Below are 54,488 nucleotides of genomic sequence, written 5' to 3' on the forward strand. Positions count from 1 at the left end.
TGACAACGGGGTCGACCTGTTCGCGCCGTTTCGGGGGATGTGAGGGCCGGTGGAGGACTTCACGGAAGAAGACCCGGGCCGGGGTAGCCCGGAGGCCATGGATGCGCTGACCGCGCAGCTGCGCAAAGACCAGACCACGCTGGAACACGCGCACACCGTCGTACGGAAGTCCGCGCACACCATCCGGGAGCACTGGCACGGTAGGGCCGGGGAAGCAGCCGCCGCGACCCATGATGCGCTCCTGGCAAGCATCATCGCCAAACACCAAGCCGCCGCCAGTGCGCTCCTCGCCTGTCAGGCGTACCGAGACAGCCACGAGGAAGTCCAGGACCAGGCCCGGATCTGGGTGAACCAGCTCGACGCGGCCCGGCAGACCCTCGACGCGGCGGCCAACATGATCAAAGGCCCCAAGACCGCCCCCGGTATGGAGGAGATGATCGCGATAGCGGCGCGAAGCAGAACAGCCGCCCTCCTAGAGGAAGCGGAAGCCCTCACCAAACTCCAGGCGCTCTACGAGACCCGGGTCGAAGCGCAAACCCGGTTCGGCACCGCGATCACCGACATCACCCACGAAACACACGGCTCCGGAATCAGAGCACGCGCCGTTGACAATCCGCGCCCCAACGGGCCGCCCCGTCACACGCAGGGACCCAACGACGCAGATCTGAAAGCCACCCGCGACATGATTCAGCGGGCCAACGACTCCGTGTGGAAGATGGCAGCAGCATGGGTCACCGGCAAGGGGCCGCGCGAGTTCGACTGGGACGAAAGTGACGCCTTCACTCAAGTTTTCAAACGCAGCGCCAGTGCGGCCCGAGCAAAGGCCTCCATTCAGAAGTTGGTCCTCGAGGGAAAATATCACTCGGACAAGGAAGGTTATGACGCGCAACCCGAAGACCTACCCCGCGACCTGGTGACGATCCTCAACAGGGGCGACGTTGGCAACCTGCCGAAATTCATCCAGGACGTGTTCGGCGGATACCAGCCGATACGACAGGACATCACCTGGACAGAAACCGTCCGAATTCCGTGATGATGGCGCTGCGACATTCGAGCAAGGAAAACCCGATCTGGCTGCTATGGCTGATTCTGGGCATCACCTTCGCCTTCATCGCATGGGCGATCGGCGATTGGTTCTGGATGCAACGCCCGATCCAGTTCACGGAACGGGACGTGTACGGCACCTGGGTGAGCGATCGCCCCCATCCAACAACGCTCGAGTTCAAGCACGGCGATGTCTTGGTTATCAGCGGTGCCCCACTTCCTCAGTCGCCTGATGACAAAAACCATCCGCTGAGTGGTGAGTGCGAGTGGTCGTTCTTCCCGGATACGAGTCAGCCCAGCATTTTCGTTGAAGGGACCTACAACACGTCGCTCTACGCAGAGAACGGATGGTTCTCCACGGACCTGGTTCTCTTCATCGGTGACCCAGACTCGCCCGGAAGTCGTGTCGTCTTCAGGCACACGGCAAGCCCTGGCAACCAACCGTGAGCCACTAAACCGGCTCCTCGACGACCTGGCCGCGGGCCACTACTTCAGCCGCGCGGCCGCCTGATCGTCCTCGGCCCCGTCACGCCGGGCCCGGGGCGGTGCCCGGCGGGGCGGGCGCGGCCGGCGGGACCGGCGGAACCGGTTGGGCGGGATCGGCCACTCCGGCGGATCCCGTCGGCGCACCGGGCGCAGGGGTCGTCGGCGGGTTCACCAGCACGTCGTCGAACGTCGCCTTCTCGGCCGCCGTGCGCTGGTCCCAGCCTGGCCTCCGGGCCGCGTAGAAGATCAGCGGCGGGACGCCGAGGAAGATGACGACCACCCCCACCAGCACCGGATACGCCCAGCCAGGAGCCCCCGCCCCGAAGCCTGACGGAGGTACGAAGCCGAGGGCGAAGGCCGCCAGGCAGGCGAGGAATCCGATCGTCGCGATGAGTCCCATCGCCGGCGTCCGGTAGGTGCGCACGACGTGCGCGTGGGTGCGGCGCAACCGCATCGCCGACGCGAACATCAGCATGTACATGATCAGGTAGAGCGCCGCCGCCATGTCGACGAGCAGGATGAACGCCGTGTTGATGTTGGGCACGAAGATGAACAGCGAGGCGAGCAGCGTGACGACGATGCCCTGCACGTTCAGGATGCCGATCTGCACGCCCGCCTTGTTCCGCTTCTGCAGGAACACCGGGAGGTAGCCGGAGCGGGCGGCAGCGAGCAGGCCTCGCGAGGGACCGGCGATCCAGGTGACGACAGAGGCGAAGGCACCGAGCGCGATCAGCAGCGAGATGATGGGCGTCGCCCACGCCATCCCCCACGCGTCGAAGAACGTCTTGAACGCCAGGTTGATGCCGGTGGTGAGACCCAGCTGGGAGGACGGCACCGCCACAGCGATGGCGATCGTCGGGAAGATGAAGATGCAGAGAATCAGGATGGACGAGATCAGCACCGTCTTCGGATAGCCGCTTCCGGGGCTCTTCAAGTCGTTCGCATGCACCGCATTCACCTCCATGCCCGCGTAGGCGAGCACGTTGGAGACGATCAGCACGATGGACGCGATCCCGGTGAACGGCGGGATGATCGCCGAGGCCGTCAGCGGCGTCTCGCTCGTATGGCCGGTCGTGAGCCAGATGATCCCGAAGAGGATCAGCAGCACGCCGGGGAAGATCGTGCCGGCCAGACCCGACCACGAACCCACCTTGGCGAACAGGTTGCCTCCGCGCAGCGTGATGAAGGTCGAGAACCAGTAGATGACGAGGATGACGACCGCCGTGTAGAAGCCGGAATTCGCCAGGTTGGGGTCGAGGAACACGAAGGCCAGCGAGGCCGCGATGAAGGCGATCTGGGTCGGATACCAGACGACGTTCTGCACCCACTGCAGCCAGATCGCCTGGAATCCCCAGCGTTCGCCGAACGCCATCCGCACCCAGGTGAACACGCCGCCCTTCCAGCCGGTCGCGAGCTCGGCGGCGACAAGCGCCACCGGGATCAGGAAGAAGATGGCCGGGATGATGAACAGCGTCACCGAGCCCAGCCCGTAACCGGCCATGGCGGGCAGGCTGCGCAGCGAGGCGACGGCCACGACCGTCAGCATCGCCAGCTGGCTGATGCTCATGAACTTCGACGCCGTCGTCCCCGGCGCGCCGATGGCCGGCTTGTGCGGCACCTTCGCGAAGGGATGCGGCTTCACGTGATCCGGACTGGGCGCAGGCGTGCCATCCGCTCGCGTCGGCTGCCCGGCGGCCGGGCCGGGCTCGCTTGTTGCGGTCATGATCTACTCCCGCTGGTCAGAGGGCGCAGCGCGCCCATTGGTCGATCGCCGAACCGGCGGTCAGTGGGTGAAAGAGGCGGCCATGCCTTCGGTCGGCATCGGGCTCTCCAGCCGGTCGAGGTAGTCGACGGCCTCCTGGATGTCGAGCACGAGCGACTCGGCGAGGTTGCGGCTGAGGCCGTTGCGCACGACGATCCGCTGCACGGTCAGGTCGGTCAGGTTGTCCGGCATCGGGTAGGCGGGGATCAGCCAGCCCTTCAGACGCAGCCGCTCCGACAAGTGGTAGAGCGTCCACTTGTCGGTGTGGTCCTTCTTCAGCTGCCAGGCGAAGACGGGGATGTCGGAGCCGTCGTTCCACAGCTCGAACGCAGGCATCTTCGCGATCTCCCCCGAGAGGTAGAGCGCGACATCCTGCGACGCCTTCTGCACGCGGTAGTAGCCGTCGAATCCGAGCCGGAGGAACAGGTAGTACTGCAGCAGCACCTGCGCGCCGGGCCTCGAGAAGTTCAGCGCGAAGCTGGGCATGTGGCCGCCGAGGTAGGTGACGTCGAAGACGAGGTCCGCCGGCAGGTCCTCGACGGTGCGCCACACCACCCAGCCGAGACCCGGGTAGACGAGACCGTACTTGTGAGCGGAGGTGCTGATCGAGACGACGCGGTCGACACGGAAGTCCCACGCCAGCTGAGGCTGGAGGAACGGCGCGATCATCCCGCCGGACGCACCGTCGACATGGATCTTGATGTCGAGCCCGGTGTCCTGCTGGATGCGGTCGAGCGCTTCGGAGATCTGCGCGACGGGTTCGTACATCCCGGTGTAGGTCACGCCCATGATCGCGACCACGCCGATGGTGTTCTCGTCGACGTACTTCTCGAGCTCGAAGCCGTCGAGCACCTTGTGCTCGTCCGAGATCGGAACGTAGCGGGCCTCGACATCCCAGTAGTTGCAGAACTTCTCCCAGCAGACCTGCACGGCGCTGGAGAGCACCAGGTTCGGCTTGTCGGTCGGCTTGCCCTCGGCCCTGCGGGCCTGCTGCCAGCGGCGCTTCAGGGCGAGGCCGCCGAGCATGCACGCCTCGGAGGAGCCGATGGTGGAGGTGCCGATCGCCTTCTCCCGGTCGGGCGCGTTCCACAGACCCGCCACCATCTTCCAGCAGCGCGTCTCGATCGCAGCCGTCTGCGGGTACTCGTCCTTGTCGATCATGTTCTTGTCGGCGGATTCGGCGTACAGCCGCGACGCGTAGTCGTCCATCCAGGTACCGACGAACGTGGCCAGGTTGAGACGCGCGTTCCCGTCGAGCATCGACTCGTCGTGCACGATCTGGTACGCCGTCTCGGGCAGCGACTCGCCGTCCGGAATGCGGTCGAGCGGGAGGTCGGTGTCCTCGCCCGGGCGGGCGAAGATCGGGTTGAGCTGGGTCCGGTCGGTGATGCCGGTGTACGCGGTGGCGGGCTGCTGTGCGGCGGTGGCCCGCTCCTTCCGCGATTCTGCAAGTGTCATTCGCTTCGCTCCTCGGACGGCGCGAGCACACGCTCGCGCAGTGGACGTTCCCTGAACCGGACCGCCCGGCCGTACCGTGGTCGGGCGTGGCAGGGCCAAAGTAACGAGGGCTCTCCGAGCCGCGATAGACAGTTCCGGAAAAGAGTGGCGTCAGGAACCGGAGCGTTTCAGCGTGCCGATGGTGGAGCCGCCGTCGTCGAGCACGGTCATCGTGCTCCCGTTGACGTTGCCGGTCGCGGCCTTGCTCAGCCAGGTGTCGACGTTCTCACAGGCCATCAACGTCGAGGAGATGGCACCGAAGGTGATCTCGTCCCCGTCGATGAGCCCCTTGCCGCTCAGGGTGTTGCAGCCGTCGGAGCCGGCGAAGGTGCCGTCGTTCTGGATGTCGAGGTTCGGCTGCCCGGACGACGTCGAACCCCATCGGCCCACCACGGCCTGGCCGCTCGGGGTGCCGGCGCAGCCGGCCAGCATCAGGACGACGGCAGCAGCGACCGCCATCCCGCGAATGCGTCGGTTCAGCAGCATGATCCCTCCCGCTCTCGGTGGAAGGGTAGCGTCGTGCCCGCGAACCGCGACAGGGGCCAGTTGGGGCCGGCCGCCGGGTCAGTCCGTCGTCGCCAGCACCTCGTCGACGATCGCGAGCAGTTCCGGCCGGGCGAGAATGCGGAAGTGCCCGCCGACGTCCAGCTCGATGTTCCGGGCTCCCTCGAGCCTGCTCCCGGCGGGGACGTGCGGATCGAACCATCCCCAGACCGAGACGATCTGGGCGTTGACCGCACGGCTGAGCGCCAGCCGGAGCAGGCCGGGAGCCGTCGGCATCAGCGCGCGCACGCTCGGGAGAGGGATGAAGCGGGCGAGCGACGACCCGCCGAACGGCGTCGCGACCGTCACGGCGGCGCGGATGCGCGGACCGGAGTCCGGCATCCCCATCAGGTACTTGGCGACCAGGCCGCCTTTACTGTGCGCGACGATGACCACGTCACTGAGGTCCTGCTCCTGAAGGTGCCGGGCGACGAGCGTAGCGGCCTCGGGAACCGACATCCGGTTGTCCTCCAGCGCCGTGACGACGTGCACCGGGTGGCCGCCCGAGTGGATGTGCTGTGCGAGCGGGCGCAGGAAGCGCCACGTCTCGAAGATGCCCGGCAGCAGCACCACGGGCGCCAGGTGCCCTGAGCCCGCCACCAGCGCGTCCGGGGTTCCACGGTCGAGAAAGGCTCGCAGTTGGTGGCGGCCCGCGTAGAGGTAGTCCAGCGCGAGGACGCCCACTCGACGCAGCACGGTGCGTCTCATCGGCGGACCCCGGCCAATTGGGAGATCAGAGCGGCGGTGCGCCAGGGCGCGCCGTGCATGACGAGGTGGGCCACCGACGGGACGACGGCCACGCGGCCGCCAGAGCGGCGCCCGAGCTCGGCCACCCAGTCGTCGCGGGCGATGGGATCGCGCGCGCCGCGCACGACGAGCGTCGGTACGGTCACGGCCTCGAGTTCGCGCTCCGTCTCGAAGCCGAGCATCGCGGGGAGGGTCGCCAGGTACCAGCGGAGGCCGGCGTGCAAGTAGTCGGCGACCACGATGCGGTTGCCGCGCGCATCCTCGCGGAGGATGTCGAGGCCCAGCAGCACGGCGGCCTTGAGGGCATTGCGGTCTTGTGGCGCCATCACCGGTCCGAGCAACGCGACCGCGCTCACCAGGTCGGGCCGCCGGCCGGCCAGACTCACGGCGATCTGCGTCCCCATCGAGTGGCCGACGACGATCGCCGCCGTGATACCGAGGCCGTCCATCGCCTGCGCGACGGCGTCGGCGAAGTCATCGATGGACAGCGCGGGCCACCGTCGGCGCGGCTTGGCCTTTCCGAACCCGGGGAGGTCGACGGCGACGACCCGGCCGTGCTCGGCGAGCGCCGGAACCAGCCGTTCGAAGTAGCGCGAACTCACGCCTATCCCGTGCACCAGCACGAAGACCGGGCCGTCGGCGTCCACTGCACCGACGGGCTCGCGGTCGACCGTGACCAGCGCGGTTGGCGGATGCGGAGACGCGCTTCGGTCGGTCACCCCTTCACGCTACCCGTACGCTCCCTTTCACGCCGACGGCTCGAGCACCGTCTTGAGCCACCCCTCCTCCCGACGGTCGAAGCTCTCGTAGGCCTCGACGGCATCCACCACACCGACCTCTTGCGTGATGAAGCGGGTCGGATCGAACAGCCCGGCGGCCACCAGGTCGATCAAGGGCGGCGTCACAGCGCGGTGGTTGCAGTTGCCCATCTTCACGGTCAGGTTCTTGTTCATCGCCGCGCCGATCGGATAGTGCGTGAGCTGCGGCGAGTAGACGCCGATGATGCCGATCCGGCCGGCCTTGGCGACCGACTCCACGGCCCACTGCGACACGAGCGTCGGGGCATCGCCGGGCACCCACAGGTCGCCCTGACTGTTCGTCTCGGGCGCCACCTGCTGCTGCGCCTCCTCGAACTCCGACGCCTGCTCTTCGGCCTCCGCCGCGGCCGGCCCGCTCTTGGGGCGCTGCGCGTCGATCCCGACGGCGTCGATCACCGCATCCACGCCCGCTCCACGGGTGAGCTCGAGGATGACATCGACCGGAGCCTCGGCGTTGAAGTCGATGATCTCGGCGTTCTGCTCGAGCGCCTGGGCGAGCCGTGTCTGGATGCCGTCGACGGCGAACACCCGCCCGGCGCCCTGGCGGAAGGCGGACGCGATCGCCAGCTGACCCACGATGCCCGCGCCGAACACCGCGACGGTGTCGCCGCGCTTGACGCCGGCCAGTTCGGCACCGAACCAGGCGGTGGGGAAGATGTCGGAGAGCAGGATGGCCTGCTCGTCGCTGACCGCCTCCGGAAGCGGAATCAGCGTGTGCTCGGCCCATGGGATGCGGGCGTACTGAGCCTGGAGGCCGTTCACCGGACCGGTCTGCTCAGGGCCGCCGAAGAAGGACGTGCCGGCCGCCGGACCGTTGGGGTTCGCGACATCGCACTGAGCCGTGTTCCCGGCGCGGCACTGCGGGCACACCCCGCAGGAGATCGTCGAGCACACGATGACACGGTCGCCCGGGGAGAACCCGCGGACGGCATCCCCCACCTCCTCCACGACGCCGATCGCCTCGTGCCCGAGTACCGTGCCCGGCTTCATCCCGGACATCGTGCCCCGGATCATATGCAGGTCGGTGCCGCAGATCGCGCTCGTCGTGATGCGCACGATCGCATCCGTCGGTTCCTGGATCGTCGGGTCGGGAACGTCGTCCATCCTGATGTCGCCCACCCCGTGCCACACGATCGCCTTCATGCTGTCTCCTCCCTGGTCCGTCTGTTCGTCCCTGTTGGCCCGTACTCGGGCCCCGTCGTCCCTTCAGACTGGCGCGACGGTACGCGCCGCGGGGGCGGCCCGGGGAGACGGTTGAAAACCCCGATGAAGGGGGTAGCTGTGGAGAAGTACTAGCCCGAACCGGATCGGAAGGAGTACCACAGGATCATGCCCGCATCACAGGAGCTGCCCTCCACTCTGGAGCGTTCGGAGAAGCACGCGCAGAACCTCTGGTCGAAGGCGCACGACTCCGCCGTCGAAGAGTACGGCGAGGGCGAGCGCGCTCACCGCACGGCGTTCGCCGCCCTGAAGAACGAGTACGAGAAGATCGGCGACCACTGGGAGCGGAAGTCCAAGAACGGACCTTCCGACCGCAAGGCGGCAGGCGGCCGCGACACGAAAGCGTCGACGCAAGAAGGCGTCGACGCCAACGCCTCCAAGGCGCACTTGCTGGATGTCGCCAAGCGTCTCGACATCTCCGGCCGCACCCGGATGAACAAGGACGAACTGGTCGACGAGATCAAAAAAGCCAACCGCCGCGAGACGTCCGCGCAGCGGAAGAAAGGTAAATCGTGAGCGACGTTCTGGCTTTCATCGGGTGCTTCGTCCTCTTCCTGCTCGGGCTCTTCCTGCTCGGTCTGGCGGACACCCTCCCGGGCTGGCAGGGGCTGGTCTTCTTCGCCGGCATCGTCTGCATCGCGCTCTCGTTCGGCATACCGGTCGGGGTGCTCGGCCACGCCGACTGAGTAGCAGCCGGGAATCCCTTCCTGCCGCGGGAGAAGCGGGGGTACCGTCGAACGATGGCTGATTTCACCCGCCTGCGCAGCCAGACCTCCGATCCCGCTGAAGCAGACGCCCTGCTCGCCGCATCCGGCGGCCACTTCGCGTTCGCCTCCGAACCCGACGCAGGGTTCTCGTTCGACGGCGACGTGGCGACCGACGAGTCGTTCTCGGTCGCCCACTATGCGATCGGCGGCGAGTGGGAGACCTCCGGCGACTTCGACGACCTGGTGATCGTGAACGTCACCTCGGGTCGGTACCGCTGGGACATCGACGGTCAGCAGGGTGTCGGCACGCGCTCGCCGTTCCTCGTGCGACCGGGCCACGACTTCTCCTGCTATGCCGAAGGTATCGACGTCGTCAACATCTTCCTGTCACCTGACGCTCTGCGGGATGTGGCACGCACCGCGTACGGCGACGAGGACTTGGCGGTCGTGTTCGACTCCCCGGAGACCATCAGCGCGTCGCACTCGGAGCACATGCTGAACGCTGCCACCGCCGCGGCCGAGTACATGCAGGCTGGTACCTTCCGGCATCCGCTGGTGCGCGCCAGCCTCTTCCACTCCCTGTCGATGGCGGCCCTGCAGTGCTTCCCCCTGAGCGCGGACCCGCAGGAGCGCACACTGTCGCCCGCCGGGCAGCTCGAGAAATTCCGCCGAGCAGCCGGGTTCATCGAGGATCACGCGTCTCTGCCCATCACGGTCGTCGACATCGCGGGAGCTGCAGGCGCCACCCTGGCGCAGTTGAACGCGGCGTTCCGCGTCCACTCGGGCACGACGGCGCGCGGCTACCTTCAGCGCGTGCGACTCTCGGCCGCCCACACGGAGCTACGGGTCTCCGACCCGACGACCGACCTCGCCGAGGTGGCCGCCCGCTGGGGTTTCGCAGACCTCGACCGGTTCTCGCGGCGCTACCGCGATCAGTACGGCGAGTCCCCCTCCATTCAGGCATCCTGACAAGACCCTCCCGCTCGTCGCTGAGCCGGTGTACCGAAGAGGTATGGATCACACTCGGGCTCCCATCCTGGATGCATTGGCCGACTACCACCGCCTCGACCGCTACGGCTTCACCCCGCCCGGCCACCGGCAGGGTCGCGGCGCCGACGAGCGGGTGACCGCCGTGCTCGGCGGGGCGCTCCGCGAGGACGTGCTCTCAACGGCGGGCCTCGACGACAGGAAGTCCTCCAACGGCTACCTCTCGACGGCCGAGGAGCTCATGGCGGACGCCGTCGGCGCGGACCAGGCCTTCTTCTCGACCTGCGGCAGCTCGCTGTCGGTGAAGGCGTCCATCCTGGCCGTCACACGCGGCGAGGGCGAGCTGATCATCGGTCGGGACGCGCACAAGTCCGTCGTCGCCGGCCTCGTCCTCTCCGGCCTGCAGCCGCGGTGGGTGCCGACGCGCTACGACGAGGAGCAGCACATCGCGCATCCGCCGGGCCCGGAGGAGTTCGAGCGGATGTGGCAGCGCTATCCCGACGCCTCCGCCGCCCTGGTCACAAGCCCGACCCCGTACGGCACCTGCGCCGACCTGCAGGCGATCGTCGAGGTGTGCCACTCGCGCGGCAAGCCGGTGATCGTCGACGAGGCCTGGGGCGCGCACCTGCCGTTCCACAACGACCTGCCGACCTGGGCGATGGATGCGGGAGCCGACATCTGCGTCGTCAGCGTCCACAAGATGGGCATCGGTTTCGAGCAGGGGTCCGTCTACCACCTGCAGGGTTCACTGGTGGACCCGGTCCGTCTCTCCCAGTGCGCCGACGTGCTCGCGACCACGAGCGCCAACGTCCTGCTGTATGCGGCGATCGACGGGTGGCGGCGGCAGATGGTGCAGCACGGAACGCAGTTGCTCGGCGACACACTCGCGCTCACGGCCCGCACGCGGGAGGCGATCGAGCGCATCCCGGGCCTGCATGTTCTGCGCGACGAACTGCTCGCGGAGGAGGCCTCGCACGACTTCGACCCGATGCACGTGCTCATCGATGTGAGCGAGTTCGGCGTCTCCGGCTACCAGGTCGCCGACTGGCTGCGTGCCGAGCACCGGATCGACGTGGGCATCAACGACCACCGCCGCATCGAGGCGACCCTCTCCATCGCCGACGACGAGGAGACGACGGGTCGGCTCCTCGACGCTCTCAGGCAGTTGCCGGACGTGGCCGAGCGGATGCCGGAGCCGTCGCCCGTCGCGCTGCCTTCCGCGAAGGACCTGCAGCCGGTCATGGCCTCGCTGCCGCGCGACGCCTTCTTCGGACCCGTCGAGGCGGTTCCTGCTGAGGAGGCGGCCGGTCGCGTCGCCGCCGAGCAGGTGACGCCGTACCCGCCCGGCATCCCGGCCATCCTGCCCGGCGAGATCATCAACCAGGCGGTCATCGACTACCTGCAGAGCGGGCTGGAGGCGGGGATGGTCATCCCCGATGCGGCAGACCCGAGCCTCGAGACGTTCCGAGTGGCTCGGAGCCTGCCGCACGAGGGCTGACGATCACTCCTTGTTGAGCTTGTCCTGAACCGCTCCGGCGACCTTCTCGACGGTGTTCGGCAGCTCGGTGGTGCCGTAGAACCGCGAGTCGGGATGCGTGGGCGGCGGCATCGGGACCGTCGCCTGCGGGCCGTCGAGGTAGGTGAACTCGCCCTTGCCGTCGGGCGTCGGGCCGCTCGCCCACCGGCCTTCTGCTGCGGCGGGGCCGTCCGAGAAGTTGATGTACTCGTAGGCCACGTCGCGGTCCTCCTTGCTGAGCGGGAAGTTGCTCGGGACCGGGAGGTCCTCCGTCCCTTCCTCCCGCAACTCGGCGGCCGCGGCGATCCACTGGTTCTGGTGCATGGTGTCGCGGGCCAGCAGGAACGAGAGCAGGTCACGAACGCCCGCGTCGTCGGTCATGTGGTACAGCCGGGCGACCTGGAGGCGGCCCTGCATCTCCGCGTTGGCGTTGGCGGTGAAGTCGGCCAGCAGGTTGCCGCTCGCGGTGATGAAGCTGCCCTGCCACGGGTTGCCGTTGCTGTCGACGGGACGGGCGCCGGCGCCCGCGACGATGGCGTGCTGCACGTCCGTGCCCCCGACGACCGCCGCGACGACCGGGTCGTCCTGGACGGCGTCCTCGGTGATCCCGAGCGGCGACTTCTCGAGCAGCTGGGCGATCATGACGGCCAGCATCTCGACGTGCCCGAACTCCTCAGCCCCGATGCCGTAGAGGAGGTCGCGGTACTTGCCCGGGATGTGCGCGTTCCAGGCCTGGAAGCCGTACTGCATCGCGACGGTGATCTCGCCGTACTGACCGCCGAGCACCTCCTGAAGTTTGCGGGCGTAGACGGCATCCGGCTTGTCCGGCTTTGCGGTGTGCTGCATCTCCTGACGGTGGAAGAACATACGAGTGTCCCCTTTCTGGTGATTTCCTCCAGAGGTACGCGCAACACCCGCGCAACCCAGCCGTTGACAGTTCGGCGGCGACGGCGATTAATGGCACCCGCGTGGTCCGGGCGGCTTCGCTCTCTTCAGGCGCGGGGGCGGAGGCCGGGCGTGAGGGGCAGGAGGGCGGCGACGACCGAGGCGGCGGTCGCCGCGACGAACGGGCCGGCGGGGCCCAGCGCGTCGCCGAGCACCCCGGCGACGGCCGTACCGGCTGCGCCCCCCACCAGGCCGGCCGTGTTGAGCCAGCCGAACGCTTCCGGCGTCGACGACTCGGGGAGAGCACCCGAGACCATGGCATAGAGCGCCGCGAGGGAGGGCGCGAAGCCCAGCCCCGAGAGGAACAGCACACCGTAGAGCAGCGGGATGCCCGGCACGAGCCCCGCGGCCGCCGTCGCGACGGCCACGCCGCCGAGTACGGCGGCGAGCCCCTTCGGACCGATGCGCCGGTGCCCGAACGCGATGCCGCCGATCAGCGAACCGAGGCTCGACACGGCGATGGCGAGACCGGCGAGCACCCCGTGACCGTCGAACCGCGCGACCAGCGCGATCTCCAGAGCGGCGAACGACGCGATGAGGGCGAAGCTGGATGCTGCGGCCAGCCGCACAGCGCGGGTGAGCAGCACGGTGCCCGGCCGGGACTCGCTGCGCGGCAGCCGGACGCCCGCGATGTGCGGGGTCAGCAGGAACCAGACGGTCCCGCCCAGGGTGACGGCGGCGGCGAGCACGAGCGGTGCCTGCGTCGACACGGTGCCGCTGAGCAGCGTCGCGGCGACCGGCCCCGTGATCCAGATCAGCTCCTGCGCCGACGTATCGAGGGCGAACAGGGCCGGTACCGCCCGACGCGGCACCAGCCGCGGGTACAGCGCGCGGACGACCGGCATCAGCGGCGGGACGGAGGCGCCGATCACAACCCCCAGCACGATGAGCAGCGCGGGCTCCGACGGGCCGAACGCGAGCAGCAGCATCCCGGTCGCGTTCAGCACGGCTGCGGCCAGCACCGGCGGGCGGATGCCCAGCACGCCGACCGAGCGGCTCACCAGCGGCATGGCCACAGCCTCGCCGACGCTCACGCTGGCGACCACGAGCCCCGCGAGGGCGTACGACCCGGTCGCGTGCCGGACGTGCAGCAGCACGGCCAGCGACAGCATCCCGAGCGGGAAGCGCGCCACCAGCTGCGAGACCGTGACCCGCAGGACGCCGGGGACGCGGACGAGCTCCAGGTACGTCCGCACCCCGCTACTTGCCAACGCCGCCGGCGAGTCCGCGCACGAAATAGCGCTGGCACACGAAGAACAGGATCACCATCGGGAGCGCGGCCATCACCATCCCGGCGAAGACGACCGGATACTGCGTGCCGTTCTTCGACATCATGTCGGCGAGGCCCACCGGCAGGGTCTGGACGCCCGTTCCGCTGGTGAAGATCATCGCGAACAGGTACTCGTTCCAGTTCTGCAGCACGTTCAGCACGATGGTCGTCGCAACGATCGGCATGCTCATCGGCAGGATGATGCGCCAGAACGTCGCCGCCCGCGAGGCGCCGTCGATCGACGCGGCCTCATCCACTTCCCGCGGCAGGTCGAGCATGTACGCCCGCATCAGGAAGACGGTGAACGGGATGCGGAACGCCGTGTACAGGATCAGCAGCCCGAAGAAGGTGTCGTACAGCCCCCAGGCCTGGAAGAGCTTCACCAGCGGGATCAGCGCGACGGTCGGCGCGAGCATCAGCCCGGCGAGCACGATCACAGTGAAGGTGCGGTTCAGTGGGATGTTCACCCGCGTCAGGCCGTAGGCCGCCCACGCGCTGATCAGCTCGGTGATGAGCGTCGCGATGACGGTGAGCGAGACGCTGGTGAGGACGAAGTCGCCGACGCCCTGACGCCAGGCGCTCGCGAAGTTGCGCCACAGCCACTCGGTGGGCAGCGCGAACGGGTTGCCGAACAGCTCCGCGTTGGTCTTCAGGGCGTTCGTCACCATCCACAGCAGCGGGTACAGGACGATGACGGCCAGGGCCACCAGGAGCGTCCAGACGAGGGCGGCGCGGACGCCGCGGCCGAGACGGGCGAGGACTACCATTCCACTCTCCTCTTGCGCGAGTAGGCCAGCTGGGCGGCGGCCAGCAGCAGGGTGATGACGAAGATGGCGACGCCGATCGCGGCCGCCGAGCCGAAGTCGTTGGTGACGAAACCGGCGTGGTACAGCCACGTGCCGAGCACCTGGCTGGAATTGTTGGGGCCCCCGCTGGTCATCACCATGACCTCGTTGAAGACCTGGAAGGCCCCCGAGATCGTGACGATCATCATCAGGCCGGTCATCTCCCGCACCAGCGGCAGCGACACCTGAAAGAACCGGCGGACCGGCCCCACGCCATCGAGGTTCGCCGCCTCGTACAGCTCCTGCGGGATGCGCTGCAGCGCCACCGAGAAGAGCAGGACGCTGTAGCCGAAGCCCTGCCACTGGCTCATCGCGATGATCGCGAAGATCGCCGTGCCCTCGTGGCCCAGCCACGCCTGCGAGAACTGCCCGAGCCCGACGTTGTCGAGGAAGACGTTCAGCATCCCGGTCTGCGGCTGGTAGATGAAGTAGAACAGGAGGCCCGCGACGGTCAGCGAGATCGCCGAGGGGATGAAGTAGATCGCCCGGAACGCCTTGCGCCAGCGCTCGTTGCGCACGCTCTCGACGATCGCGGCCAGCACCAGAGCGCCGAAGACCTGGAACACGATCGACAGGGCGGCGTACCAGGTGTTGTTGCCGAGGGCCCGCCAGAACACGGGATCCTGAGCCAGGTCGGCGTAGTTGTCTCCGCCGACGAAGGTCTGCTCGCCGCTGTAGATGTTCCACTTCAGGAAGCTGAAGACGATGTTCTGCAGCAGCGGCCAGTAGACGAAGACCGCCAGGACGGCCAGCGCCGGGATCAGCCAGACGAGGCCCCGCCAGCGAGTGACGCCGCGCTGCGCCGCGCGCGGGGACGCGTCGCCGGGAGCTGCGGCCGTGCGGCCGCGCCCGGATCCCTTGGTGGGGATCGGACGCGGCCCCACGGGGGCCTGAGGCGCCTGGGTGGTAGTCATTTCGCCTTCTCGGACGCCTGTCGCACGGCCTTCAGAGCCGCCTCAGGGGTGAGGCTGCCGGAGACGAGACCCTCGGACACGGAGACCCACGCGTCGCCGACAGACGGGACGTTGGCCATGTCGAGCCAGACGACCGTGGACTTCGCGTCGTTGACCAGCTTGGTGCCCTCGGCGACGGCCGGCGTCGCGATCTGGTCGGTCACCACATCCTTCACCGCGCTCGGCTGGCCGTACGGCGGGGAGGAGAGCGTCGTCGCGTTCTTCTTGTTCATGACGAACTTCATGAAGTCGAGGGCGAGAGCGGCGTTCTTGCTCTTCTTGTTGATCATGTAGCCCTCGGGAGCCGCCTCCAGCGTGGAAGTGTCGCCCTTCGCTCCCTCGGCGGCCGGGAGCGGGAAGATCCCGAAGCCGTCCTTGCTGAGCTGGCTGTCCTTCGTGTTGACGGAGTCGAACTCGATGAGCTCCTGGTAGTACATGGCGGCCTTGCCTGTCGCCTGCTGCTGCTGAGCCGTCGTGTAGGTGACGCCGTTGGAGTTCCCGGCGTCTCCGGTGCACTCGGTGACCAGCTGCTGGAACTGCTTCATGCCCTTCAAGTAGCCCTCGTCGGTGTACTTCGCCGTCTTCGGCAGCAGGTCGGCCTGGAGGGTCTTCTGGGGAACGTCGTACGCGAAGAGCTGTCCGAGGTAGTGGAGGCCCGGCCAGCCGTCCTTGTTGCCGAAGGCGACGGGCACGTAGCCGGCGGCCTTGATGGTCGAGCAGTCGGAGATCAGGTCGTCGAGGCTCTTCGGCACATCGAGGCCGAGGTCGGCGAAGATCTTCTTGTTGTAGCCCATGAACTTGCCGTCGACGTACTGCGGGATGCCGTAGTACTTGCCGTCGTACTTGAAGGCGTTGAGCGATCCCTCGCCGAAGGTGTCGCCCCAGGTCGTGCCGGGCGCGATGACGGAGCTGAGGTCGACGGCGAGGCCGTTGGCGGCGAAGTTCTCGCCCCAGTTGCCGGCGTAGCTGAAGTAGATGTCGGGCAGCGACTGCGACCCGATCAGGACCTTCTCCTTGTCCTTGATCGCGTTGTCGTCGGTCTCCTGCGCCAGCGTGATCTTCACGTCGGGGTGGAGCTTCTTGTAGTCCTTCACCAGGTTCTCGAAGTACGAGCCGAGCGGGTCGCCCGCTGCGGCGGTGAGGATGCTGATGCTGCCGGAGTAGTCGGGCTTCGCCGAGATGTCCGCCGATGCGCCGCCGCCGCCGGAGGAGCAGGCAGTGAGCGCGAGCGCCATGACGCCCGCCGCCGCTGCCGTGATGGTCCTGATCTTCTTCACGCTCATCTCCCGTCGTGCGGGTCGTGCGGTGGGGGTGTCCGCTGACCCGTCTTTGGATCGGTTCTGGGCCGCTCCTGCGGCCGGTTGCGATGACTATACGTGATTTTGGTACCGGTATCAACACTGACCAACGAAGGGTGCTCCGTCTGCCGTTCCCTCCGCCGTCTCGTGAGGTGCTCGCAAGTGCGGTCGTGCGCGGCGTGTCGGGCGCAACTGCGAGCACCTCACGAAGGTGAGGGCGGGGGGCGAGACGCGAGGGTGACGGGCGCGCTAGCGGCGGGGCGGGGCCGCGACGGAGTCGCGCTCCACGAAGTCGGCCTCGAGGACATGCGTGGCGACCGGTGCGTCGCTGCCGGCGACCCGCGCGAGCAGGCACTCCGCGGTCAGCTCTCCGAGCTGGTGCATGGGCTGGGCGACGACGGACATGGGCGGAGTCATCACGCTCGCCCACGAGCTGTCGTCGAAGCCGATCAGCGACACGTCCTCCGGGCAGCGCAGCCCGCGCTGCCGCATCGCGCGCAGCGAACCGGTCAGCGCATCCGTCTCGGTCGCGAAGATCGCGGTCGGCGCGTCCGAGAGGGACAGCATCCCGAGCACCGCCCTGGTCGCCTGCGACTCGTTCTTGAGCACGTGCGTCACCAGCGACGTGTCGAACGGGATGTCGGCGAGCTCCAGCGCATCCAGGTACCCGAGCAGACGCTCGCCATCGCTCCACAGGGCGTGGTCGAGGATGCGGCGGAGGTCGTCCGCGTCGGCCGCCGGCTCATTCGTGACCGGCCCCCAGACGAACGCGATGCGCCGGTGGCCGCGCTCGATCAGCGCCGTGACGGCCTGCCGCGACGCCTCGCGGTTGTTGATGACGACCGCGTCCGCCTCCACCGTGTCCACCAGCCGGTCGAGGAGCACCAGCGGGATCTCGCGCTTGGCGACGATGTCGAGGTGCGGCAGCTCGGCCGTGCGGCCCGCGGCCGGCGCCAAGGCGATCCCGTCGACCTGCTTGTCGACGAGCACCTCGATGGCCGCCGCCTCCAGCTGCAGATCCTCGTCGGTGCTCAGCACGAGCACGTCGTAGTCGGCCTTGCGGGCGGCATCGCTGATGCCGCGCAGCACGCCCGCGAAGAACGGGTTGCCGACGTCGGCCAGCACGACGCCGAGCGTCCGCGTCTCGCCGGTGGTCATACTCCGCGCGATCGAGTTCGGGCGGTAGCCGAGCTCCTTCGCGACGGCGAGGATGCGGTCACGCGTCTTCGGGCTGACCGACCCGTAGCCGCCGAGCGTGCGCGCGACCGTGGCGCGGCCGACACCGGCCGCTGCCGCCACCTCGGAGATCGTCGGCGACGGGATGCGGTGGTCGCGTTCCGTGGACATCGCCACCCCTTCCTGATCCGGGGCGGCTCACGCCCTCAGCCCACGTCGCCCGCCGCCACCGGCGGTAGCGAGCCGACCGTCCGTGCCGTCTCGTCGACCGGGCGTCCGTGACCGAACGCCCCCTCGACCGTGCACTGCCGTGCGGCGAACTGCGCCGCACGTCGCATCGACCGGTGCAACGCCGCGCCACCCGGTCGCGCATTCCTGCGCCAGCCGGACCGCAGCAATTCAACCACGAACGCGCTCACGTACGCGTCGCCGCAGCCCATCGTGTCGACGAACGGACCCGGCACGGGGGCCGCGTCCGAGTAGTAGTAGGCGTCGCCGTCGAACAGCACGGCTCCGGCGTCGCCCAGGGTCCCGAGCACGAGGGACGGACCGTGCGACGCGATGCGCCGCAGCTCCGCCCACGTGTCAGTGCGCGACATCCCGCCGAGCGAGACCAGGGCCAGGTCGATCCACGGGCCCACCGCATCCAGGTACTCCCCGGTGCGGTACTCCGGCTCGGACGAGAAGTCGTACGACCGCAGCGTCCGCGTGGCGCTGAGCTTCGGCAGCTCCGGGATGACGCCGGAGTACGCGCTCGAGTGGATGAGCGAGAAGCCCGCCGCGTAGCGCACGTCCTCCTCTCCCAGCACGACCGGATCGCTGAGCGTGACGCCGCCGTGGTTCCAGCCGAGGAACCGTCGCTCGCCGTCGACCGTCTCGATCTCCGTCACGCCGTTCGGGCCAGGGCGCACCGAGGACCGCGAGGTGTCGACCCCGCAGTCCTCGATGGCCTGCCGCACGAAGCGCCCCTGCTCATCGTCGCCGAAGACCCCGAGGTAGGCGGCCTCGGCGCCGAGCTGCCGGGCGAACACCGCGACGTTCACGGCGTTCCCGCCCGGGTATTCGACCCCGCGGTCGACGAACCGGTCGACGATGTTGTCCCCGAGACCGAGGACGCGCACCGTGCTCATCGGTGCCTGCTCAGTACGCCACGACGCGGTAGTAGCGGCGCAGGTCGAGGGAGTGGTCGCGCACCTGGGCGAGGTGCTTGCTGAAGCGGTCGACGACCGCATCCACGACGATCGGCGCCAGGAGGCCGCGGAACTCGTCGCTCACACCCGGGAGCTCGTAGTCCTTGGTGTCGATGACGGTGACGTCGTCGCTGTACTCCTTGGCGAAGGAGATGACGCGGTCGGTGAGCGGCCGGGTCTCATCCTCGCCCGCGAACACGATGATGCTGGTGTCCTTCTCGATGAGCTCCAGCGAGCCGTGGAAGAACTCGGCGGCGTGGACGCGCGTCGTCTTGAGCCACTGCATCTCCTCGAGGATGCACATCGAGTAGAGGTAGGTGAAGCCCCACAGCTGGCCGGCGCCGGTCAGGAAGTGGTAGTCGTTCTCGGCGTGCTTCTCGGCGAACGCCTTGCCGATCGGGTCGGCCTGCTTGGTCACCGCGATCAGCGCCTCCGGGATCGCCTCGAGGTCCTTCACGAGACGGTCATAGCCCTCGAACTCGCCGCGCAGCGAGAGGAGCTTCGCGCCGAAGGTGAGGAACTGCACGTCGAACGGCCACGCCTTGGGCGCCGACAGGAGCACCTCATCCACGGCGGATGCGATCGGGCTGTCGGCCTGACCGGTGAAGCCGATGGTCAGGGCGCCCTTCTCGCGGGCGAACTCGACGCAGTCGAGGATGTCCTCGGTCGTACCGGAGACGGAGGCGAAGATCGCGACCGAGTCGGGGCCGAACTGCGGGTCCGGCGCGAGCACGAACTCCTTGCCGATGACAGCGCGCACCGGGAACGCGGAGCGCGTCTGGAAGAAGCGCTCGTACGGCAGCGCAGCGGCGTAGGTGCCGCCCGCGCCGATGAAGTAGATGTTCTTCCAGCGGCCTGCGCTCACGCGCTCGGCCAGCTCCTCGATCTGCGACCGGAGCGCGACGGTGCTCCGCACCTGCTCCAGGTATTCCTCTTCGTTGAAGCCCAGCATGTGTCTCCCTCCACCGATCCGTTTTGGTACCGGTATCAATCCGTCTCAATGCTGGCACACGCTCCGCCATCGCGCAACATCTCCGACCCCGTCACCCGGAAAGTGTCAGGCGCGGCCCAGTACCCCAGGGGCGGGCGGGATGCATCCCCCTGGACGCGCGCGCGAGGCGTGATTGCGTGAGGGGTATGCCAGAGAACCAGTACACCTTCGACAACCCCGTCGACCGCTATCCGTCCATCTCTCCCGACGAGGAGCAGGTTCCGGAGCCCGGCCTCGAAAGCGACCTCAATCCGGCCGCCGACCTGGGCGAGGACAGCTACGTCGGCACCGGCCGCCTCACCGGACGCAAGGCCATCGTGACCGGCGGCGACTCCGGGATCGGCGCAGCGACCGCCATCGCCTTCGCCCGCGAGGGAGCCGACGTCGCGATCGTCTACCTGCCCGAGGAGGAAGAGGATGCGCAGCGCATCGCCGGGATCATCCGTGACGCCGGCCGCACCGCGGTCACCATCGCGGGCGACCTCAAGGAGCGTGCGTTCAGCGACGAGATCGTCCGCCGCGCCCTCGACGGAGCTCGGTGGGATCGACATCCTGGTGAACAACGCCGGCAAGCAGGTCGCCACCGAGAGTCTCACCGATGTTCCCGACGACCAGTTCGACCACACGATGAAGACGAACGTCTACGCGATGTTCTGGCTGACCCGGGCGGCGCTCCCGCACCTCCCGGCCGGTGCCACGATCATCAACACGACGTCCATCCAGGCGTATCAGCCGGGCGAGCAGCTCGTCGAATACGCGACGACCAAGGCCGCGATCAACGCGTTCACCAAGGCCCTCGCCCAGCAGCTCGCGCCGAAGGGCATCCGCGTGAACGCCGTCGCACCCGGCCCCATCTGGACGCCGCTGCAGGTCAGCAAGGGCCAGCTGCCCGAGGCGATCCCCGAGTTCGGGCAGCAGACCCCGCTCGGGCGCGCAGGTCAGCCGGCCGAGCTCGCCCCCGCGTACGTCTTTCTCGCCTCGCCGGAGTCGAGTTACGTCCTCGGCGAGACTCTCGCGGTGACCGGCGGGATGCCGACGCCGTAACGACCAGACCGCTCAGTCGCAGGCCCAGGGGAGCCGCAACAGCTCCGCCTGGGCCTTGCCGACGAGCGCGAGGTGGGATGCGGACGCGATCCCGCGGAGCATCCCCGACCGCTGGTACGGGACGGCGACGGGTACCCCGTCCACGAGCGCGCAGGCCACCGCCCGCTCGCGGTCGTCGGCCGCGAATCCGGTCGGGGCAGCGCAAGGCGCGAGCTCGGGTGCCGCGCGACCGAGCCGGCCCTGCAGCAGCGGCCAGCCGACCACGAGCAGCGCCACGAGGGCGGCGAGCGGATTGCCCGGCAGCGACAGCACGTGACGGTCGTCATCCAAACGGGCCAGCAGGAGCGAGCCGCCGGGCCGCAGGTCCATCCCGTCGATCAGGATGCGCGCCCCGAGCCGGTCGAGCGCCTCCCGCACCGGGTCGGCCGGGCCGTGTGCTGTTCCGCCTGACGTGACCACGGTCTCGGTGCGGGCACGGCGGATCGCCGCGGCCACCTCGGCGGGGCGATCCAGTGACCGCGCGGTCGTTGCGCAGCGCCCGCCGAGGCCGGCGAGCACCGACGGCATCATCGGGGTCAGGCTGTCGATGAGCTGACCGGGGGCAGGCTCCGCACCGGCGAGTTCGTCCCCGATCGCCACGAAGGTCACGAGCGGCGGCGACGAGACGTCCACGTGCCGCACGCCGGCAGCGCTGACGAGGCCCAGAGCGGGAGGCGTGAGCACCGACCCCGCGGTGAGCAGCACCTCCCCCTGATCCGCCTCTTCGCCCGCCCGCCGGATATCGCGGCCCGGGATCCACGAACCGTGCACATCGAGAAGGTCGGCGCCCTCGTCCGCTGCTGCGCCCTCCACCACGGCGTCCTCCGTGCGAAGCACCGTCAGCGTCCCCGGCGGCACGGGCGCACCGGTGGCGACGGGGCGGGCCTCGCCCGGCACGAGGGGAAGCGCCGGAGGGATGCTGCCCGCGAGCACGGGCTCGCCCACGCGCCACGGGCCGTCGCCGGCAACCGCCCAGCCGTCCATCGCGGAGTTGTCGAAGGGAGGCAGCGGGCGCCCGCAGCGGACGTCCGCCGCGAGGACGAGACCGGCCGCCCGGCCGACCGGCACGGTCAGCACCCGGGTCGGCGTCTCGCGTCCCAGCTGTTCCGCGATCCGCCGCGCCTCCCGCCAGGAGGTCACGACGACCGCCGGTCGATCGCGGCGAGAAGTGCCGCAACGGCCTCCGCCAGGGGTTGGCCACGGCCGACGGCGATCCCGGCGATGAAGGTCGTCAGCGGCGCGGCCGGGCGCGCGATGCCGTGGGCCGCATCCCTGGCCAGATCGAGAACCGCGGCGACATCGCCCGGGTCCAGCCGGGTGCCGACGACAGCGGCGGCCTCGTCGGCCCAGGCGTCGAGTTCGGACGGTTCCATGGCGTGGCTCCTAGGGGGGTCAGCGGGTGGGAGGGTGGTCGCGTCGGGGGCGGGCAGGCCCGCTGCGGAGAGGTCGTCCGGGGTGTCGATGTCGGTCCAGACCGGTCCGGCGACGGCGTGACGGCCGCGGACGACAGCGAGCAGGTCGCGCGCGGACAGCCCGTCGAGCGCGCCGCGCTCCTGCCGCAGTTCGGCCGCACGTCGTTCCAGCGCGGCGAGCGGGGCGCGGGCGAGCAGCCACTGCGGGTGACCGTCGGCGTCGGTGAGGATGCCCTCCTCGATGGCGGTCAGCGCTGCGGTGGCGGCATGCGGATCGGCGAGGTCGGCGGGCAGGATCAGGACGTCGCCGGCGGGCGCGTCCTGCACCGCCGCATCCGATACCAGGGCATCCCGCACCACCGCATCCACCCCCGCAGCGATCGCCGCGCACGGCCCGCCCCAGCGGGGACTCTCCGACACCGCGACCGCGACGCCGGCCGGAACCTCCGCCGCCGTCACGAGCACCACGCGTCCGGCCGCACCCGCGGCATCCACTGTCCGCTCGAGAAGCGTGGCGTCGCCCACCCGGTGGCTGAGCTTGTCCGAGCCGAACCGGCTCGACCGACCTCCGGCGACGACGATCACCGCCGCGACACCCGTCATCCGACCACCCCCGCCGGGCGCTCGCCCAGAGCCCAGTTCACGCCCCACCCGACGATGATCGTGAACGCGATCGCCGCCGCCATCGCCAGTATCCCGGGCGGTGTGGCGATGACGCCCAGGCTGACGATCAGCGTAGTGGCCCCGGCGGGTGGATGCTGCAGCTTCAGCGCATGCAGCACGAACGCCGTGATCGCGACCGAGAGCGCGCCCGCGAGAACGTACCCCACGCTGAGCCCGGCAGACGGCGCCGACGGCTTGCCGTTCATCCCGAACAGGAACAGGCACGCCACCCCGGCGACGATGCCCACGGCGTGGCCGACGGCGGCGTTCACCGGTCGCGAGGATTTATCCGAGGGAGCGCCGAAGATGAGCATGACGGTCGGGCCGAGGCTGGGGAACAACCACGGCGAGCTCAGCAGCAGCCCGATCGCTCCGGAGGCGGCGAGCACGATCAACGAGAGCACAGCGGTGTAGACGCCGGCGCCTGCCTCGCCCGCCCGCTGGGACGCGCGCGACAGCAGTGAAGGCTTCATCGGGTGCTCACCTCGCCGCGATCAGGGCCTGCGGGGCGGCCTGCTTCATCCGGGTCATCAGCCAGCGGAGCTGGACCGAGGTCTCGTGCTCGCAGCCGGAGATCACCTCGAGGAGATGCGCATCCTGCAACGCCTGGGCCGCCTGCTTCACCATCGTCCAGGTGACGTCGGTCAGGCTGGCGAGCAGGTAGAGGTCCTGCAGGTCGCGGAGCAGCCCGAGCGGACCGGAGCGCGCCTCCTCGATGGCGTCCGCGTGCAGGCGCTCCGGCTCATCGTCCGTTCCCGCGGCGCCGAACCGCTCGATCACCGGATCGAGCTTCTCGCGGTGGCTCTCGCACTGCTGCGCGAGCGTGAGGCAGAGGAAGTGGACATCCGGCTCGTCGCCGTGCGCGTCGGCCACCTGCCGGAACGACCGGGCGAGCGTCGACTCCGACTCGGCGAGCAGCGTCAGATAGACCGGGAGCTTCATGACGCGCCTCCCGCCGCATCCAGCTTTCGCACCTGAACAGCGGCCGACTTGAAGACGGGCTGCTTCGAGACGGGATCCCACTCGGTGGCGGTGAGCTCGTTCGCCGCGGTGGGGTGCCGCTCCTCGGCCCCCGGCGGGGCATCCCAGTACCCGTAGTGGAAGGGCGCGAACACCGTGCCGTTGCGCGCCTTGCCGATCCGGACGGGCGCCACCAGTCGCCCGCGCCGCGAGACCACCTCGACGACGTCGCCCTCCGCGACGCCGCGCGACTCCGCGTCGGATGCGGCCAGCTCCACCCAGACGTGTGGGGCGGCATCCTCGAGTTCCGGGCTGCGGCCCGTCTTCGTGCGGGTGTGGAAGTGGTAGACGCTACGGCCGGTCGTCAGCTGCAGCGGGAACTCGTCGTCCGGCGGCTCGTGCGGTCCTGAGTACGGGGCCGACTTGAGCAGCGCCCGACCGTCGGGCCGGAGCGCGCGGAACGCTTCCTCGCCGACGCTCGCGCCCGTGAGGAGGTCGTGGCCGAAGCTCTCGCAGTAGTCGGCGTGCGACGGGAAGTCCGCGTCGGCGTACAGGCGCGTCACGCTCTCCGTCTCGCCCTCCCGGCGTGGCCATTGGATGCCCGACTCGCGTCGCAGGTCGTCGTACGAGATCCCGGTGTAGTCGCACGGCCGGCCGCGCGAGCACTCCTGCCAGGCCCGGTAGACGTCCTCCGGACCCTCCCACTCGATCAGGGGCGCACCGTCGGAGCGCCGGAAGTCCATCCGCTTGGCGTACTCGAGGAAGATGTCGAGGTCGGCCCGCGCCTCCCCCGGCGGCTCCACCGCCTTCTCGGAGAGGTGGACAGTGCGCGTCGCGTTCGTGAAGGTGCCCGTCTTCTCGCCCCAGCCTGCGGCAGGCAGCACCACGTCGGCGAGCTGCGCCGTCTCGGTCAGGTAGAGGTCCTGCACGACGAGGAACAGCTCCGGCTTGGCCAGGATCTCGCGGATGCGCGGCAGCTGCGGCAACGACACCGCCGGGTTCGTCGCCGACACCCACAGGAACGGGATGGAGCCCTGCTCCACGTACCGGAACAGCTGCATCGCGTGCGTCGGCGGCGCCCAGTGCGGGATGACGAGCGGGTCGACGCCCCACAGTTCGGCGAGCTGCTTCACGTGCTCCTCGTTCTCCCAGTTGCGGAAGCCCGGGAGGTCGCCGTCCGCGCCGCACTCGCGGTTGTTCTGCGCGGTGGGCTGCCCGTTCATCTGCAGGATGCCCGCGCCGGGCCGGCCGAGCATCCCGCGCAGCAGGTGCAGGTTGTTGACCTGGCACGCCGACGCGGTCGCCTGCGGCGCCTGGTAGAAGCCCTGCAGCACCGTGGACAGGACGCGCGGCGACTTGGCGAAGATGCGGGCGGCCCGGCGGATGTCGTCCGCCGCCACGCCGCAGACCTCGGCGGCGCGCTCGGGCGTCCACTGCTCCGCCTGCCCCTTCAGCTCGTCGAGGCCGATGGTGTGGGCGGAGACGTAGTCGTCGTCGATCCACCCGTTCTCGATCAGCTCACGCTCGAGGCTCAGCAGGAGGGCGAGGTTGGTTCCGGGGCGGAGTGCCAGGTGCACCTCGGCCTGCTCGGCCGTGGCCGTGCGCCGCGGGTCGATGACGACCAGCCGCGGCGGATTGGGACCGGCGAGCCGGTCGAGCACACGCGCCCAGGTGACGGTCTGGGTGGCGGCGAGGTTGTGCCCCCACAGGAACATCGCGTCGCACTCGTCGATGTCGTCGTAGCATCCCGGCTGGCCGTCGGCGCCGAACGTCTCCTTCAGAGAGGATGCGGCGGTCGCGGTGCAGAGGCGGGTGTTGCCGTCCATGTGCGGGGTGCCGATGCCGGCCTTCCCGATCACGCCGAGCGCGTAGTACTCCTCGAGGAAGAGCTGCCCGGACGTGTAGAAGCCATGACTCAGCGGCCCGATCTCATTCAGCAGTGCGCGACTGCGGTCGACGATCGCGGACATCGCCTCATCCCACGTCGCCTGCACCAGCTCCCCGTCGCGGCGGACGAGCGGATGCGTCAGGCGGTCGCGCCCACGCATCCCCTCCCAGCTGGCGTAGAGGCCCTTCGGTCCGAGCCGGCCGCGGTTGATCGGGTCGTCCGTGCGGCCGCGGATGCCGACCATCCGACCGTCCTTGACCGCGATGTCGCAGCCGCAACCGTTGCTGCAGAGGACGCAGGCGCTGCGCACCCACGCGTCCACATCGCTCTCGCTGAGGCCCTCCTGGAGCATGAGGTCGGGGCGCTCGGGCCACAGGGCGCCCTGTGCGAAGGGGGTCCGGTGGCCCCACACGTCCTGAATACGGGATCGGTCTCCTGCGGACACCGTCGTTGGCTGGTCCATGCAGCCACTGTCGGCTCAGTGCGGCGGCGATTCAATCCCCGGGGGGCATCCTTCGCGCGTTCTCAGGATGCGGGGGTGGGTGCGGTTTGCGGGCGCGTCCTGAATACGGGCCCGGCCACTCGGGTCGTGTCGTGGCGCGTCCTGAATACGGGCCCGGCCCCTCGGGGCCTGTCGTGGCGCGTCCTGAATACGGGCCCGGCCCCTCGGGTCCTGTATTCAGGACTCTGGCGTGTTCGCGTGCAGCCATGTCCTGAGTAAAGGGCATAGCTACACCGAAGAGCCGCAGACTCCTGAAAACAGGACGGCGGGGTGGGTCCTGTATTCAGGACTTTGGCCCGTCACTGGACTCCCGCGTGCCTCCGCCGCTGCGCCCGGATCACCAACGGCAGCACCACCCAGATCACCAGCAGCAGCACGAAGACGCAGCCCGCCGCGATCAGCCCCGCGGTCGGGGTGAGCAGGAAGTCCACGATGAACAGCACGATGCCCGTGAACAGCAGGGATGCCGCCGCCAGGCACAGGATCAGGATCTTGCTGCCGAGCCCCACCAGTTCGGTTTTCGCCCGCTGCCGGAACAGCAGCCGGTGCAGGGCGACGGGCGCCAGCGCCAGCAGGGTGGTGATGACCGCGAGGAAGACGAGGACCAGGTAGACGCCGAGGTCGAACGGCGACAACTGGGTGAAGCGCTGCTGGAAGGGCAGCGTCAGCAGGAACGCCGCGAGGATCTGCGTGCCGGTCTGGAAGACGCGGAACTCCTGCAACAGCTCGTTCCAGTTGCGGTCGGCGCGCTGCTCCCTGGTCTCGTTGCGGCCGTCGCCGGGGGCGGCATCCTCGCCGTCGCTCACCGTCGGGCCTCCTCCAGGTCTGCGGCGAGCGCGCGGAGGGCCGCATCCACGGTGCCCTTCACGACGTCCTCCGGGTCGCCGTCCAGGTGGAGCTCCTCCACGTGCACAGCGTCGGGCATGCCGTGCGCGAGGAACACGGTGCCCGCATCCTTGCCCTCCTGCGGTCCGGGTCCGCCCGCGCCCGTCACGGCGGCCACCACGTCCGCCGACAGCAGCCGCCCCACACCCGACGCCATCTGCTCGGCGCACTCCGCCGTGATGACGGGTCCGGGCGTCACTCCGAGCACGTCGAACTTGACGTGCTCGGAGTACGCAACGACTCCGCCCGCGAACCAGTCGCCGGCCTGAGGGGAAGCACCCAGCGCCGAGGCGATCGCGCCGCTGGTCAGCGACTCGGCGACCGCGATGGTCATGCCGGCGGACGACGCGAGGTCGGCGATGCGTTCACCGAGATCGGTGATGTTCTCCGTCGTCATGCATGAACCCTAACCGGCGTCGCTGTCGCCCTCGTCGCCTTCCGCCTGCGAAGGCTTGTCGATGATCTGCTGCTCCGCCTTGGTGTCGTCGTCGTGACGGTCGTCTTCGGTGTTCCGCTGGTCGGACATTTTCACTCCTTCTCGTTCGGTCAGGTGTCGGTGCGGAAGTGCACCGACTTGTGGCTGCCGTCGCAGAACGGCTTGATCGTCGACACCCCGCACCGGCACAGCGCGACCGTACGCCGGCGCTGCTCGATCGGGGTCCCGTCGGGGGTCGTCAGGTCGATGTGGCCGCGGACGAGCAGGGGCCCGTCCGGGCAGGCGACGATGACCGGCTCCTCGTCGTGCCCACTCATGCGGGCACCGCCACCGGCTGGCGGAGCGAACTCCGGCCCGCCTCGAAGCTCTCCAGCATGTGCTGGGCGGCGAGGCCGTCGACGTAGAGGCAGGCGGCGGCGCCAAAGACGATGTCAGGCAGCAGTTCGGGATGCTGCTCCGCCAGCCCCCCGGCCAGGTCGCGGCCGGCGATCTGCTCGTGCACCGCATCCGCCTCGACGTGCTCGTCGTAGTACCAGGTGACGTCGTCGTCGTGGCCCAGTCGCCGGAACCCGTTGCCGTAGAAGCGGTTCGGGATGGACGAGGTCATCTCGAACGCCGCCAGGTGACCGGTGATGGCGCCGCGCAGCGACCGGTTGAGCCCGAACATCGACATCATCGTGAACGACGCGAGGGTGATCGCGGGCACGTTGTCGATGTAGGCGCCGTAGGCGTCATCGAGCCCGAGGTTGCGCATGGTCCGGCCGAAGATCTCCGCGTGGATGCGCTCGGGCCGGCCGCCGCCGTACTCGTCCGCCTGCACCTCCACCAGCGCGGCCTTCGCACGCCCGGTGAGTCGCGGGATGGCCCACGAGTGCGGGTCGGCCTCTTTGCGCGTGTAGATGGAGCGCTGGATGACGAACTCCACCGCCTGCTCCTCGGTCGCCTTCTTGGCGAGGTAGCGGGAGAGGCTGGGGCCGCCGTCCTCGGACGTGAGGTCGAACAGGTACGCCGCGACAGCGTCCGCGTTCGGCTCGGGGAGGTCGCCGACCGGGACGCGTGCCCGCAGCTGGCGCTCGAACTCGCGCTCGATGGTGCGGCGGACGCGCAGCAGCTCGGGGTTCCACTCCCATTCGTCGTCGGCGTCGACGGTGCCGCCGTAGTGGAGCCCGTAGAGCAGCAGCAGGGTGAGCTGGAGGTCGTCATCGGTGAGAAGGTCCGGCTGCGCGTCGAGCGCGGCGCCGGCGTTGTCGGAGAATCGGACGACGTCGTCCGAAGCGGCGGAGGGTGCGGTTCGCAGCGCGTCGAGCAGCGCCTCGCTCACCGGCCCCCGCGGGGTGATGCGTGGTGTCATACCTCGAGAGAACCGGCGGGAGGGCCGCCGGTCAAGTGGTTGCCCCCGCGCGGCTTGCGTGCTCTGCACGGCGGCGGCGCAGCTCGCGGAGGGGGGTCGCCGCCCGTCGTAAGCGGCCATCGGAGTACCGGACACCACCGCGGAGCCGGGATGCGAGCGCCAGCCACACGCAGACGGCGCGCTCCGCGAGCCACAGCGGCGCCCACAGCGCCGCGGTCGCCGCGAAGAGGCGTCGACCGCCCGCCCGCCGCCGTCCGAACTCCGCCAGCGCGACCACCACGGCGATGCCCGCCAGCAACCGGCGTGGCCGGCGCACGGAGAGCAGCACGAGCGGCAGCACGGCCAGTTCGGTCAGCAGGCGCGCCGGCTGGGCGAAGTCGTCGTACGCCTGCCGCACGCGCTGCCGCAGGAAGTGGCGCACCTCCGGCGGCCGGCGCACCACGCCGATCCGGTCGGCCGCCACGACCCGGCCGCCCGCGGCCCGCACGGTGCGGATGAGCTCCAGGTTCTCGAACAGGACGTCGCCGTCGTACCCACCCGCGTCGATGACGATCCGCCGCCGCAGGGCGAGCGTGCCAGGGTAGTCGTGCCCGAGCGCGCGATTGAGGAGGGTGCGTCCCGTGTCCCAGCGCGCATGCCAGGGCGCCGGGACGAACACGTTCTGCGGGCGGACGAGGTCGGCGGTGTCGAGCATCCCGACCACCGCACGGAGCGCCCCCTCGTCGTAGCGCACGTCGTCGTCGGCGATCACGACGCGATCGTGACGCGCCCCGCGAAGCCCGGTCATCACGCCCGCGACCTTGCCGTTGTGCCCGGGCCACGGGTCGACGGGGAGATGCCGGACGCCGGCCGGAATCGCACGCGCATGAGCGGCGAACCGCTCCGGCGACGAGCCGTCGACGACCGTCACGTCGATGAGGTCGCGCAGGTCCGTCAGGTAGGCGACCAGCTCGTCGAGCCCGGCGTCGTCCGTCCACCGAAGCGGGAGGACGTATTCGGCGTCGACCGTCACGCGGCGGCCCGCTGGGTCTCGCGGAGGCCTTTCACGACGAACCCGCTCTCCGGTCGGGCCGGGAAGGTGCGCAGGCTGACCCGCAGGTCCTGCTCCGGGACCTCGTACTGCAGCTCGCGGGTGAGCATCCGGATGCCCTCCTCGAGCAGGTCGATCGTTACCGGCTCGCCCGGGCAGCGGTGGTCCGCGTGCATGCCGCCGCCGCCCTGCGGGATGAGGGTGTTCGGCTCCACGATCAGGCCGTCGAAGCGCTGGGGCAGGAAGCGGTCCGGCTGCTCCCAGATCGCCGGATCGTGGGTTGTGCCGTACAGGTCGAGCAGCACCCAGTCGCCGGTGCGAACCCGCTCGCCCTGCCACTCCAGGTCGCGCGTCGCGCGGCCGCCGATGACGGGAAAGAACGGGTAGAACCGCCGCACCTCCTGGGCGAACCAGCGCACCCCGATGTCGTCGCCCGCCGCGAGGTCGTCACGCCAGCCGGGGTGCCGGTGCAGTGCGAGAGCGGCGAAGGTGAGGTACCGGCCGATCGCGACGGTCGGACGCAGCAGGTTCAGGAGTTCGACTGCTGCGACCTCCGGCGGAAGCGGCGCCTCTTCCGCTGACCCCGACCGTCCGGACTCGTCCGGCTCCGTGTACGCAGCCACCACGGCGAGCGCGGAACCGTCCGGCGCCGCAGGCGTCGCCCTCTCCTGTACGACCGTCTCGGCGAGCATCCGCTCGGCCGCGGACCGCCTCCACCGGACAGCCCAGTTCCCGGGGCCCACCATGCCCGCCGCCTCCACCATCTGCGCGAGCACTCCGCTGCGTCGCAGGTCGGCGGAGACCGACTCAGGGAGCCCTGCCCAGGCGGTGACGGCGCGCGTGAGGACGTCGTGGAAGAGGTCCAGCATCACGACCTCTGCGCCGCCGCTGTCGGCCACCGCTCGCCGCAACTCCTCGCGGAAGCGGTCCACCAGCGCCTCGCCCGACGGCCCGCTCAGCAGGCCGATGAACAGCTCCTTGCGCCGGCGATGCGCATCCCCTTCGAGCGATTGGACGCTTCCCACGTCCTGCAGCACCTTCAGCACGGAACGGGGCATCGCACCCGCACGTGAGAACCGGCCGCCCTCGTAGAAGAAGCGCGCCGAGTCCGCCCCGCGCATCACCAGCACCGGGCGGCCGAGGAGGCGCGTGCGGAACCGGTCGCTGCCCGCGGCGCGGAAGCCGCGCGTCCCGAAAAGGTAGCCGTCGCGCACGAACCTGAGGCTGCTGTCGCCCATCCGCTCGCCTCAGACCCTGGTGGCTGGCCGGTCGACGCCCGCGCCGCGCGGGCTCAGGAAGACGCCGAGGGCGATCATCGCCACCGCGAGGAACAGGTGCAGCCAGTTGTCTGCGCTGTTCACCGGGACGAAGTTCGCCGGGTGGTCGCCGCTGAAGAACAACCCGTACGCCCAGATCACCGCGTACACCACGCCGCCGATGACCAGGTAGTTGCGCGACCCCATCCGCGATCGCGCGAACGCGATCCCGGCGACGCCGTAGAGAAGGTGGACGAGGTTGTGCAGGACCGAGACCTGGAAGACGCCCAGGAGCAGCGCCATGGAATCGTGCCCCGCAAACGACATGTCGCCGTAGTCGGTGGTCAGCCCGGGGATGAAGCCCGCGAGACCGACCACGAGGAACACGATCCCCGCGATCAGCGCGGCCTTCTGGACGGCGGTGCCTGCGTAGCGACGGTCGTCGCGGTCGGCGAAGGCCCGGTCGGAAGGATCAGCGGTGGTCATGATGACTCCTTTCGTCACTGGATCAGGCAACCATCGACCGGCTGTCGGCATGAGCCCTTGACATCCGCGGTCTCAGCCATCGCCGGTCTCAGTCGCCCGGACCCTTCAGCCGCGGCGAGTAGAGCGTCGCGTCAGGGCGCAGCCGCACGACATCGTCCCCGATCGACGCCAGATCCGGCCACAGCACCAGGACGGAGCCGCGTTCGCGCCAGCGGAGGAACCGCGCGACCAGTGCCGGCGCGTTCACCCCGCTCCGCTCGTACCCCGCGAACGAGCTGTGCGAGTGCGGGCTGACGACCAACCCGTACAGCCGGGCTGCCACGAGCAGGCCGTCCGGCGGTCCGTCGAGGGCGAGGCGCGCATCCACCACCTCGCCGACGCGTTCGCCCTCCGCCGTGAGCACGGTGTTGCCGAGCAGGTCACTCAGGATCATGGCGGCCTCCCGGGATGTGTCCGATCACGTGATCGCGCATCCACCTCTCCGTCCAGCTGGCGTCGAGTGAGTCGGCCGCCACACCGACCGTGACGACGATCTCGACGTCGGAGACGACCTTCCAGGGGATGCGGATGAAGCGGGAGTCCGGCAGGCGGCCGCCGAACACGCGGGTCAGCAGGATGGGCCCAGTGAGAAGCGCCGTGACGATCGGCGGGTGCTCGGCGTCGAGGCGTGCGAGGTCCTCCGGCGTGGACAGCTCCAGGTCGTCGACCGTGCTGACCGGCACGCCGTCCGGGTCGAGGATCTGCCGGTCGAGGAGGTCGAGCCCGGGGTCGAGGACGCGGCCGGCCACCGGCGGCGGCGAGGGAAGGTCGCGCTGTTTCGTCATGCTCCGGCTCCCGTTACGATCATCAGAGGAATGGCAGCGATCGACGCCACCAGGATGATGCCCAGATAGATCAGCCCGAAGAAGTTCGTCACCCTGCCGTTCACCTTGTCCCCCATGTATTTGGGGTCGTTGGCGACGATGAGGATGGGCAGGTAGGTCAGCGGCAGCGCGATCGCCGAGAAGACGACCGAGAACTCGGTCACCTGAACGGGATCCACCCCGGTGAAGAGGATGCCCAGGGCGACCACCAGCGACAGGATCATCGCCACGTGGAACCGGGATGCCGACGCCGGCCGCCGGAACTTGCCCCACGGCCAGCCGAAGAACTGCGCCAGCGTGTACCCGCTCGACAGGGTCACCTCGAGCGCTGCGCCGAACGTCGCGGCGACGAAGCCGAGGATGGCGACGATGAGCCCGATCTTGCCCAGCGCCTGGGCGACCGGCAGCGCTGTCTCGAACAGCGAATCCACCGCGATCCCCTTCGGCAGCAGGACGACGGCGGCGCACGCCGCGATCGACAGCGACAACAGGGCGCCGAGCGGGAAGCCGACCAGCACGTTGACCCGGGACTGCGCGAGGTCTTTCGTCTTCCACTTCTCCTCGATCGCCCCGGAGGAGAAGAAGAACACCTCGTACGGGGTCATCGCGGCGCCGAACAGGGCGACCGCGTAGTACCAGTAGGTCGCCGGCGACTCGTCGGTGTGCGGGGAGGGCTGGAGCAGCATCTGGGAACCGAGCGACGCCCAGTCGGGGTGGAGCGCGAAGAGCGCGACGGCGAACACCACCAGGGCGAGGCCCAGCAGCCCGGTGACGTTCTCGAGGATCGAGAACTTCACCCGCCAGACGACGATCCAGACTGCGACCGCCGCCACAGGGAACCACAGGGAACCACAGGGCGGGCGAGATGCTGGAGGCGAGCTGCAGCGAGAGCGCGATGCCTCCGACCTCCGCGGCCAGGGTCAGGAGGTTGATCAGGAAGGAGGCGGACAGGTTGGCGAGGGCCATCCGTGCGCCCAGCCGTTCGCGGATGATCTCGAACGTCGCGCGTCCGCTTACCGCGGCCACGCGCCCGGACATCTGAGCGAAAATGCAGATTCCGATGACGCCCACCAGGAGCACCCAGCTGAGCGTCATCCCGAATCGCGAACCCACCACACTGCTGGTGACGAGGTCGCCGATGTCGACGAAACCGCCGATGGCCGTGAGGACGCCGAGCGCGACGGCGAAGAGCGCCTTCATCCCTGCTCCAGCCGCTTGGATGCCGTGTCGAGCTCTTTCGCCAGACGATCGAGTTCGCGCCGCTGCCGGTCGAGAACGGTCCCCGAATCGCGTCCGGCCGCGACCGCCCGTTGAGCGGACGCGACGGCATCCTGGGCGGCGCGGATGTCGCGGAGCACGATGTCGCGGCGGGCGCCGATCCCGCCGATCGCGGTCATGGTCGCGACGGTCTGCGCTTCCTGGCCCAGACGGTCGGCGGAATCGGAGAGGCCGGTGTCGAGGACCGTCGGCAGGAGGTGGTCGTCTTCATCGAGGCCGAGAACGAGCCCGGCGGCGCGCGCGGCGGAGGCCGCGGTACCGGCCGACTGGGACAGGCTGCCGCGCGCTGCGCTGTCCGCTGAACAGCCGGAGAGGGCGCCGATCACGATCAGCGCCGACACCCCGGCAACGAGATGTCGATGGATCACGCCCAGGACTGTACGCCCGCTGTGCAGCGGTGCCAGGATCCCTGCGTGCCTCCTCGACGGCTCACATGTCGGGCGGGGTCCTCACGGGTTCGTCCTGGCGGAAGCCCGCCGTCGCCTCTTCGTAGGTGGTGTGCCGTCGGGCGGGGTGAGAGTCCGCGGGCGGGGGCACTTCCGCCTTGCTGAGCGCGTGAAGGACGAGTTGTTCGACGAGGGTGGCGGCGGTCGTGTCCCGCGAGCGGGCGATCCGGACCAGGGCCGCGAATTCGCGCTCCCCGAGGCGGATCGTGAGGGGCATCCCGGCCGGGGCGCGGCCCGGCCCGTGAACGGACGCCGGCTCCGTCAGTTCGACAGCGTGAGATTCCTTCATGTCTGAAGCTTCGCACAGGAGAGCGCTCTCCGCGCTACTTTTTTGTTCGCGCAACGTACAACCGTCGTCGCGGGATGTTGCACCACCGCCGTCACGCGCCGAAGATCGATTCGTCGCGTGCTCGACGTCGCCTCGTCCCCCCGGTCCATGGCGGCGTCACCGCGACACCTCGTCGGTGGGATCCCGGTCTTCGGGTGGCCGGGATCCCGCCGTGAGGAGGGCCACTCCGTCCAGGAGCCGCTGCCGGACATCCTCTGAAGGCACCGCGTCCGCGCCGAAGGACAGCGCCATCGCCGACGACGCGGCCGCACCGACGATGCGGTGGATGCGCGGGTCGCGCGCACGGTCTCCGAGCGCGAGCTGCGACGCCTCGGCCGCGGCCGCGAGCAGTCGCTGCAGCCGATCCCGCTCGGCGTCGGACGGAGCACCGGCCGCCAGCGCCTCCGCCGCCTCCCGAAGCGCCGGCTCCAGCAGCGAGTGGAGCACCTCATCCGTTCGAGGGGCCGCTCCGCTGTCGCCGCGCTGCTCCAAGGCCGTGTCGAGGGTCGAGAGCAGAGTCGCCGGGGTGAACGGCTTGGCAAGGAAGTGCGCTCCGTCGCGTTCGATCGCGGCTCTCGCCGCCGGGCCGGGCAGTAGCCCGCTCATCAGCACGACCGCCGCCTGCGGCTGCTCCTCGGCAACGCGCCGGGCGATCACATCGCCGGACACCCCGGGCATCATGATGTCGGTCAGCACCGCGTCGAACCGCCGGCCCGCAGCGATCAGCTCCAGCGCCTCCCTGCCCTGCGCCACCTCGGTGACGAACCCGTGGTGGTCGAGCGTCTGTCGCACCAGCTCGCCGATCGCGGCCTCGTCGTCCACCACCAGGATGCGTCGGCCGTCGCCCGGCCGTGGCGCGGTCCCGTCGACGACGGCCGGAGCCTCGAACCCGAGCCTCGCGACCGGCAACGCGAATCCGATCGTCGTCCCTTCGCCCGGCGAGGTGTCCACCTCAAGCTCTCCCCCGTGCGCCGTGACGATCGCGGCGGACGTCGGCAGCCCCAGCCCGGTCCCGGTCTCTTTCGTGGTGAAGAAGGGCTCCAGGATGCGCGCGCGCGTCGCGTCATCCATCCCCGACCCGGTGTCCGTCACCTCCAGCCGGACCGTGTCGTCGCGAACTGCGGCTCGGAGGGTCAGCACTCCGCCGTCAGGCATCGCGTCGCGGGCGTTCGTGATCAGGTTGACGAGCACCTGGAACAGTTCGGTCCCGTCGCCCAGGACCGGCGGCATCCCTTCGGGCGCCTCCAATCGGAACTCGATATGTCTGGGCAGCGTCTCGTGGCAGAACCGCTCGAGTTCCCAGAGCAGCCCGGTCAGGTCGACGAGCTCCTTCCGCCCCTCCGTGCCCCGGGCGAACGAGAGCACCTGACGGATCATCGCGGCGCCCCGCTGGGCCGCAGCATCCAGAGCGTCGAGTGTGTCGCGGCGACGGGCGTCCTCCTCCTCCCGGCGAAGCAACTGCACCGACATGAGGATGGGCGTCATCACGTTGTTGAGGTCGTGCGCGATCCCCCCGGCCAGGGTGCCGAGGCTCTCCAGGCGCTGCGCCCGGATGCGCTGCTCCTCCTGCCTGCGGTGCTCCGTGATGTCCGAGTTCACGGCGAAGACGGTCACCTCACCGTCCTCGCTGCGGGACAACTGCCACCGGCAGTCCGCGAGGAGGACCGACCCGTCGACCCGCCGCTGCCGCAGCTCGCCCACCCAGAAGCCGTCGCGCAGCAGCGCCTCGGTCGCCCGGTCGAACTCCGTCGGGTCCTCGTACAGCAGGTCGCGCACGGACCGGCCGACGGCGTCCGCCGCCGAGATGCCGTAGATGGTCTCCGCGCCACGGTTCCAGTAGCGGATGACACCGGAGAGGTCGCGGACGAGGATCGCGTCGCGCGCGGCGTCCAGCAGAGCGGCCTGCGACGCGACGCGGCGCGTGTACTGCTCCAACTTGCGCCGCGCCTCCTGATCTTCCGTGACATCGCGCACGATGATCGCGATGCCCTCCTCGGTGGGATGCGCATCCACCTCGAACCACGAACCCCATTCCGGCGAGAAGGCACGCGCGCTCCCGGCCGTCCCCCGCTCCATGGCGTCGCGGTAGATCTTCTCGAACGGACTGCCGAGCGCCGTCGGGAACAGCTCCCACATCGTGCGGTCGCGCAGCCGCGACTCGTCCAGCCCCACCAGTTGCAGGGCCCAGGAGTTCGCGAACGTCAGCCGCCAGGAGCGGTCGACGAAGCCGATCGCATCGTGCACCTGGTCGAGCGAACTGCGCAGCAGCCGGGCCATCGCGCGCTGCTCCTCGCGGTGCTGCACCAGCGCGCTGACGTCGTGAAAGGCACCGTTGATGCGCACGATGTCGCCGTTCTCGTTGCGCTCCGGCTCGCCGACGAGGTGCGCGTGCAGCAGCCGACCGGACGCATCCACGATCGTCGCGTGGAGATCGAGCGGCTCGCCGTAGTTCACCGTCCGCTGGAACGCGGCCCGCACGGCGCGCCGGTCCTCCGGCTGGAAGAGCGCCAGCGCCTCCGCGTCGACGGGCACGCGGCCCGGCTCCATCCCGAGCAGGCGGAAGAGGCCCTCGCTCCAGACGATCTCGCCCGTGGCCACGTCCACGACCCAGCCGGCGAACCCGGCGATGCGCGCCGCCATCCGCACCAGGGCCTCGTTGCCGGCCGCCGCCGCGGCCGACCGCTCGACGTCACCGATGTCCCGTGCGATGGCCAGCACGGCGGCCACTTCGTCGTCGCTGCCGCGCAACGGGATGATCGTCACATCCAGCGAACGCGTCTGTCCCTCCCGCGTGATGATGCGCGTCACGTACCGCCGGTTGTCGCCTGTGAGCGCCTCACCGAAACGGGCCAGCGTGTAGTCGATGTAGGCCGGATGCAGCAGCCGCGAGAACGTCATCCCCGTCAGCTCCTCGACCGGGTATCCGGTCAGCGCGGCGAGCGCGCTGTTGCACTCGACGAAGGTGCCGGAGACGTCGACCACGCAGACGCCGTCCGGATGACCGTGGAACAGGGCGTCCAGTCCGTTGAGGCGCAGGGCCTCCTCGGGGCTCGTCAGCGACGGGCGCGGACCGGTCGGGTGGGGCATGGGAGGGATTGTAGGCGGAGATCGGCCTACACTGACCGCCATGGGCACGGAAACCCCGGACCTGGGCCTCGTCATCGCCGACGAGGGCCCGCTCATCGGGACCGCACTGACCGCAGGCGACGCCGATCGGGGCCCGGTCGCGCCCCCGGAGGCCCGCCTCCGACGTTCGCTGAGCGAAAACGGTGAGTCGGTCCGCCCCCGGAGCGACGACTCCGCCCAGCCGATACTGGGGAGGAGCGGTGCTCCGGCCCGGCCGGAGACGCTCGTGGCGTCCAGCTCCGGGACGGTGACATAGGGCAGGAGCCAAAACGATGACCGACGCTTCCACGCGAGCCCGGACCCTGCGCGCCGTGGTGGCCGACGACGACGTCTTCACGGCATCCATGGTGGCTTCCGCCCTGCGCTCGACGGGCATTGAGGCGACGCAGGCCGTCAGCGCCGCCGAGGCGTGGGACGCCATCGTCGAGATCGAACCCAACGCGATCGTCACGGACCTCGACTTCGGCGGGGGTGACTCCGGGGCCGAGCTGCTGTGGCGCGTCCACCGGGAGCTGCCCTGGGTCGGGCTCGTGGTGCTCACCTCGCACCTCTCGCCGGAGCTTGCCGTCGGCGACGACACCCTCCCGCCTTCCGTCGTGTACCTGGTGAAGTCGCAGGTGAAGGATGTGGACGTACTCGTCGCGGCCGTCGACGCCGCGATCGTCGGCGGCGAGCACCAGGCTGCCGAGCCCGACGGTGACGTCCGCACGGTCACCCGGGCGCAAGCCGAGGTGCTGAGACTGGTCGCTTCCGGCGCATCCACTCGCCGCATCGCAGCCGAGCGCGGAACCAGCGTGCGCGCGGTCGAGACCATGCTGGCCCGGCTGTACACGGCACTGGGCGTGGATGCGGACGAGCAGGCGAACCCGCGGGTCACCGCCGCGCGGATGTGGCAGCAGGGCCGCGTGCGGATCCGCTGAGCGTCAGCGGCCGGCGAGCCGCCGCAGAATCCGCCGCAGGGCGCTCTCGTAGGGAGAGGCGACCACTTCCTCGCTCTCCGCGAGGGCATTCTCGGCGAAGCCGGAGAACCCGCAGTCCTCGCAGACGAGCAGGTCGCGGTGCACGGCGAGGCCCGCACCGTAGTAGGGGTTGGCGATGAGACGCGCGGCGCCTCGGCACTGCGGACACGTCGATTCGCGCATCCATCCCCCTTTCCCTCGGTCCCATCATGCGCTTGTTAGGCCAGATGCCTAGGGAGCCCTATTCGTCTCCCGAACGCGCGTGCACGGCCGCTGTCCCCCGTTCGAGGGCGCCCAGGTGACGACGCCGTGAACACCGCGTGAAGCCACCTCCACGGCTTCGCGGGCGCTTCTAGGATCGCTGACGCCGGTCGTCGCCGGCATCCGACCCCCACTGGAGCCATCCGCCGATGTCGACTCGCGCCCGCCTGACCGCGCTCTTCGCGGCACTGGGTGCGCTCGTCGTGATCGCCGCGGTCCTCACCATCGTGCTGCGGCCTATGGCGGTCTCGGCGGCGGCACCTTCAGCCTTCGAGGTGACGGCGGGGCTGGACGACTGCGGTCGAGGGTGGGGCGGCGACGCGACCCCGAGTACCGGCGGTGCCACCGGCGGATCCGGTGCGGCACACGTCGCCGGCGGCGACCAGACCTTCACCGTGACGAACACCACAGTGGGCGGCATGGAGGTGTACCTCCAGGCCGTGGACAGCAAGCGTGTGTACCTCGACCTGGAGAGCCTCGGCGCCGGAGCCCACGCCGCCGCCCGGATCACCCTCGGAGCGGGCCGCTACCGATTCGTCTGCCTGGCCGCTGACACCGATCCGGTGCGTGGTCCCACCGTCGCGGTGGGTACGGCCCCACCCGGTTCTCGGCTCACCCCTGGCGTCGTCCCCGTCACACGGACCGACCTCATCCCGGTCGCGAAGGCGTACACGGGATGGGTGTCCTCCCGTCTGCCCGCGCTCCGAGCGCAGGTCGCCGCTGTCGCGGCCGACGCCGAGGAGGGCGACTTACCGGCGGCAAAACAGGACTGGCTGACCGCCCACGTCACCTATGAGACACTCGGCGCGGCGTACGACGCCTTCGGGGAGCTCGGCGATCAGCTCGACGGGTTGCCGCACCGCGGGCTGACCGGCTTCCATCTGGTCGAGTCGCAGCTCTGGCAGGGAGCGCCGGCGCCGACTGTGGCCGCGTCCGCTCGAGATCTCGGGTCGCTCGTCGATCGCCTCCAGGCACAGTTCGCCGACGCGCAGCTGGACCCGGGCGACGTCGCACTCCGTGCCCACGAGATCGTGGAAGACGCCATCCAGGACACCCTGACCGGCGCGACCGACGCCGGGTCCGGAACGTCCCTGGCGACCGTGGACGCTCAGCTGACCGGGGCCGGCGAAGCACTCGCCCCACTGGGAACCGTGCTCGCCGGACGATACGACCGCCTCGGTGACACCCAGCAGGCGCTCGCAGACGCGCGGGCACTCGTCGAGTCGTACCGCTCGGCCGACGGTAGGTGGACGCCGCTCGACGCCCTCGATCGCGCGTCCCGCGAGCGAGTGGATGCGGCCCTCAGCCAGGCGGCGGAACTACTGGCTCCCGTCGCCGCCATCTGCGACCCCCGGAGGGACTCATGACCGCGATCGGGCGACGGCGCTTCCTTCAGGCGACCGCCACGACCGCTGCCGGTGCGGCCGCCGCCAGCGCCCTGTCGGCGGCGCGTCCCGCATCCGCGACGACGACGGCGAGCGGTATCCCGGGCCACGCCGCCGCCGTCCCGTTCCACGGCTCGCACCAGCACGGCATCCTCACCCCGCCGCAGCGTGAATCGTCTTTCGTCGCGCTGGACGTCACCGCGACGACCAGGGCCGAGCTCGCCGATCTGCTGAGGACCGTCACCGAACGCGCCCGCTTCCTGACGACGGGAGGCACGCCACCCGATCCGGGAATCACCGCTCCGCCCCGCGATTCCGGCGTGCTCGGGCCGACGGTCGTCCCCGACTCCCTCACCGTCACCCTGTCGGCGGGCGCATCCCTCTTCGACGAGCGGTTCGGCCTCGCCGGCGTGAAGCCCGCCCGGCTGCGGACGATGGACGATTTCCCCGACGACGCACTGCGGCGCGAGGTCTGCGACGGCGACCTGCTGCTGCAGGTGTGCGCCGCCGACCGGGACGCCGTCACGCACGCCGTCCGCGAGATCGCGAGGGCGACGCGCGGGGCCATGCAGGTGCGCTGGCGCCAGGACGGCTTCGTCTCGCCACCCCGGCCGAGCGGCACACCCCGCAACCTGATGGGCTTCAAGGACGGCACCAGCAACCCGGACACCGGCGACGCGACCGAGATGTCGCGCCTGGTGTGGGCGAAAGTCGGCGGCCACGAGCCTGCGTGGGTGGCCGGAGGCAGCTACCACGTCGTCCGCGTCATCCGGATGCTCGTGGAGTTCTGGGACCGAGTCAACCTCCACGAACAGGAGAACATGATCGGTCGCCGCCGGGATACCGGAGCCCCGCTCACCGCATCCGCCGAGTTCGACGACCCGCACTTCGAGAACGATCCCACCGGTGACGTCGTCCAGCTGGACGCGCACATCCGGCTGGCCAATCCGCGCACCCACGACACCGACGGTCAGCGGATGCTGCGCCGCGCCTACAACTACGACGGCGGCCTCGACGCCAACGGCAACCTCGACATGGGCCTCATCTTCGTGGCCTTCAACCAGGACCTCGACCGGCAGTTCGTCGCCGTGCAGAAACGCCTCGCCGGCGAACCGCTCACCGACTACATCCAGCCCTTCGGCGGCGGCTACTACTTCGCCCTCCCGGGGGCACGCGACTCCTCCGACTGGCTCGGGCGCACGATGCTCGCCTGACCAGCGGAGGCCACCCGTCACGACCGTGCCGGGCACATGAAAAACAGGAAGAAGGAATCGTGTTCAGACCCTCACGTCTGCGCCGCTCCCCGATCGCCCTCGCGGGTGTCGCGCTCGCCGGCGCGGCTGCTCTCGCGGGCGCCGGAATCCTCGCGGGTGCGCCCGCGGTCGCCTCACCCGGCGGTTCGCACGCCGACCACTCCAATCAGACCCTCACCCCGATCAAGCACCTCGTCGTCATCTTCGACGAGAACGTCTCGTTCGACCACTACTTCGGCACCTACCCGAAGGCGGCGAACACCGACGGCACCACGTTCACCGCGGCCGCAAACACGCCCCGTGCGAACACCCTTACCTCGTCCGGCACACTGACGAACAACCCCAACCTGTACGCACCGAAGCGTCTCAGCTCCGCCCAGGCGGTGACCTGTGACCAGAACCACAGCTACGCCGCGGAACAGGCCGCCGTCGACGGCGGCAAGATGGACCAGTTCGTCCAGAAGACCGAGACCGACACGTGTACGGGCGCCTACGGCGCTCCGGGACTCGTCATGGACTACTACGACGGCAACACCGTCACCGGCCTGTGGAACTACGCGCAGAACTACGCCATGAGCGACAACAGCTGGGACACGGTCTTCGGCCCGTCCACGCCCGGCGCACTGAACCTCATCTCCGGCCAGACGCATGGCGGCACCGCGTACGACCCCAAGACCGGAGCCGTGCTCACCACCTCCACGGCAGTCCAGTCTGCGAACGCCCAGGGCGTCGGCACCGTGATCGGTGACCCCGACCCGGCCTACGACGACTGCTCCGACAACGACCACACGGCGTCCTCCGCCGTCGTCGGAATGTCCGGCCGGAACATCGGCGACCTGCTCAACGCGCGCGGCGTGACCTGGGGATGGTTCCAGGGCGGTTTCACGCCGACCACCGCCTGGAACGGGCAGGCCGGCTCGTACGCCAAGTGCGACGCCGTCACGGCCAACATCGCGGGCGCGACGCCGAAGGACTACTCGCCGCACCACTCGCCGTTCCAGTACTACAAGTCGACCTCGAACCCGCACCACCTGCCGCCGACCTCGGTGAAGGCGGTCGGGCACACGGACCAGGCGAACCACCAGTACGACCTCACCTCGTTCGACGCCGCGCTCAAGGGCGACAACCTGCCTGCCGTCTCGTTCCTGAAGGCGCCGGAGGCGCAGGACGGGCACGCCGGCTACTCCGACCCGCTGGATGAGCAGAAGTTCCTCGTGAACGAGATCAACGCCATCCAGAAGTCGGACAGCTGGTCGAGCACGGCGGTCGTCGTCGCGTACGACGACTCGGACGGCTGGTACGACCACGTCGCTCCGAAGATCGCCAACGGTTCGAACGACCCCGCGGTCGACTCGACCGTGTGCACGAGCGTGAAGCACGCGGCAGGCGGCTACGCCGACCGCTGCGGCCCCAGCCAGCGCCTCCCGCTGCTGGTCATCTCGCCCTGGGCCGCGCAGAACCGCGTCGACCACACCCCGGTCGAGCAGACAAGCGTGCTGCGCTTCATCGAGAACAACTGGCTGACCGGCCGCATCGGCGACGCCTCCTTCGACAGCCGCGCCGGATCGCTCGGCGGGATGTTCGACTGGTGGCACCCGCAGCAGCGCAAGGTGCTGCTCGACCCGGCGACCGGTGCCGTCAGCTCCGTCGTCTCGACGAAGCCGCACTGGCCGACGCCGCCGCGCGGCGGCTGGTCGACGCAGCCGTAACGTCACCGCGAGGGGCGGTCCGCAGCGTGCGGGCCGCCCTTCGTCGTGTCAGCGGTCGTCGGATCAGCGTTGCTCGGGCTAGCCGTGATCGCGCAGCAGCTCGTCGAGCGAGAGCGGACGCCGGCCCGTGATGCGCTCGACGTCATCGCTGAGGCCGGCGAGCTCGCCTGCCGCGATCGCCGTGTAGGTCGACACCCAGGCGTCGACCTGCCAGTCGGGGGCGTTCCACTTCGCACGCGACTCGTACGCCTCCGGGATGGTCTCATCGTGGAACGAGACCGGCCTGCGGGTGTGTGCGCTCAGTTTCTCTGCCACCTCGGCGAGGGTGAGCTCCTCCGGGCCGGTCAGGTCGTACGTCACATCGATGTGGGCGTCCGGATGCTGCAGCACCTCGGCCGCCACACGCGCGACATCGGCTCGCGCGACCATCGCCGCCCGGCCATCGCCCGCCGGACCGCGGATGACGCCGTCTTCACCCACCAGCTGCTCGGCGAAGTCGAGGTACAGGTTGTCACGGAGGAAGGTGAACCGCATACCGGACGAGCGGATGCGCTGCTCGGTCGCGTAGTGGTCGCGCGCCAGCGTGAACGCCGCATCCGGCGCCGCCCCGAAGAACGACGTGTAGACGATGTGCTGCACGTCCGCCTCCGCGGCGGCCTCCACGAAGGCGAGGTGCTGGCTCAGCCGCTCCGCGTTCTCCGCCGCCGACACCATGAGAAGAGTCTCGACTCCGTCGAGTGCCGCGAGCGCCGCATCCCTGTCGCCGTAGGACGCCGCGACCACCGAGGAGCCGGGGTAGCGCGGCGCACGCTCGGGCGAGCGCGCGAGCATGCGGAACGGCACCCCTGCGTCGGCAAGGGCGTCCGCCGTCATCCGGCCGATCGCGCCGGTGACACCGGTGAGGGCGAGTGCGGGCTCTGCGTCGGTCACGTCAGCCCCAGCACAGGCAGAAGGGGTGACCCGACGGGTCCTCGTAGACCTGGAAGCCCCCGGCGGCATCCACATCGTCGGCCGGTCGGAGCAAGGTCGCACCGACGCCGACGGCGTGCTCGTGGGCCTCGCGGATGTCGTCGACGTAGAGGTCGAGGTGCAGCTGCTGCTGGGCGCCGTCCGGCCAGTCCGGGCGCTCGTGATTCGGCGCGAGCTGGAACCCGAGTCGTGGCTCCCCGTCGACGTAGACGGAACGCCAGTCGTCCTCGTCGCCGCGCACCTCGCCTCCCATCAGTGCCGCCCAGAAGGACGACTCGCGCTCCAGGTCAGGAGTATCGAACACGACGATCTGGCGTCTGATCTGCATGACAGAATCCAACCCCACACCACCGACACCGGCAAGAGCCGCGGTCAGCGACTGAGGCGCTCGTCCAGCCAGTCGAACATCCGCTGCTCGGTCAGGGCCCGTGCCAGCGGCTGGACGTGGAAGTCGGCGCCCTCCGCCTCGGTGAAATGCACCAGCGTCGACGCGGAGGGGGTCAGGGCCGCCAGCTGCTCCGATTGGCCCGGCCAGAACTGCTCGTGCTCCGGGTCGGTGATCAGCAGCGGGGTGGTGATCTGTCCCGCGACATCCTTCACCGTGTACTGCAGCACCGCGCGCATCGTGTCGGCGTAGCCGGTCGTGCCGTACGGTCGCGCGCGGAAGCGCCAGGTGTTGGCAAGGTCGTGCGAGAACTTCATCCCGAGCTGCATGTCGCGGTCGAACTTCTCGTCCTGACCTTCGTCGAGGAGTTTGCGCATGTTCGCCGGGAGGTGCTCGGTCCACGAGGTCGACACATCCACGACGCCCGGGTCGGCGATCGCGGCGGCGAACCGGTGCTCGAAGGCGAGGGCGCGCGGCACCCAGTACCCCGCCTGGCTGATGCCGTAGAGGGCGACGCGCTCCTCATCCACATCCGGCTGGGCGAGGGCGAAGTCGAGCACAGGGGTGAGCACCGCCTCCCAGTCGGGGCGGAACGGCACGTTCCGCTCGAACAGCATCGACTGCTGGCCCGGCCCGTCGAAGACCAGCGCGTCGTAGCCCCGCCGCAGGGCGCCGGAAACCGCGGACGACCACAGCCCGGTGAGCGCACCGTCGCTCCCGTTGGCGACGATGAGCAGCGGACGGGAGCCAACCGAGTCACCGGGTGCGCGGAACAGGTAACCGGGCAGGGTGGTGTCTTCGTAGGGGATGTCGACCCGCGCGATCTCCAGGTCGACCAGGTCCACCCAACGATCCCAAGCGGCGCGGTGCTTGCGGAACGTCGGCAGCAGCTCATCCTCCGAGGCCAGCGACGCCACCGCGTTGACCGCCGTCGCGTAGTACGACGCGGCGCGCAGGTAGGCGCTCGCCGCACTCACCCGGTGGCGTGCCTCGGCCGAGGCATCGGCTTGAGCCAGGATGCGGTCGCCGAGGCTGAGCCACGCGCGGAACCACCCGTCGTGGTCCTTCTCGCCGATGCCGTGGACGGCGGCCAGCACCTCCCCGATGTCGGCGGCGCCGCTGAACGCCTGGCCGATGGTGGTGCGGATTTCGAAGTCGAAGTCGGGATCGCCGGAGAATCGGAACTCGTGGGAACGCGCCATGGCCTCAGCCTGGCCGTTGACGGCGGGCGTCCGCCAGCCCTCGTGCGGGGTAGGCGACGCACTCCGTTGCTCAGCCGCTCGTCAGTCGATGAGGTCCAGCTCGACCAGCCGCCGCAGCACCTCGACGCCGGCCGGCGGGCAGCGATCCGCATCCCCGCTCGTCGTCCAGTGGATGGCGCCCACCTCGTTCGACGCGACCGGCTCGTCGTCGGTCCACGCCCGGAACACGCGCATGTGCACCTGCCGGCCGTCGGGCTCGCCGTGCGCCTGGGTGCGCACTTCGAAGAGTTCCTCCAGGTCGTCGGGCGAGAGACGGAGCGACACCTCTTCGAAGGCCTCGCGGGCGGCGGCCTGCGCACTGGTCTCCCCCGAATCCACCTTGCCGCCCGGCATGTAGTACACGTCGCGGTCGCGTGCCGTCACCATGAGCACGGTGCGGTCGCGCACGAGGGCGACGGCGGAGACGATCAGGGGAGCGGGGATCACCCGTCCACGCTAGCGGGAGCGTCGCCGCCCGGCGGCCTGTCACGGCGCCCGTTCCCGCGCGAGCGTCCGTCTGCCAGGATCGGAGCGTGACCGGCCCGACGATGCTCCTCGATTCCGCTTCCCTCTATTTCCGCGCCTTCTACGGAGTGCCCGACACGGTGAAGGCGCCGGATGGCACCCCGGTGAACGCGGTGCGCGGCTTCCTGGACATCATCGCGAAGCTCGTCACCGACTACCGGCCGAGCGCGCTGATCGCCTGCTGGGACGACGACTGGCGCCCCGGTTGGCGTGTCGAACTCATCCCGAGCTACAAGGCGCACCGGGTGGCGAAAGCCGTGCCCGGCGGCGTCGACGTGGAGGAGACTCCGGCCGCCCTGGTCGTCCAGGTCCCGATCATCCGCGAGGTGCTGGATGCGGTGGGCATCCCGATCGTGGGCGCGGCCGAGCACGAGGCCGACGACGTGATCGGAACCCTGGCCACGCGCACGCCCGGCCCTGTGGATGTGGTGACGGGCGACCGCGATCTGTTTCAGCTGGTGGACGACGCGCACGGCGTCCGGGTGATCTATACCGCTCGCGGCATGAGCAACCTGGAGGTGCTGACCGGCGACGTGGTTCGCAGCAAATACGGTGTCCGCGCCGATCAGTACGCCGACTTCGCGGCGATGCGCGGCGACACCTCCGACGGCCTGCCGGGCGTCGCAGGCATCGGCGAGAAGACCGCCGCCGCGCTGCTCGCCGACTACGGCGACCTGGCCGGCATCATCGCAGCGGCAGAAGATTCCGGAAGCGGCATGAAGCCGGCAGCGCGTGCGCGCTTCGCGGCGGCGACCGACTATCTGGCGGTGGCGCCACGGGTGGTGGAGGTCGTCCGTGACCTCCCGCTGCCCGAGGTGGATGCGCGCGTCGCGTCGCCCAGCGACGAGGGGCGGGCGGCGCTGCAGGCGCTCTCGGAGCGGTGGGGGCTGGGCGGCTCCCTCGATCGGCTGCTCACTGCGCTCGAAGCGTGAGCGGCACCGCGGCGTCCGCGCCCTGAAAACAGGACTCGAGCGGGGAGGTTGGGCGAGGTCGGAGGCGGCACCTGTTTTCAGGAGATCGCGCGCCCGCCGTGCAGCCATGTCCTGAAAACAGGGCATAGCTGAAGGCTGCAAGCCGAAAGTCCTGAAAACAGGACGCGGGCTCCTGAAAACAGGTCACGACCTCCTGAAAACAGGTCGCGAGCCGAAAGCCGATTCTTAGGTGCCCGGATCCCAGCGCCACAACTCGCGCTGCGCCAGTAGTGCCAGCTCCCGCAGCACGTCGAGGTCCGCTTCGCCGTCGGAGCGTTCCCGGGGCGTACGGCCGAACACGCAGAGCGCTCCGATCCGTGTTCCGTCCGGTGCCTCGACCGGGTAGCCGGCGTAGTACCGCAACCCACCGGGTCCGGTGACGAGCGCGTTGCCTGCGAAGCGCTCGTCCTCCTCGGCGTCCGGCACGACCATCCCGTCGGGAGTCTGGATGGTGTGGATGCACGCCGACTGCTCGATCGGAATCTCCTGCAGCACCGACCCGGTGGAAGCGATCGGCCACTCCCGCACGTCGTCCAGCACGGTGAACATCGCGATATCGGTGCCCAACGTCCGCTTCGCCGTGCCGACAATCCCGTCGAGTCGAGCGTCGCCCCCGCGCCGGCTCAACTTGAGCCGCTCGATGGCGGCGACGCGCTTCTCCCCCTGGCTGCTCGGCGCCCGTCGCTCCGGCGACCGCTCCTGCAGTGCTGGGCCGAGCACATCCACGATCTGGCGGCCCCAGAACAGGTAGTCGTCGGGTGAGCGGTGTCGCGCGGGGTCGCTCTGGTGCGGGGCTCCGAGGGGTGCGAACAGCGCGCCCGTCTCGTGGCAAACTTCTCGTGCCATCGCATTGAGCTGGTCGGCGTGCTTCTCGGCGATGCGCCCGGCAGCGGAGTCGAACCCCGGGATGGAGCTGACCGGTTGCGCGCCGATCCACACCACCACGCGGGCGGCGTCCGACCGTGCTTCCTCCAGGAGCCGCCGAAGCTGCCGCTTCCACGCCTGCGGCTCCGCCAGCCGGAGCGCGTCCGAGACGGCACCGCTGAGCACGATCGCGTCGTACCGCGCGGTGTCGGCCGCGGCGAGCATCCGCCTCAGCCTCCGGACACCGACGGACGCCCGCGGCACCACATCGACGACCACTCCGTGCCCAGTGCAGGCGGCGAGCGCCCGGGAGATGGCCCCAGGGAGCGCCAGGTCGTGGCTGCCGACGCCCCAGCCGATGACCGGCCCGGAGCCGATCAGCAGCACGCGATTCGGCAAGCGACCGGCGACGTGGGCCTGGCGCCCGCCCAGGGGCCGCGCCAGCCCAGCGTGAACCGTAGTCACGCGTGCGAGTCGCGCGCGTGTCGCCAACCGGAGGGGCAGCGACAGCCGTTCGTCGTCCACCTTTCGACCGTAACGCGCTGTTCGGCGCGTCTCCCAATCCGGCGGTTCGTTCTGTTCGCTGACGCCACTCCTCCGGGCGAGGGGCCGTGGTCCGTTACGGCAGCGTGTGCCCTGCCGCGGTGAACAGGCGGTACCACTCCTCACGGGTGAGCGGGATGTCGGAACCGGCCGCCGAGTCGCGCACGCGCTGCTCAGTGGTCGTGCCGAGCACCACCTGCATGTTGGCGGGGTGGCGGGTGATCCAGGCGACCGCGATCCCGGTCGGCGTCACGCCGTACTTCTGCGCCAGCTCGTCGAGGACGTCGTTGAGTTCGGCGAAGTTCTCGCGGTCGTCAAGGAAGACTCCGTCGAAGAAGCCCTTCTGGAACGGCGACCACGCCTGCAGCACGATGTCGTGCAGGCGGGCGTAGTCGAGGATGCCGTTGTCACGGGAGATCGACTGGTCGAGACCGGCCATGTTGGCGGCGACGCCCTGCGCGATGATCGCCGCGTGCGTGATGCTCAGCTGCACCTGGTTGGCGACGAGCGGCTGCGAAAGCGATCGCTGGAGCAGCTCGATCTGGCCGGGGGTCTGGTTGGAGACGCCGAACGCGCGCACCTTGCCCGCGCTCTGGAGCTCGTCGAACGCGAGCGCGACGTCGTCCGGCTCGATCAGGGTGTCCGGGCGGTGGAGCAGCAGGATGTCGAGGTAGTCGGTCCGCAGGGCGGCGAGGGACTCATCCACCGATCGCAGGATGTGCTCGCGCGAGAAGTCGAAGTAGCCCTCACGGATGCCGACCTTCGACTGGATGACGACCTGGTCGCGCTCCGACGCAGGGATGGCACCGGCATCGCCGAAGCGGCGCTCGCAGCCGTGACGTTCGGTGCCATAGATGTCGGCGTGGTCGAACATGGTGATGCCCTCGTCGCGGGCGGTGCGGACGAGCGTGCGGATCTGCTCGTCGTCGAGCGACGAGATGCGCATCAGCCCGAGGATGATGTTCGACGCGGAGATGTCGGTGCGGGGGAAGGTGAACGTCTTCATGCCTTCCATCTAACCCCTCGTCAACCCCCTGGTTCTGCGGAAATCTGCGACTACCGTCTGTGATGCTAAAGAAGGAGCCGCGCATGACCATGACCCCCGACTTCCGCGTCGCTGTCGATGACTTCGCAGAGGAGACGGAGCTGGGTCGTCACCCGGCCCTCCGGACCGGCTACATCGTCCATGCTCTGGGGCGTGATTTCCGGGTCACCGACGAGATGGCGCGCATCTTCCTGAACCAGGTCGAGCGGGTGGCGGCCACCGACGCCTCCGCGCTCGTCGTGCTGCGTCACGAGGCGGGCGTCGAGCTCCTGCTGGTCACCGACGACAACTCGTTCTCGATCCGCACGGCGCCGTAGCCGCGGCCGGGGCGCCTGCCTGCGGTCGTAAGCTTCTCGCGTGGATGCCGGCACGGACGAGGGCGCGATCGCACGCATCCACGCCGCCATCGATGCGGCCGTCGCCGCCCTCTCGGCTGCCGACGCGCGGCAGGAGGCCCTTGCGGAGTTCGTCCCGGCCCACCGGACGCTGGTGATCCACCGCGAGCCCAAGCTGCGACGGATCGGCAGCGTGTGGCGCCTCGGCGTCTTCCTGCTGGATGCGGAGGGCGAGCTGCGGGCGACCGGAACGCTGGTCCGTGCGACCCCGCCGGGAAGGGCCCAGTACCAATCGCAGTCGGCGGAGGAACGCCGTTCGCTGCGGGCCGCCGCTCAGCGCGGCCGCTTCCGGGACGGCGAGACGGTGAACTTCGACGCCCTGATCATCCCTCTGGAGGCAGCGGCCCTGCGGGAGGCGAGCGGGCCGTTGTTCCTGCGCGACGGCGAGGCGCTGGTGCGGTGGAGCCCGACGGCCGGTGACGCCGGAGCGCGGGACTTCAGCGGCTACCTGACCGAGCGGGTGGACCTGCTGGCCCACCCGCCCGAAGGCGCCTGAATTCAGGAAATCGAGTCAGACCGCGGGAGCGGGGGAGGCCGGGCCGGAGTCGTTCCCGCCCTTGCCGGTGACCTCGTCGATCTTCGCCGACGCCTTATCGGTCACCTTGCTGACGGTCTCACTGACCTTGCCCCCGACATCGGATGCGGCACGCCCGGCGAAGTCCTTGACGTCGCCCTTCACGTTCTGGATGGTGTCGGACTCCGCGAACCCGCGCCACTTGCGGCGCATGTCCTCGTAGGCCCCACGGCCTGCGCGCGACCCGATGATGAAACCGACGGCGACTCCTGCGGCAAAGGTGATGATCTTCATGGCGTGCACGGTACGCGCGAGCGGCGAAACGCGACAGGGTCCGAACACGCGTAACGCGGCCCGAACAGGGAGGACAAGGATGCCTCGCGTGCGGCAGGTCGCCAGAATAGGGACATGACCGCCGCCGAAGCCCTGTTGGCCCGTTTCGTCCGCACCGTCGACCAGGAGGGTCTGGGAGCTTACGGCGCCCATGCGCTCGTCGGCGACGAAGAGGCTCAGCACCGCTGGCGCAGCGACGACCGGGTCAACCTGTACTCCGTATCCAAAGGTGTCAGCGCCCTGGCCGCGGGCATCGCCGTGGACGAAGGCCTCCTCTCGCTCGACACCTCCGTCGCGGACGCCCTCCCGCAGTTCGAGCTCGGGGAGGGGGTGGAGCGGGTGACCCTCCGCCAGCTGCTGACCATGTCGAGCGGCATCCCGTTCGTCTGGTTCGGCGACCAGCCGGTGCCGGGCCCGGACCTCGCTCAGGAGATGCTGCGTCACCCCACTCGCGGTCCGGGGGAGCACTTCCTCTACTCGGACGCGAGCACCTACGTCGCGATGCGGATGCTCGGCGCCGCCGTCGGCGATGTGCGCGACTGGCTGATCCCCCGCTTTTTCCAGCCGCTCGGAATCGACAACCCGCAGTGGATGCGGTGCCCGCTGGGTCACATCGTCGCGGGCAGCGGTCTGCTGCTGCGTACGGAGGAACTGGCGCGCATCGGCCGGGTGCTGCGCGACCGAGGCGAGTGGCACGGCTCGCGTATCGTCAGCGCCGCCTGGATCGACGGGATGCACACGGACTGGCGCGAGACCGGCGAGGCCGCGACGTCTGCGCACTACGGCATCGGGACGTGGGAGGGCCCGTCGGGCCTGTGGCGATTCGATGGGCGCTACGGCCAGTACGTGCTGGTGGACGACGCGCACGGCGCCGTCCTCACCGTCACGGCCCACGAGGAGTTCCGCACCGGCCGCCTGCTGGAGGCGGCACACGAGGCCGTCCTCGGCTGACCGAGCCCTCGCGCAGGGGGCACAATGTCCCCGTGACGACAGAGCGCACGAGCACCACGTCGGTGATCCTTGTCGAGGGGGCCAGCGACCGCGCTGCCGTTCTGGAGGCCGCGAGACTGCTCGACGTCGATCTCGGGTCGGGGGGCGTCTCGGTGGTGCCGATGGGCGGCGCGATGAGCGTCCGCCGCTTCGCCGCGGAGCTCGGGCCCGACGGGGCAGGACTGCGACTGCGCGGGTTGTGTGATGCGGGCGAGGTGCGCTTCTTCGAGCGGGCGGGGCTCCCTTCGCCGGACATCTACACCTGCCGCCCCGACCTGGAGGCCGAGCTTCTGCGCGCCCTCGGCATCGGCAGGGCCGAGGCGGTGCTCGAGGAGGAGGGCGACCTCCGGCTGTTCTGGATGTTCCAGCAGCAGCCTGCGCAGCGCGCGCGGCCCGTGGAAGCGCAGCTCCACCGCTTCCTCGGCACGACCTCCGGCCGGAAGGAGCACTACGGCGCCGTCCTCACCGCAGCGCTCGGCCCCGACGAACTGCCCGCGCCACTGCGCGGTGTCGTCCTGTCGCAGCCGTCGCCGGTCTAGGGTGGCGGGATGTCCGTCACGACCGATCCCGCCCTGCTCACACGCCTGAAGGAGCTGTTCGACGCCCGCGACCGGGGCGACATGGCACCCACCATCGCGGCGCTGCTCGCGGTGCTGGAGGAGCATCCCACCGACCCGCACGTGCTCTACGAGGTCGGGGGCGCCTACGACACCGCGGGTGAGGAAGAGACGGCGGCCGGATACTACGAGCGCGCGCTCGCTGCGGGGCTGACGGGCGACACCCTGCGTCGCTGCCTGCTGCAGTACGGCAGCACGCTCCGCAACCTCGACCGCTTCGACGAGTCGCTTGCAGCGCTCGACCGCGCGCGGGATCTCTTTCCGGAGTCGGAATCCGTTCGTGTCTGGCACGCGCTGTCGCTGCACGCCGCCGGTCGCAGCGATCGGGCGGTCGCAGAGCTGATGGAGCTGGCCGCCGACCGCATCCGCACACCCGACCTGCTGCGCTACGAGGCGGCCGTGCGCGGCAACGCCGACTACCTCCGCTCGCTCGACTCCGGGCGCTGAGGGTCCGGGCGCTGAGCCTCCGGGCGCTGCTTCTGCTCGCAGCTCACGGGGCCAGCAGCGCGGCGATCAGCAGCAGCGCCGGCACCGCGAAGATCGTGGTGAGCAGCACGACGTCGCGCGCCACCGCGACCCCGCGCTCGTAGCGCGCGGCGAAGTTGTAGACGTTCTGCGCCGTCGGCAGGGCGGCGAGCGCGACCGCGGCGAACAGCGACTGCCCCTCCAGACCGAAGAGGTAGCGCGCGGCGGCGAAGGCGATCAGCGGCATCACCGCCGACTTGAGGGCGACCGCGGCGATGATCTGCACGCGCCCGGCCCCCGCCTGCAGCGGACGGGAGCCGACGAGCGACATCCCGAACGCGAGGAGGACCAGCGGAACGGCGGCCCCGCCGAGCAGTTCGAACGGCTTGAACACCGCATCCGGCAGCTTCACGCCGCTCACATCGACCAGGATGCCGAGCAGCGAGGCGATGATCATCGGGTTGCGCACCGGCTGGGTCAGGATCGACCGGACCGACACCGACCCGCGGCTGGTGGAGTCGAGCACCGTGAGCGCGATCGGAGCGAACACGATCAACTGCAGCAGCAGGACGGGTGCGACGAACGACGCGCTTCCCAGCACGTACACGGCCACCGGGAGCCCGATGTTGTTCGCGTTGACGTAGCCGGCTCCCAGGGCCCCGATGGTGGTCTCCGGAGCCTTCGCCCGGAAGAAAGCGCGCGACAGGGCGACGAAGAGCCCGGCCGACACGACGGCGGCGATCGCCGCCACCAGCAGCTGCGTCGAGAAGACGACGTGCAGGTCGGCGCGGGCGAGCGTCACGAACAGCAGCGCCGGGTTGGTCACGAAGAACGCGATCCGGTTGAGTACGAACGGTGCGGTCGGACCGCCGATCCGCAAGCGTCCTGCCAGGTAGCCGACGAGGATCACGAAGGCGATGATCCCGAACCCGGTCAGTACACCGCCCACGTTCCCCAGCGTACGGGAGGTCGGGGGTCGTCGCGGTCAGCGGCGGCGGCCGCCCGTCGGCCGGGCGACACGGACGGCGAGCGCGACGAGCAGGATCAGCGCCGCCCCGGCGAACGCCGTGATCGC

Annotated in this window: 59 protein-coding genes and 2 pseudogenes (1 of these 61 running past the window's edge); 18 read left to right on the forward strand and 43 right to left on the reverse strand. The window is 69.9% G+C overall.

Going from position 1 to position 54,488, the window contains the following annotated elements; genetic code table 11:
* The first annotated feature begins 97 nt into the window (after positions 1-97).
* Both AB4Z18_RS17435 and AB4Z18_RS17440 read left to right on the forward strand, forming a co-directional pair.
* A complete protein-coding gene (locus tag AB4Z18_RS17435; RefSeq protein WP_441784029.1) occupies positions 98-1,033 on the forward strand; it encodes a hypothetical protein in 936 nt (311 codons plus the stop codon).
* Positions 1,030-1,491 carry a hypothetical protein gene (locus AB4Z18_RS17440; RefSeq protein WP_441784030.1) on the forward strand — a complete coding sequence of 154 codons (462 nt, stop codon included), beginning with the start codon at positions 1,030-1,032 and terminating at the stop codon, positions 1,489-1,491. The genes AB4Z18_RS17435 and AB4Z18_RS17440 overlap by 4 nt, the downstream gene beginning before the upstream one ends.
* 79 nt (positions 1,492-1,570) lie before the next feature.
* On the opposite strand, the gene AB4Z18_RS17445 is transcribed toward AB4Z18_RS17440, so the two are convergent.
* The 6 genes from AB4Z18_RS17445 to AB4Z18_RS17470 all read right to left on the reverse strand — a co-directional run bounded on the left by AB4Z18_RS17445 (position 1,571) and on the right by AB4Z18_RS17470 (position 8,040).
* A complete protein-coding gene (locus AB4Z18_RS17445; RefSeq protein ID WP_441784031.1) occupies positions 1,571-3,253 on the reverse strand; it encodes an amino acid permease in 1,683 nt (560 codons plus the stop codon).
* Between the two features lie 60 nt (positions 3,254-3,313).
* A complete protein-coding gene (locus AB4Z18_RS17450; RefSeq protein WP_441784032.1) occupies positions 3,314-4,750 on the reverse strand; it encodes a glutamate decarboxylase in 1,437 nt (478 codons plus the stop codon).
* Positions 4,751-4,900: 150 nt separating this feature from the next.
* On the reverse strand, positions 4,901-5,275 hold the full coding sequence (locus AB4Z18_RS17455) for an META domain-containing protein (protein ID WP_441784033.1): 375 nt from the start codon (positions 5,273-5,275) through the stop codon (positions 4,901-4,903).
* A gap of 78 nt (positions 5,276-5,353) precedes the next feature.
* Positions 5,354-6,040: an esterase/lipase family protein gene (locus AB4Z18_RS17460; RefSeq protein ID WP_441784034.1), complete on the reverse strand. Its 687-nt coding sequence runs from the start codon at positions 6,038-6,040 to the stop codon at positions 5,354-5,356.
* Positions 6,037-6,798, reverse strand: coding sequence for an alpha/beta fold hydrolase (locus tag AB4Z18_RS17465; protein ID WP_441784035.1), 762 nt, complete (start codon positions 6,796-6,798; stop codon positions 6,037-6,039). The genes AB4Z18_RS17460 and AB4Z18_RS17465 overlap by 4 nt, the downstream gene beginning before the upstream one ends.
* 27 nt (positions 6,799-6,825) lie before the next feature.
* The gene (locus AB4Z18_RS17470) at positions 6,826-8,040 is read right to left on the reverse strand and encodes a zinc-dependent alcohol dehydrogenase (RefSeq protein WP_441784036.1); all 1,215 of its coding nucleotides are present in this window, start codon (positions 8,038-8,040) and stop codon (positions 6,826-6,828) included.
* A gap of 186 nt (positions 8,041-8,226) precedes the next feature.
* Between AB4Z18_RS17470 and AB4Z18_RS17475 the strand changes: the two genes are divergently transcribed.
* The 4 genes from AB4Z18_RS17475 to AB4Z18_RS17490 are packed head-to-tail and all read left to right on the forward strand — an operon-like array spanning position 8,227 to position 11,310.
* Positions 8,227-8,634 (forward strand): ChaB family protein, encoded by a 408-nt coding sequence (locus AB4Z18_RS17475; RefSeq protein ID WP_441784037.1) that lies wholly within the window; start codon positions 8,227-8,229, stop codon positions 8,632-8,634.
* Entirely contained in the window at positions 8,631-8,804 is a 174-nt protein-coding gene (locus AB4Z18_RS17480) for a hypothetical protein (RefSeq protein WP_441784038.1), read from the forward strand. Before AB4Z18_RS17475 ends, AB4Z18_RS17480 begins: the two co-directional genes overlap by 4 nt.
* Positions 8,805-8,858: 54 nt before the next feature.
* Positions 8,859-9,794 carry a helix-turn-helix transcriptional regulator gene (locus AB4Z18_RS17485; RefSeq protein WP_441784039.1) on the forward strand — a complete coding sequence of 312 codons (936 nt, stop codon included), beginning with the start codon at positions 8,859-8,861 and terminating at the stop codon, positions 9,792-9,794.
* A gap of 43 nt (positions 9,795-9,837) precedes the next feature.
* Positions 9,838-11,310, forward strand: coding sequence for an aminotransferase class I/II-fold pyridoxal phosphate-dependent enzyme (locus AB4Z18_RS17490; protein ID WP_441784040.1), 1,473 nt, complete (start codon positions 9,838-9,840; stop codon positions 11,308-11,310).
* A gap of 3 nt (positions 11,311-11,313) precedes the next feature.
* Here AB4Z18_RS17490 and AB4Z18_RS17495 read toward each other — a convergent pair whose 3' ends face one another.
* From AB4Z18_RS17495 to AB4Z18_RS17530, 8 genes are all read right to left on the reverse strand, one after another.
* On the reverse strand, positions 11,314-12,195 hold the full coding sequence (locus AB4Z18_RS17495; RefSeq protein ID WP_441784041.1) for a manganese catalase family protein: 882 nt from the start codon (positions 12,193-12,195) through the stop codon (positions 11,314-11,316).
* Between the two features lie 125 nt (positions 12,196-12,320).
* Entirely contained in the window at positions 12,321-13,469 is a 1,149-nt protein-coding gene (locus AB4Z18_RS17500; protein ID WP_441784042.1) for an MFS transporter, read from the reverse strand.
* 4 nt (positions 13,470-13,473) lie between these two features.
* Positions 13,474-14,310, reverse strand: coding sequence for a carbohydrate ABC transporter permease (locus AB4Z18_RS17505; RefSeq protein ID WP_441784043.1), 837 nt, complete (start codon positions 14,308-14,310; stop codon positions 13,474-13,476).
* Complete coding sequence (locus tag AB4Z18_RS17510) at positions 14,304-15,302, reverse strand: carbohydrate ABC transporter permease (protein ID WP_441784044.1); 999 nt, start codon at positions 15,300-15,302, stop codon at positions 14,304-14,306. Before AB4Z18_RS17510 ends, AB4Z18_RS17505 begins: the two co-directional genes overlap by 7 nt.
* Complete coding sequence (locus tag AB4Z18_RS17515; protein WP_441784045.1) at positions 15,299-16,624, reverse strand: ABC transporter substrate-binding protein; 1,326 nt, start codon at positions 16,622-16,624, stop codon at positions 15,299-15,301. Before AB4Z18_RS17515 ends, AB4Z18_RS17510 begins: the two co-directional genes overlap by 4 nt.
* A gap of 264 nt (positions 16,625-16,888) precedes the next feature.
* Complete coding sequence (locus tag AB4Z18_RS17520; protein WP_441784046.1) at positions 16,889-17,986, reverse strand: LacI family DNA-binding transcriptional regulator; 1,098 nt, start codon at positions 17,984-17,986, stop codon at positions 16,889-16,891.
* A gap of 35 nt (positions 17,987-18,021) precedes the next feature.
* On the reverse strand, positions 18,022-18,945 hold the full coding sequence (locus AB4Z18_RS17525) for a PfkB family carbohydrate kinase (RefSeq protein WP_441784047.1): 924 nt from the start codon (positions 18,943-18,945) through the stop codon (positions 18,022-18,024).
* A gap of 10 nt (positions 18,946-18,955) precedes the next feature.
* Positions 18,956-19,957 (reverse strand): SIS domain-containing protein, encoded by a 1,002-nt coding sequence (locus AB4Z18_RS17530; RefSeq protein ID WP_441784048.1) that lies wholly within the window; start codon positions 19,955-19,957, stop codon positions 18,956-18,958.
* 185 nt (positions 19,958-20,142) lie between these two features.
* Here AB4Z18_RS17530 and AB4Z18_RS17535 point away from each other — a divergent pair.
* Positions 20,143-21,040: pseudogene (locus AB4Z18_RS17535) on the forward strand (glucose 1-dehydrogenase).
* 12 nt (positions 21,041-21,052) lie between these two features.
* On the opposite strand, the gene AB4Z18_RS17540 reads toward AB4Z18_RS17535, so the two are convergent.
* The 19 genes and pseudogenes from AB4Z18_RS17540 to AB4Z18_RS17630 all read right to left on the reverse strand — a co-directional run bounded on the left by AB4Z18_RS17540 (position 21,053) and on the right by AB4Z18_RS17630 (position 37,950).
* On the reverse strand, positions 21,053-22,219 hold the full coding sequence (locus AB4Z18_RS17540) for a molybdopterin molybdotransferase MoeA (protein WP_441784049.1): 1,167 nt from the start codon (positions 22,217-22,219) through the stop codon (positions 21,053-21,055).
* The gene (locus AB4Z18_RS17545; RefSeq protein WP_441784050.1) at positions 22,216-23,094 is read right to left on the reverse strand and encodes a DUF6457 domain-containing protein; all 879 of its coding nucleotides are present in this window, start codon (positions 23,092-23,094) and stop codon (positions 22,216-22,218) included. Before AB4Z18_RS17545 ends, AB4Z18_RS17540 begins: the two co-directional genes overlap by 4 nt.
* A complete protein-coding gene (locus AB4Z18_RS17550; RefSeq protein WP_441784051.1) occupies positions 23,091-23,627 on the reverse strand; it encodes an HPP family protein in 537 nt (178 codons plus the stop codon). Before AB4Z18_RS17550 ends, AB4Z18_RS17545 begins: the two co-directional genes overlap by 4 nt.
* A 7-nt stretch (positions 23,628-23,634) precedes the next feature.
* Positions 23,635-24,096, reverse strand: a complete 462-nt coding sequence (locus AB4Z18_RS17555) for a hypothetical protein (protein WP_441784052.1) — start codon at positions 24,094-24,096, stop codon at positions 23,635-23,637.
* Complete coding sequence (locus tag AB4Z18_RS17560; protein WP_441784053.1) at positions 24,093-26,465, reverse strand: molybdopterin oxidoreductase family protein; 2,373 nt, start codon at positions 26,463-26,465, stop codon at positions 24,093-24,095. The genes AB4Z18_RS17555 and AB4Z18_RS17560 overlap by 4 nt, the downstream gene beginning before the upstream one ends.
* A 338-nt stretch (positions 26,466-26,803) precedes the next feature.
* Positions 26,804-27,310, reverse strand: a complete 507-nt coding sequence (locus tag AB4Z18_RS17565; protein WP_441784054.1) for a DUF6328 family protein — start codon at positions 27,308-27,310, stop codon at positions 26,804-26,806.
* Positions 27,307-27,786: a CinA family protein gene (locus AB4Z18_RS17570; protein WP_441784055.1), complete on the reverse strand. Its 480-nt coding sequence runs from the start codon at positions 27,784-27,786 to the stop codon at positions 27,307-27,309. Before AB4Z18_RS17570 ends, AB4Z18_RS17565 begins: the two co-directional genes overlap by 4 nt.
* Before the next feature lie 149 nt (positions 27,787-27,935).
* Positions 27,936-28,142, reverse strand: a complete 207-nt coding sequence (locus AB4Z18_RS17575; RefSeq protein WP_441784056.1) for a CDGSH iron-sulfur domain-containing protein — start codon at positions 28,140-28,142, stop codon at positions 27,936-27,938.
* On the reverse strand, positions 28,139-29,176 hold the full coding sequence (locus tag AB4Z18_RS17580) for an iron-containing redox enzyme family protein (RefSeq protein WP_441784057.1): 1,038 nt from the start codon (positions 29,174-29,176) through the stop codon (positions 28,139-28,141). The genes AB4Z18_RS17575 and AB4Z18_RS17580 overlap by 4 nt, the downstream gene beginning before the upstream one ends.
* A gap of 31 nt (positions 29,177-29,207) precedes the next feature.
* Positions 29,208-30,188 (reverse strand): glycosyltransferase, encoded by a 981-nt coding sequence (locus AB4Z18_RS17585; protein WP_441784058.1) that lies wholly within the window; start codon positions 30,186-30,188, stop codon positions 29,208-29,210.
* Positions 30,185-31,444, reverse strand: coding sequence for a cytochrome P450 (locus tag AB4Z18_RS17590; RefSeq protein WP_441784059.1), 1,260 nt, complete (start codon positions 31,442-31,444; stop codon positions 30,185-30,187). The genes AB4Z18_RS17585 and AB4Z18_RS17590 overlap by 4 nt, the downstream gene beginning before the upstream one ends.
* A gap of 9 nt (positions 31,445-31,453) precedes the next feature.
* Complete coding sequence (locus AB4Z18_RS17595) at positions 31,454-31,948, reverse strand: DUF4383 domain-containing protein (protein WP_441784060.1); 495 nt, start codon at positions 31,946-31,948, stop codon at positions 31,454-31,456.
* 88 nt (positions 31,949-32,036) lie between these two features.
* Positions 32,037-32,381 (reverse strand): PRC-barrel domain-containing protein, encoded by a 345-nt coding sequence (locus AB4Z18_RS17600; RefSeq protein WP_441784061.1) that lies wholly within the window; start codon positions 32,379-32,381, stop codon positions 32,037-32,039.
* Entirely contained in the window at positions 32,368-32,772 is a 405-nt protein-coding gene (locus tag AB4Z18_RS17605) for a hypothetical protein (RefSeq protein WP_441784283.1), read from the reverse strand. The genes AB4Z18_RS17600 and AB4Z18_RS17605 overlap by 14 nt, the downstream gene beginning before the upstream one ends.
* The gene (locus tag AB4Z18_RS17610) at positions 32,769-33,644 is read right to left on the reverse strand and encodes an NRAMP family divalent metal transporter (protein WP_441784062.1); all 876 of its coding nucleotides are present in this window, start codon (positions 33,642-33,644) and stop codon (positions 32,769-32,771) included. Before AB4Z18_RS17610 ends, AB4Z18_RS17605 begins: the two co-directional genes overlap by 4 nt.
* A gap of 70 nt (positions 33,645-33,714) precedes the next feature.
* Positions 33,715-34,011 (reverse strand): annotated as a pseudogene (locus AB4Z18_RS17615) (divalent metal cation transporter); the annotation flags it as partial.
* A complete protein-coding gene (locus tag AB4Z18_RS17620) occupies positions 34,008-34,457 on the reverse strand; it encodes a hypothetical protein (protein WP_441784063.1) in 450 nt (149 codons plus the stop codon). The pseudogene AB4Z18_RS17615 and the gene AB4Z18_RS17620, both read right to left, overlap by 4 nt.
* A 61-nt stretch (positions 34,458-34,518) precedes the next feature.
* Positions 34,519-34,824, reverse strand: coding sequence for a hypothetical protein (locus tag AB4Z18_RS17625; RefSeq protein ID WP_441784064.1), 306 nt, complete (start codon positions 34,822-34,824; stop codon positions 34,519-34,521).
* 156 nt (positions 34,825-34,980) lie between these two features.
* Positions 34,981-37,950, reverse strand: a complete 2,970-nt coding sequence (locus AB4Z18_RS17630) for a PAS domain S-box protein (RefSeq protein ID WP_441784065.1) — start codon at positions 37,948-37,950, stop codon at positions 34,981-34,983.
* 40 nt (positions 37,951-37,990) lie between these two features.
* On the opposite strand from AB4Z18_RS17630, the gene AB4Z18_RS17635 reads away from it, so the two are divergent.
* Together AB4Z18_RS17635 and AB4Z18_RS17640 are read left to right on the forward strand one after the other, a co-directional pair.
* The gene (locus tag AB4Z18_RS17635) at positions 37,991-38,245 is read left to right on the forward strand and encodes a hypothetical protein (RefSeq protein ID WP_441784066.1); all 255 of its coding nucleotides are present in this window, start codon (positions 37,991-37,993) and stop codon (positions 38,243-38,245) included.
* Between the two features lie 16 nt (positions 38,246-38,261).
* Positions 38,262-38,909: a response regulator gene (locus AB4Z18_RS17640; protein ID WP_441784067.1), complete on the forward strand. Its 648-nt coding sequence runs from the start codon at positions 38,262-38,264 to the stop codon at positions 38,907-38,909.
* Positions 38,910-38,912: 3 nt separating this feature from the next.
* Here AB4Z18_RS17640 and AB4Z18_RS17645 read toward each other — a convergent pair whose 3' ends face one another.
* The gene (locus AB4Z18_RS17645) at positions 38,913-39,131 is read right to left on the reverse strand and encodes a hypothetical protein (protein ID WP_441784068.1); all 219 of its coding nucleotides are present in this window, start codon (positions 39,129-39,131) and stop codon (positions 38,913-38,915) included.
* 227 nt (positions 39,132-39,358) lie between these two features.
* Between AB4Z18_RS17645 and AB4Z18_RS17650 the strand changes: the two genes are divergently transcribed.
* Genes AB4Z18_RS17650 through AB4Z18_RS17660 form a run of 3 tightly spaced genes read left to right on the forward strand, consistent with a single transcriptional unit; the run spans position 39,359 to position 43,556 of the window.
* Complete coding sequence (locus AB4Z18_RS17650) at positions 39,359-40,576, forward strand: EfeM/EfeO family lipoprotein (protein WP_441784069.1); 1,218 nt, start codon at positions 39,359-39,361, stop codon at positions 40,574-40,576.
* Positions 40,573-41,808, forward strand: coding sequence for an iron uptake transporter deferrochelatase/peroxidase subunit (gene efeB / locus AB4Z18_RS17655; RefSeq protein WP_441784070.1), 1,236 nt, complete (start codon positions 40,573-40,575; stop codon positions 41,806-41,808). Before AB4Z18_RS17650 ends, efeB begins: the two co-directional genes overlap by 4 nt.
* 59 nt (positions 41,809-41,867) lie before the next feature.
* A complete protein-coding gene (locus AB4Z18_RS17660) occupies positions 41,868-43,556 on the forward strand; it encodes a phospholipase C (protein ID WP_441784071.1) in 1,689 nt (562 codons plus the stop codon).
* A 78-nt stretch (positions 43,557-43,634) separates the two neighbouring features.
* Here AB4Z18_RS17660 and AB4Z18_RS17665 read toward each other — a convergent pair whose 3' ends face one another.
* From AB4Z18_RS17665 to AB4Z18_RS17680, 4 genes are all read right to left on the reverse strand, one after another.
* Positions 43,635-44,486, reverse strand: coding sequence for an SDR family oxidoreductase (locus tag AB4Z18_RS17665; RefSeq protein WP_441784072.1), 852 nt, complete (start codon positions 44,484-44,486; stop codon positions 43,635-43,637).
* Between the two features lies 1 nt (position 44,487).
* The gene (locus tag AB4Z18_RS17670; RefSeq protein ID WP_441784073.1) at positions 44,488-44,853 is read right to left on the reverse strand and encodes a VOC family protein; all 366 of its coding nucleotides are present in this window, start codon (positions 44,851-44,853) and stop codon (positions 44,488-44,490) included.
* 44 nt (positions 44,854-44,897) lie between these two features.
* The gene (locus AB4Z18_RS17675; protein ID WP_441784074.1) at positions 44,898-46,112 is read right to left on the reverse strand and encodes an alpha/beta hydrolase family protein; all 1,215 of its coding nucleotides are present in this window, start codon (positions 46,110-46,112) and stop codon (positions 44,898-44,900) included.
* 81 nt (positions 46,113-46,193) lie between these two features.
* The gene (locus AB4Z18_RS17680; RefSeq protein ID WP_441784075.1) at positions 46,194-46,598 is read right to left on the reverse strand and encodes an NUDIX hydrolase; all 405 of its coding nucleotides are present in this window, start codon (positions 46,596-46,598) and stop codon (positions 46,194-46,196) included.
* 101 nt (positions 46,599-46,699) lie between these two features.
* Here AB4Z18_RS17680 and AB4Z18_RS17685 point away from each other — a divergent pair, with 101 nt between their 5' ends.
* Positions 46,700-47,608: a 5'-3' exonuclease gene (locus tag AB4Z18_RS17685; RefSeq protein ID WP_441784284.1), complete on the forward strand. Its 909-nt coding sequence runs from the start codon at positions 46,700-46,702 to the stop codon at positions 47,606-47,608.
* Positions 47,609-47,833: 225 nt separating this feature from the next.
* Here the strand turns inward: AB4Z18_RS17685 and AB4Z18_RS17690 are convergent, their stop codons facing one another.
* Positions 47,834-49,036 carry a GDSL-type esterase/lipase family protein gene (locus tag AB4Z18_RS17690; RefSeq protein WP_441784076.1) on the reverse strand — a complete coding sequence of 401 codons (1,203 nt, stop codon included), beginning with the start codon at positions 49,034-49,036 and terminating at the stop codon, positions 47,834-47,836.
* Between the two features lie 94 nt (positions 49,037-49,130).
* Entirely contained in the window at positions 49,131-50,060 is a 930-nt protein-coding gene (locus tag AB4Z18_RS17695) for an aldo/keto reductase (RefSeq protein WP_441784077.1), read from the reverse strand.
* An 83-nt stretch (positions 50,061-50,143) separates the two neighbouring features.
* On the opposite strand from AB4Z18_RS17695, the gene AB4Z18_RS17700 reads away from it, so the two are divergent.
* Both AB4Z18_RS17700 and AB4Z18_RS17705 read left to right on the forward strand, forming a co-directional pair.
* Positions 50,144-50,416, forward strand: coding sequence for a TetR family transcriptional regulator (locus AB4Z18_RS17700; RefSeq protein WP_441784078.1), 273 nt, complete (start codon positions 50,144-50,146; stop codon positions 50,414-50,416).
* A gap of 40 nt (positions 50,417-50,456) precedes the next feature.
* Positions 50,457-50,990, forward strand: a complete 534-nt coding sequence (locus tag AB4Z18_RS17705; RefSeq protein WP_441784079.1) for a hypothetical protein — start codon at positions 50,457-50,459, stop codon at positions 50,988-50,990.
* A 15-nt stretch (positions 50,991-51,005) separates the two neighbouring features.
* Here AB4Z18_RS17705 and AB4Z18_RS17710 read toward each other — a convergent pair whose 3' ends face one another.
* Complete coding sequence (locus tag AB4Z18_RS17710; protein WP_441784080.1) at positions 51,006-51,302, reverse strand: hypothetical protein; 297 nt, start codon at positions 51,300-51,302, stop codon at positions 51,006-51,008.
* 114 nt (positions 51,303-51,416) lie between these two features.
* Between AB4Z18_RS17710 and AB4Z18_RS17715 the strand changes: the two genes are divergently transcribed.
* The 3 genes from AB4Z18_RS17715 to AB4Z18_RS17725 are packed head-to-tail and all read left to right on the forward strand — an operon-like array spanning position 51,417 to position 53,395.
* Complete coding sequence (locus tag AB4Z18_RS17715) at positions 51,417-52,292, forward strand: serine hydrolase domain-containing protein (protein WP_441784081.1); 876 nt, start codon at positions 51,417-51,419, stop codon at positions 52,290-52,292.
* Positions 52,293-52,324: 32 nt separating this feature from the next.
* On the forward strand, positions 52,325-52,870 hold the full coding sequence (locus AB4Z18_RS17720) for a TOPRIM nucleotidyl transferase/hydrolase domain-containing protein (protein ID WP_441784082.1): 546 nt from the start codon (positions 52,325-52,327) through the stop codon (positions 52,868-52,870).
* Positions 52,871-52,879: 9 nt separating this feature from the next.
* Complete coding sequence (locus AB4Z18_RS17725) at positions 52,880-53,395, forward strand: tetratricopeptide repeat protein (protein ID WP_441784083.1); 516 nt, start codon at positions 52,880-52,882, stop codon at positions 53,393-53,395.
* Positions 53,396-53,438: 43 nt separating this feature from the next.
* Here AB4Z18_RS17725 and AB4Z18_RS17730 read toward each other — a convergent pair whose 3' ends face one another.
* Positions 53,439-54,362, reverse strand: a complete 924-nt coding sequence (locus tag AB4Z18_RS17730) for an AEC family transporter (RefSeq protein WP_441784084.1) — start codon at positions 54,360-54,362, stop codon at positions 53,439-53,441.
* Positions 54,363-54,398: 36 nt separating this feature from the next.
* On the reverse strand, positions 54,399-54,488 hold the 3' portion of the coding sequence (locus AB4Z18_RS17735; RefSeq protein WP_441784085.1) for a tryptophan-rich sensory protein. 726 nt of this gene lie beyond the right edge of the window; 90 of the gene's 816 nt are visible here — the last part of the coding sequence; its start codon lies off the right edge, out of view; its stop codon occupies positions 54,399-54,401.

It is taken from the genome of Leifsonia sp. 2TAF2 (assembly GCF_052115085.1).
In the GTDB taxonomy this organism is placed as follows: domain Bacteria; phylum Actinomycetota; class Actinomycetes; order Actinomycetales; family Microbacteriaceae; genus Leifsonia.

Excerpts from the sequence above, each read along its gene's own strand:
- AB4Z18_RS17435 (WP_441784029.1), top strand. The coding sequence starts at position 98 with ATGGATGCGCTGACCGCGCAGCTGCGCAAAGACCAGACCACGCTGGAA.
- AB4Z18_RS17445 (WP_441784031.1), bottom strand. The coding sequence starts at position 3,253 with ATGACCGCAACAAGCGAGCCCGGCCCGGCCGCCGGGCAGCCGACGCGA.
- AB4Z18_RS17450 (WP_441784032.1), bottom strand. The coding sequence starts at position 4,750 with ATGACACTTGCAGAATCGCGGAAGGAGCGGGCCACCGCCGCACAGCAG.
- AB4Z18_RS17455 (WP_441784033.1), bottom strand. The coding sequence starts at position 5,275 with ATGCTGCTGAACCGACGCATTCGCGGGATGGCGGTCGCTGCTGCCGTC.
- AB4Z18_RS17460 (WP_441784034.1), bottom strand. The coding sequence starts at position 6,040 with ATGAGACGCACCGTGCTGCGTCGAGTGGGCGTCCTCGCGCTGGACTAC.
- AB4Z18_RS17470 (WP_441784036.1), bottom strand. The coding sequence starts at position 8,040 with ATGAAGGCGATCGTGTGGCACGGGGTGGGCGACATCAGGATGGACGAC.
- AB4Z18_RS17475 (WP_441784037.1), top strand. The coding sequence starts at position 8,227 with ATGCCCGCATCACAGGAGCTGCCCTCCACTCTGGAGCGTTCGGAGAAG.
- AB4Z18_RS17485 (WP_441784039.1), top strand. The coding sequence starts at position 8,859 with ATGGCTGATTTCACCCGCCTGCGCAGCCAGACCTCCGATCCCGCTGAA.
- AB4Z18_RS17490 (WP_441784040.1), top strand. The coding sequence starts at position 9,838 with ATGGATCACACTCGGGCTCCCATCCTGGATGCATTGGCCGACTACCAC.
- AB4Z18_RS17495 (WP_441784041.1), bottom strand. The coding sequence starts at position 12,195 with ATGTTCTTCCACCGTCAGGAGATGCAGCACACCGCAAAGCCGGACAAG.
- AB4Z18_RS17505 (WP_441784043.1), bottom strand. The coding sequence starts at position 14,310 with ATGGTAGTCCTCGCCCGTCTCGGCCGCGGCGTCCGCGCCGCCCTCGTC.
- AB4Z18_RS17510 (WP_441784044.1), bottom strand. The coding sequence starts at position 15,302 with ATGACTACCACCCAGGCGCCTCAGGCCCCCGTGGGGCCGCGTCCGATC.
- AB4Z18_RS17515 (WP_441784045.1), bottom strand. The coding sequence starts at position 16,624 with ATGAGCGTGAAGAAGATCAGGACCATCACGGCAGCGGCGGCGGGCGTC.
- AB4Z18_RS17520 (WP_441784046.1), bottom strand. The coding sequence starts at position 17,986 with ATGTCCACGGAACGCGACCACCGCATCCCGTCGCCGACGATCTCCGAG.
- AB4Z18_RS17525 (WP_441784047.1), bottom strand. The coding sequence starts at position 18,945 with ATGAGCACGGTGCGCGTCCTCGGTCTCGGGGACAACATCGTCGACCGG.
- AB4Z18_RS17530 (WP_441784048.1), bottom strand. The coding sequence starts at position 19,957 with ATGCTGGGCTTCAACGAAGAGGAATACCTGGAGCAGGTGCGGAGCACC.
- AB4Z18_RS17545 (WP_441784050.1), bottom strand. The coding sequence starts at position 23,094 with ATGACGGGTGTCGCGGCGGTGATCGTCGTCGCCGGAGGTCGGTCGAGC.
- AB4Z18_RS17550 (WP_441784051.1), bottom strand. The coding sequence starts at position 23,627 with ATGAAGCCTTCACTGCTGTCGCGCGCGTCCCAGCGGGCGGGCGAGGCA.
- AB4Z18_RS17555 (WP_441784052.1), bottom strand. The coding sequence starts at position 24,096 with ATGAAGCTCCCGGTCTATCTGACGCTGCTCGCCGAGTCGGAGTCGACG.
- AB4Z18_RS17560 (WP_441784053.1), bottom strand. The coding sequence starts at position 26,465 with ATGGACCAGCCAACGACGGTGTCCGCAGGAGACCGATCCCGTATTCAG.
- AB4Z18_RS17570 (WP_441784055.1), bottom strand. The coding sequence starts at position 27,786 with ATGACGACGGAGAACATCACCGATCTCGGTGAACGCATCGCCGACCTC.
- AB4Z18_RS17575 (WP_441784056.1), bottom strand. The coding sequence starts at position 28,142 with ATGAGTGGGCACGACGAGGAGCCGGTCATCGTCGCCTGCCCGGACGGG.
- AB4Z18_RS17580 (WP_441784057.1), bottom strand. The coding sequence starts at position 29,176 with ATGACACCACGCATCACCCCGCGGGGGCCGGTGAGCGAGGCGCTGCTC.
- AB4Z18_RS17590 (WP_441784059.1), bottom strand. The coding sequence starts at position 31,444 with ATGGGCGACAGCAGCCTCAGGTTCGTGCGCGACGGCTACCTTTTCGGG.
- AB4Z18_RS17595 (WP_441784060.1), bottom strand. The coding sequence starts at position 31,948 with ATGACCACCGCTGATCCTTCCGACCGGGCCTTCGCCGACCGCGACGAC.
- AB4Z18_RS17600 (WP_441784061.1), bottom strand. The coding sequence starts at position 32,381 with ATGATCCTGAGTGACCTGCTCGGCAACACCGTGCTCACGGCGGAGGGC.
- AB4Z18_RS17605 (WP_441784283.1), bottom strand. The coding sequence starts at position 32,772 with ATGACGAAACAGCGCGACCTTCCCTCGCCGCCGCCGGTGGCCGGCCGC.
- AB4Z18_RS17625 (WP_441784064.1), bottom strand. The coding sequence starts at position 34,824 with ATGAAGGAATCTCACGCTGTCGAACTGACGGAGCCGGCGTCCGTTCAC.
- AB4Z18_RS17630 (WP_441784065.1), bottom strand. The coding sequence starts at position 37,950 with ATGCCCCACCCGACCGGTCCGCGCCCGTCGCTGACGAGCCCCGAGGAG.
- AB4Z18_RS17635 (WP_441784066.1), top strand. The coding sequence starts at position 37,991 with ATGGGCACGGAAACCCCGGACCTGGGCCTCGTCATCGCCGACGAGGGC.
- AB4Z18_RS17640 (WP_441784067.1), top strand. The coding sequence starts at position 38,262 with ATGACCGACGCTTCCACGCGAGCCCGGACCCTGCGCGCCGTGGTGGCC.
- AB4Z18_RS17645 (WP_441784068.1), bottom strand. The coding sequence starts at position 39,131 with ATGCGCGAATCGACGTGTCCGCAGTGCCGAGGCGCCGCGCGTCTCATC.
- AB4Z18_RS17650 (WP_441784069.1), top strand. The coding sequence starts at position 39,359 with ATGTCGACTCGCGCCCGCCTGACCGCGCTCTTCGCGGCACTGGGTGCG.
- efeB (WP_441784070.1), top strand. The coding sequence starts at position 40,573 with ATGACCGCGATCGGGCGACGGCGCTTCCTTCAGGCGACCGCCACGACC.
- AB4Z18_RS17670 (WP_441784073.1), bottom strand. The coding sequence starts at position 44,853 with ATGCAGATCAGACGCCAGATCGTCGTGTTCGATACTCCTGACCTGGAG.
- AB4Z18_RS17675 (WP_441784074.1), bottom strand. The coding sequence starts at position 46,112 with ATGGCGCGTTCCCACGAGTTCCGATTCTCCGGCGATCCCGACTTCGAC.
- AB4Z18_RS17685 (WP_441784284.1), top strand. The coding sequence starts at position 46,700 with ATGCTCCTCGATTCCGCTTCCCTCTATTTCCGCGCCTTCTACGGAGTG.
- AB4Z18_RS17695 (WP_441784077.1), bottom strand. The coding sequence starts at position 50,060 with ATGAAGACGTTCACCTTCCCCCGCACCGACATCTCCGCGTCGAACATC.
- AB4Z18_RS17700 (WP_441784078.1), top strand. The coding sequence starts at position 50,144 with ATGACCATGACCCCCGACTTCCGCGTCGCTGTCGATGACTTCGCAGAG.
- AB4Z18_RS17710 (WP_441784080.1), bottom strand. The coding sequence starts at position 51,302 with ATGAAGATCATCACCTTTGCCGCAGGAGTCGCCGTCGGTTTCATCATC.
- AB4Z18_RS17715 (WP_441784081.1), top strand. The coding sequence starts at position 51,417 with ATGACCGCCGCCGAAGCCCTGTTGGCCCGTTTCGTCCGCACCGTCGAC.
- AB4Z18_RS17725 (WP_441784083.1), top strand. The coding sequence starts at position 52,880 with ATGTCCGTCACGACCGATCCCGCCCTGCTCACACGCCTGAAGGAGCTG.